Here is a 57,133-nt window from a genome sequence, read left to right on the forward strand (position 1 = left end):
CAGCTATCCAGAGTGAAGCGATTCCAGTAGTACTGGAAGGCCGCGATCTGATGGCATCCGCGCAAACCGGAACGGGCAAAACTGCAGCGTTTGTACTGCCCGCATTAGAATTATTGACCCGCTGGGCGCGTAAACCGGGCAATGGCCCGCGCGTACTGGTGTTGACCCCGACCCGTGAACTGGCTACCCAGGTTACGGATAACATTCGCCTGTTCAGCCGCTTTAGCCGTGTGTTTTCCGGCAGCCTGGTTGGCGGCGTGCCATACCCACCACAAATTCGCATGCTGGCCAAGCCGCAGGACATCCTGGTTGCTACACCAGGTCGTCTGAAAGACCATATGGAACGCGGCCGCATTGATTTTTCCCGCATTGAAATGCTGATTCTGGATGAAGCCGATCGCATGCTCGACATGGGATTTGTTGATGAAGTGCGTGAAATCGCGGCAGCCATGCCTGCACAACGTCAAACGCTGTTGTTCTCTGCGACTCTGGAAGGTCGCGTTGATAACATCGCTCGTTCGTTGATGAAAGATCCTGTGCGTATTCAGCAGGTGTCTTCGCAATCGGTCCATGCGTCGATTACGCAACATGTTCACCAGGCCGATGACATTAGCCACAAACATCGTTTGCTGCGTCACTTCCTGCAAAATGATGACTTAGGACAGGCGGTTATTTTTACTGCGACCAAACAAGGCGCGGATATGCTGGCGCAGAATTTGGCTGAACAAGGTCATCAGGTTGCAGCATTGCACGGCGACATGAGTCAGCACGTACGTCGTCGTACGGTTGAAAACATGCGTATGGGCAAGCATCGTCTGCTGGTTGCTACTGACGTAGCAGCGCGCGGTCTGGACATCAAAGGTATTTCGCACGTAATCAACTTTGATCTGCCGATGGTAGCTGAAGATTACATTCACCGCATTGGCCGTACCGGTCGTGGCGGCGCAACGGGTATCGCCATTTCTCTGGTTGGTCCAGATGATTGGTCGAAACTGCGTGGCATCGAGCGTCTGACTGGCAGCAAGCTGGCTCGCGAAATCGTGCCTGGCCTGGAGCCTGTGAAGCCTGAACCCGGTTTTTCTCGCGGCAAGCCATTTGCCAAAGGTAAAGGCAAGGGCGGCGGTAATTACCGTGGTAACAGTGCCAAGCCTGGTGCGGGCGGTGGTTGGAAAGGCCGTAGTGCTGACCAAACACGTCGTCCACAAGGTGGCGGCCACGGCAGCCCGCGTCGCGGCGCGACTGCCTAATATGCAATGCCGGGAGGGCTGCGGCGCGTGTTGTATTGCACCGTCGATCAGTTCTCCCATTCCAGGTATGCCGGCGGGGAAACCCGCCGGTGTACGCTGTGTTCAGCTCGATCCTCAAAACTATTGTCTCGTCTTTGGTCAGACTCAACGTCCGGCTATCTGTATCAGCTATGCAGCCAGCCACGAATTTTGTGGTGAGAATAAGCAGCAGGCGCTGCACCGCTTGCAACAGCTTGAGCAATTGACCACCTGCCACATCGAATAACTTTACCTCTGCCTCTGTGGGCTAAAGAATTTCTCGTTTACACTGAAATACTAAGGAAGCATTTAGTGGAAACTGAAGATGAGTCAGCTATGCAGCTATCGTAATCCTAAGGGCATTGCCTGCGGCAATGAGGCCGAGCACAATGGTTTGTGCTGCTGGCACGATGACAGCGTCGAGAAAAGGGGCGAGCAGTGGCGTCAGCGGTTGCAGGAATACGCACGCAGTGGCGCATCCATGTCGGGCTTTAAGTTACGCCACGCGAATTTGGCCGAAATTGATTTGGTCAATCACCACCACAAGCAGGGTCTGGATATGTCGTATGCCGACCTCTATCGAGCCGATCTGCAGCATAGTCATCTATTCAAACTGAATTTGTACGGCGCATCCTTGATGAAAGCCAACTTGTCCCACGCAAATTTGCATTACGCTGATTTGGAAAATGTAAATTTGCTGGGCATCAATTTATTTGGCGCCAAAATTGAACACGTCAACTGGGGCGATTGTCTGTTGCAAGAGCAGCAGGCGCGACAGGCGCTGGACAATGGCAACATCAAACTGGCTACCGATCTGTTTGAAGAATGCGAAGAAATATATCGCCATGTGCGCAAGCTGGCGGAACAGCATGGTTTGTTTGATCAGGCCGGGCTGTTTTTTTATCACGAAATGGTTGCACGCAGAATGCAAATGACCAAGTGGTCGGTGCGGCGGTTTTTGTCAAAAACTGTGGATCTGATCTGCGGCTATGGCGAAAAGCCGTTGAATGTGGTGCTGTCGTCAATGGTGATGATATTCGGCTGTGCGCTGCTGTACTGGATGCTCGGTGTAACCGAAGGCGGTAAACCGATTGCGATGGCGAATGCGGCCAATATCGATATGGCGTTATACGATTTCGCGCAATGCGTGTATTACAGCATTGTTACATTTACCACGCTGGGATACGGCGATATTACGCCCATCGGTTATAGTCGCTTGGTTGCAGCGATTGAAGCATTTGTTGGCACTTTTTCAACAGCGATATTCGTCGTGGTTTTCGTGAAAAAAATGACCCGTTAGCTCGAATTATTTCGGCGGTTGCCGCGTAATGTGAGCTGGTTCAAGAGAGGGAAGTGGGTTCACCTGGCGAAGGTGGTGTTTGAAAAATACTTTATCAGTAACAGCTCTGAGCCTTTATTCGAGAAACATATTCTTTGCACGCTGGGTATCGACCGTTTGGAAGATACGAAATAAACCGTACCCCAAAAGTCCATGGCATTGCTGAATTTCCGGCATGCCACGGCAATTTTATTTTGCGTTTAACGCCTGTTGAGTCGCGGCGGGAACTGCGTTTTGCAAAAGCTTGTCAATCTCCAGTAGTACTACCATTTTTTCATTCATGGTGGCGACTGCGCGAATAAAACTGACATCAACGCCACTTCCCAGATTGGGTGTTGGCTGCATCATCGATTCCTCAATGTTATACACTTCGGATACAGCGTCGGCAACGATGCCAATGATGGACTGGTCTGTTTCTGTCTGTACGCGAAGCACAATGACAACGGTTGTGCCTGTTTTGCTGTTGAGGGGCATTCCCAGACGTTCTCGCAAGCAGATAATGGGAATTACCTGACCTCGCAGATTAATAACTCCCTTGATGTACGACGGTAGATTTGGAATGCTTCTGACCGCTTCCCAGCCTTTAACCTCCTGGACCCGCAAAATTTCAACTCCGTACTCTTCATTTCCAAGCATAAAAGTAAGGTATTGATTGACGTGATCGGTCAGGGAATCAATGTTTTTCGTATGTGCTGCGTCCATCTCAATTACTCCCCAAGGTAGGGAAAATCGGCTGTTTGATTGTCTTTGCCTCCCAGTTTGGCGTCTTTTTCACCCGTTTCTTTAGACTGTGATGCTAACACTAAGCCTTATAAAGGATATTTTAATCTTGAAGTGTCAAAATTCTGTCACAAATAGACGATACACTTGATACGGACCTAATTGACAAAGGGGGACGGAATGAAAAGCAAGGGCTACTTTTTTCCACAACTGGTGGTTACCGAAGAGGCAGCTAAGAAGCTGCTGCAGCTAAAATCTGAGCTGAAGCACCCTTTGTCGTTTTTGCTGGAGCGCCAGAAAGACTCAAAAACCTATTTTTCGGTGGTGCCTTCTCAGTGGGTTAGTGGGTTTTGTGTCGAAGTGAATGGGGTTGCTATTGCTCTGGCAAAATCCTTATTGTCGGAGTATATGTCGTTGCATATCGGTTTTATGCGAGACAGTCAGGATGATGAAAAAGGCTCATTTATACTGAGTGAGAATGATCTCATTGTCGCAACGTTGCCACTGGACAATTTGTCTGGGCACCTGTATCACGAAGCCGCCGAGTGGGAAAATGACGATGACTGGGAAAATTATGCGGGCATTGCTTGATTTCGTGGCAAAGCACACACGAAAAAGGAGACTCTAAGTCTCCTTTTTCTTTTCGGGTAGTGGGTAGACAACCAGAATAGAGCCATCGACTCCAACAACACGCACTCTCTTGCCTGCTTTGGTATCAGGACCTTTGAGTTCCCAGCTAATGTCATCTAGTTCTGCTTCACCAAATCCATTTTGCAAAGGTAATTTCAAAACAAATTCTTTACCCACTTGGGCGCGCGCTTTGCCCTTGGTGGCAATGTCCTGGTTTTCGGCTTCGCTGACCTTGAAAATCTTGCGCCAGATGAAGGTAACTACCACAGTAATGGTGGCAAAAATACCCAGTTGAGCTTCCCAGGAAAGTGCCGGGAAATTAATTTTTATTGCGCCAGTAATTGCGCCGGATACCGCAATACCCACAAAAATGCCAGAGGGAATTAACGCTTCCAGAACGACAAATATTAGGGCTATTGCCCACCAGTGCCAGGCAAGCAGTTCAAATTCTTGTAACCGGGAAAAATCCATACGCTGTGTTTCCTAGGAAAACCATCACTGGCAGAAAACTATCAACAAAATCGACCTGTTTCAAGAACTACGCGGTGGCCAATTGGCTGCCGCGTAGTGAATTAGGCGGTGGTAGGTGCGATTGATTTAGACTCGGTATTAATGCTGTGTTTGGGGCGTAATGTAAACCAGTATTCACGGCCAATGCGATGGAAGTGATCTGCTTCTTCGACGAGCATGCCTGACGTAGAGCTAGGGATGGCAGCAATTTCAACGCGGACGCCTTCGGATTTCAGGTGTCTGACCAGTTCAATGAAATCAGAATCACCTGACATGATGATAATGGTGTCAACTTTACTGGCCAGCTGCATCGCCTTAATGGTTAAAGGTATATCCGCATTTTTGTGACAAGGCCGCACAGAACCGTGATAGAACAAATGCAACCGTTCTTGTAGCTTGGAAGAAATGCTTTTGCCTTCGCGGAAATAAATTAAGCGGTTTAAGCCCCGATTGTCTAATAGCGTGGGAATCAGCGTATCGAAATTCAGCATGGTTTGTGGATCGCCGGTTTCGTCGTGAATGCTACGCTCGATATTGTTGCCATCGACCAAAATGGCGACGGATTGGCTGATAGTGACGTGATCGGTTGGACGTGTATTATTACGTGAGTATTGGTCTTTCATAATCTATATAGTGTTCCGTTGGTTAATAACAGCAAAATAGGCGTTCATTATAGTGACAACTCCTTGGGAAATAAAAGACTTGTTTCTCGAAAGAAGAGGTGATGACGATAGATGATTGTCGCTACGTTTGCTTGTTGGAAGCGAAGAGATTAAATGTTGACATTAATCAAAGTGTGCATGTGCAAATGGATATAATGGGCTGTTGGGCGTTTGCAATTGAGTGAGTATAGCGTTACATTCAGTGGGGTTTGTCTAAACTTGTAACAACCGATAGGAGAAAGCAATGAAAAAAAAATGGTTAGTGGTGGCATTAGTCGCGTCAGCCGGAGTTTCTCAGAGTGCATTGGCTGAAGGTTGGACATTTTTAGCGGGTTCAAAAGAAGGGTATAAAGCAGAGCCCATCGCCTCTGTTTTGTACGGCAGCATGGATATTGATGGCACATCCGGTGCGATCACAGGCGTGGAGATGTCACTGAACTGCCCATTGTTGCAGCCACCCACCAATCGTATTCGCCAGCAGGCCAGTATTACTACCTGGGATGAAAGCGGTGCAGCAGTAACCAATATCGAAATCAATCCTCACTATGTGGTTAAAGTGGCTGATGATTTGGAAGTGGGTGGTGGAGTAGGTTTTGGATACATGCTCAGCGATGACATTCCCGATCAGTTAGGTTTCCAGATTGGCGCCAGCGTTCATTACACCGGTTTGCCTGTGTTTGTCGGTGCTGAGTGGCGCATGCAGACAACCAGTCCTGCTGATCCTGATGCACCTGATGTAGATGCTGATAACACACGCTGGGCAGTTAAAGTCGGTTATGCGTTTTAACGAGTAATTGTTGCAGAAACAAAATAAAACGGCCCATTATGGGCCGTTTTTTTATTCTACTGGCTGCTCTGTTGGTTGCTCTATTTGTTGCTCAATTGTCTGTTCAGTTTGTTGTTCAATAACTTGCTCAGTTTGCTCCGTTAGTTCTGTTTGTTGTTTTGCTGGTTGCTCCATGCCTATACGGGCATTACGCATTATTTTGTTTTTCTTTTTGTTGAAAAACTTGGTTCGTGTTGCCGGATTATGTTTCTTGGGCGCAGGTAGGGTGGCTGCCAATTCAGCGGCTTGTTCCTGGGTTAATGCGCTGGCCGACTTGCCATAATAGCGACGTGATGCGGCCTCTATACCATAAATGCCTTCGCCAAACTCTGCGACGTTCAGGTAAAGCTCAAGTATGCGGCGTTTGCTCAATTCGTTTTCCATGAAAAAGGTAAAAACTAGCTCATGCCATTTGCGCAATGGATCACGGGAGGGGCTTAAAAACATGTTTTTCACGGTTTGTTGCGAAATTGTGCTGCCACCAAATACAAAACGTTTTTGATCCCAGTTGTATTCCATGGCCTCACGGAAAGCGTCCGTATCAATACCGTCGTGCTCGTAGAAACGTGCATCCTCAGCAATCAAAAATATGCGCGGGACGGATTTGGGAATGTCCCGAATGCGTACCGGGCGCCAGCGTAATTTGGGCAATGATTTGTCGGCATGGCTCTTGGCTTCATAGTCCAAAATGAACTTTGATTTTGGTACGCTTCCTTGTGCATATCGCTCCCAGTCCGGCCAGATGGCCAACATGTAGCCGATATCTATCAATAAAACGATAATTGCGATGCGCCAGCTCCACTTGAACAAAGTGCGAAACTTAGATGGAGATTTCGATCTCTTTGACGCGGAAGTTCTTGTTCGTGACATGTAAATTTCCAGTTATTGCTACGCGAGTATGTCGATCAATGGGGGAGTCCGCTTAAGCGACGGCGTGATTTTTGCTGATGCAGTGTTGTTTTTACAGGGTATGCAAAACTACCTTAGGCATAGTGCGAGTTTTGCCTGCCGCAAACCGTTTAGTGCCGCAGTAGGGATGTCGATAGACAGTTGAAGTGCCGCTACCCGTTGGTGATATTCGAAGCAAGGTAAAATCATGGAAACCTTTATTAAATCAGTTGATGAACGCACGAAACTGGCGGGCGCAAACCGTTTGGAAGTTTTGTTGTTCAGTCTGGGATTTGACAAAAACATCGGTCGTGAAGAGGTATTTGGGATAAATGTGTTCAAGGTCAGGGAGGTAATGCACGCGCCGGTAATCACTCACGCACCGGACATGCCGCCTTCGGTTGAAGGACTGGTGAGTCTGCGTGGTGTAATGGTTCCTGTGATCAATGTAGCGAAGTTTTGCGGCATGAACGTGGAAGACAAGGCGGGCATCCTCATTGTGACCGAATACAACCGCCAAACCCAGGGATTATTGGTGCACTCAGTTGAGCATATCCTACGCATGGAATGGAGCGAAATCAAGGTCCCGCCGCCGATGCTGGCGCACCGCATGGGGGGGTTGGTGACCGCGGTGACCGAGCTGCAAGACAAGCGGATTGTCATGGTGTTGGATGTGGAGCGCATCCTTGCTGAAGCCGCGTCGCATGGCAGTGATATTGACGAATTCCGTGATATTGAAGAGCTGCAGAAGCACTTTACCATCCTCTATGCCGATGATTCCTCCATGGCACGCAAGCAAATCGAGAAGACCCTGGATAAATTAGGGGTGAAGTATGTCGCTGCGCGCAATGGCAAGGAGGCCTGGGCAAAGATTTCTGAAATTGCCGCGGAAGCGGCGGCGAGTGGCGGTAAATTCACCGATCGCATTCAGGCGATTCTGACTGACGTGGAAATGCCCGAAATGGATGGTTACGTGCTTACCCGTAAAATCAAAAATGATCCTCGAACTCAGACGGTTCCTGTGCTGATGCATTCGTCGCTGTCAGCGGATGCCAATGTCGCCATGGGGAAAAACGTCGGGGCGGACATCTATGTACCCAAATTTGACCCCAAGGAACTGGCTGCGGCAATCAAACCTTTGCTGGAAAAGTAAGCCAGAGCAAATGCTTAGGCTTGCCTAATTAGGCATTTAAAAAAGATTTGCCTGGCGCCAGACGGCGACGACAAGGGCGGTTTGTGCTAAACTCACCGCCCATTTTGTTTGTTCCGGTCGCTGCGGAAGGTAAAGGCTCAATGAATCTCTCCACTGATTTGCTGCTTGGCGTCAATATTGACCACGTTGCAACGCTGCGCCAGGCGCGCGGAACCCGCTATCCAGACCCGATCCAGGCGGCAATTGAGGCCGAACAAGCTGGTGCGGATGCCGTGACCCTGCATCTGCGTGAAGACCGTCGCCATATTCAAGATCGCGATGTGGAGATGCTCAAAGGTATTCTCCAGACCCGCATGAATCTGGAAATGGCCGTAACCGATGAGATGCTGGACATCGCCGAGCGTATCCGCCCCGAGGAAGCCTGTTTGGTGCCAGAACGCCGTGAAGAGTTGACCACCGAGGGTGGTCTGGACGTGGTGGGGCATTTTGATCGCGTGGCTGAGGCTTGCCGTCGTCTGGCGGCGGTGGGCACGCGAGCGTCGTTGTTTATCGCTGCCGACGAAGAACAAATCCGCGCTGCCGTGGCATGTGCGGCCCCAGTCATCGAAATCCATACCGGCCATTACGCCGAATATTCCGGGGACGCCCAGCGCGAGGAATTTGAGCGCATTCGTGCCGCCGCCAGTTTTGCCCACGCCCAGGGTTTGTATGTCAACGCCGGCCACGGTCTGCATTACCACAACGTGAAGCCGATTGCCCAATTGCCGGAATTTCGTGAACTGAACATCGGTCACGCCATTATTGCTCGAGCGGTATTTGTTGGCTTGCAGACGGCGGTTAGAGAAATGAAGCAACTGATGCGTGAGGCCAGAGCTTGATCGTAGGCATTGGCACCGACATCGTGCACATCCCGCGAATCGCTGCCGGTTTGGCGCGTCATTCGCGTCGATTTGCGGCCCGGATTCTGGCCGATGGCGAGTTAACCGAGTTCGACAAAGCTACCCGCCCGGAAGCCTATCTGGCCAAGCGGTTTGCGGTCAAGGAGGCGGTAGCCAAGGCGTTTGGCACCGGATTCCGCGACGGGCTGTCACTCAAGCATATTTGCGTTGCCAACGATTCTTTGGGGCGTCCTCATGTGGCGCTGTTTGCGAAAGCTCAAGAACTTGCTCAGCAGCGTCAGGTTGCCGCTGTACACGTCAGTCTGGCGGATGAGCAGGAATATGCCATTGCCTACGTGGTCATGGAATCGAGATAAATTATGTCCCTTTGTTACGATCTACACGCCCACAGCACGTTTTCTGATGGCACGTTGTCTCCTGAAGATTTGGTCGCCCGCGCGCAGGAAAAAGGTGTGAATGTCCTGGCCTTGACCGATCACGATACTGTGGCCGGTGTGGCAAGAGCCCAGGCTGCGGCCAAGGAGCAGGGGATTGAACTCATCCCCGGCGTCGAGATTTCGGTGAGCTGGCGCAATACCACGATCCACATCGTGGGTTTGAATGTTGACCCTTTCAATGAGCGTCTGCTCGCGGGCCTGGATTCGTTACGGCAATTACGCGAACTTCGCGCACAACGCATTGCTCACAAACTCGAAAAACAGGGTTTTGAAAACGCCCTGGCGGATACCATCGCGCTGGCCGGCTGTGAAGCTGTCACCCGTACCCACTTTGCGCGTTTGATTATTGCCCGGGGGCGGGAGTCCGACATGGAGTCGGTGTTCAAAAAATGGCTGGGTCGCAAGGGCAAGGCTTATGTGGCAGGTGAGTGGGCCAGTTTGCCTGATGCCCTGGACTGGATTCAGCAAGCGGGTGGACAGGCGGTTATCGCTCATCCTGCGCGCTATGACATGACCAACACCAAGCTGGGTGAGCTGATCGCTGATTTTAAACAACACGGCGGCGTGGCCATGGAAGTGGCGAGTAGCAGTCATAACGTGGCGGAAAAAGCCCGCATGGCGGGCTGTGCTCGTCGTCACGACTTGCTGGCCTCGGTTGGCTCGGATTTCCATAGCCCCGGCAATCCACGTATCGAACTGGGCGCATATCTCCAATTGCCCGAAGGCACTGAACCCGTCTGGCGCGACTGGTCTCTGTCACACTAATCCCTTATTTTTGAAGTGGCGTAAACCGCATGAGTCAGTTTTTTCAAATTCACCCGGAAAATCCGCAGCAACGACTGATTAATCAGGCGGTAGAGATTATTCGTGGCGGTGGCGTGGTCATTTATCCCACCGACTCATGTTACGCGCTGGGTTGTCACATCGGCGACAAGCACGCGCTGGAGCGGATAATGCGAATCCGCAAAGTGGACAGCAAGCATAATTTTACCTTGCTGTGCAGTAATCTGGCAGAAATTGGCACCTACGCCAAACTGGATAATCAGGCGTTTCGTCTGATAAAAAACGTCACGCCGGGCGCATACACGTTTATCATGAATGCCACCGGCGAAGTGCCACGTCGACTGGTACATCCCAAGCGCAAAACCATTGGCCTGCGTATTCCTGATAGTCCGATTGCTTTGGCGTTGCTACAGACCCTGGGTGAGCCATTGATGACATCAACCCTGATTCTGCCGGGTGAAGAATGGCCTATGATTGACCCTTACGAAATGCGTGATGTTTTGGGAAATCAGGTGGATCTCGTCATTGACGGCGGATACTGTGGCATGGAGCCAACAACCGTGGTTGACCTGACATCGGAGACGCCGGAGGTCATACGCGTCGGCAAGGGCGATCCAGCGGGACTGTGAGAACAAGTTTGAGGTAGCCATGGGCGAGCAATTAACCACCATTCAAATCATCGCCGTTGCCATTCTGCCAGTACTGTTCGCCATTACAGTCCACGAAGTGGCGCATGGTTGGATGGCCAAGCAGTTGGGGGATCGCACTGCGCAGATGCTGGGGCGATTGACCCTCAACCCGATCAAGCACATTGACCCGGTGGGAACGTTGCTCGTGCCTGGGGTGTTGATGGTGATGGGGGCTCCCGTGATGGGTTGGGCTAAACCTGTACCGGTGAACTGGGAGAATCTGGGCAATCCCCGCCGTGATATTGCGCTGGTGGCCGTTGCCGGCCCCATGGCCAATTTGCTCATGGCCATTTTTTGGCTGCTCATCATGAAGCTGTCGCTGATGATGAATATCCAGCCGGGCTCCATGGCCTATGGCCTGTTTTTGATGGCCGACATTGGCATTTCGATAAATTTGGTGCTTATGGTGCTGAATTTGTTGCCTATTTTGCCGCTGGATGGCGGTCGTATTTTGACCAGTCTGTTGCCCGGTCCCTGGGCCTGGAAATTCAGCCGGCTGGAGCCTTACGGGTTATTTATTGTACTGGGATTGTTTGCGTTGGGCGTTTTGTCGCCATTAATCGGGGAGCCAGTATCCCTGATGCGCACGGTTCTGTATCATATGGCGGGTTTATAAGGAGGAATTGTGACCCCGGTGCCAAGTCATCATCAGCGCGTTTTGTCCGGTATGCGTACTACCGGTAAGCTCCATTTGGGGCATTACCACGGGGTGCTCAAGAACTGGGTTGAGTTGCAACACGAATACGAGTGTTTTTTCTTCGCCGCCGATTGGCACGCGCTGACGACCCACTATGAAGATCCCGCCATCATCCAGGACAGCGTCTGGGATATGGTGATTGACTGGCTTGCTGCGGGCGTAAATCCCAATAATGCCACGATTTTCATTCAGTCACGCGTACCAGAACACGCAGAATTGCATGTGCTGTTGTCGATGATTACCCCGCTGGGCTGGCTGGAACGCGTTCCAACCTTCAAAGACCAACAGGAAAAACTGCGTGACAAGGATCTGGCCACCTACGGATTTTTGGGCTATCCCTTGCTGCAGAGTGCGGACATCCTGGTCTACAAGGCCGGTCTGGTGCCGGTGGGCGAAGACCAGATGTCGCACGTCGAACTGACCCGCGAAGTAGCGCGCCGCTTTAACCACATCTACGGCCGCGAAAAAGATTTCGAAGAAAAAGCCGAAGCTGCCATCAAAAAAATGGGGCGCAAAAACGCCAGTCTGTACGCGGACTTGCGCAAATCCTACCAGCAACAGGGCGACGAAGCTGCACTGGAAACCGGTCGCGCATTGATCGAATCCCAGCACAATTTGTCTGTGGGCGATCGTGAGCGTCTGTTCGGTTATCTGGAAGGTGGCGGTCGGATTATCCTGCCGGAACCGCAGGCTTTGTTGACGGCCGCGTCCAAAGTGCCGGGCCTGGATGGACAAAAAATGTCCAAGTCCTACGGCAATACCATTTCGCTGCGCGAAGAACCCGAGTCGATCGAGAAAAAAGTCCGCATTATGCCGACTGACCCTGCACGGGTTCGTCGCACTGACCCAGGTGACCCGGCCAATTGTCCGGTCTGGCAATTCCATGTGCTGTATTCCGATACCGACGTGAAAGAATGGGTTCAGGAAGGCTGCCGAACTGCGGGTATTGGTTGCATTGAGTGCAAGCAGCGCGTGGTTGAAGGCATGCTCAAAGAACTCAAGCCGATTCATGAGCGCGCCAAGGAATACCTGGAAGATCCCAAACTGGTGCGCAACATTGTCGCTGAAGGCTGTGAAGCCGCGCGCGATGTGGCTCGTGACACGCTGGAAGAAGTTCGTCAGGCGATGGGGTTGTTGTACCGTTGAGCGAGCAATCAGATATTCAGCAAGCAGAGTCCCTGGCGGAGCTTCCTCCCGAGCCGAGGGCCACGTTTGCCAAGGTTAACGGTGAGTCGGTAACGCAGTTGCCGCAGGATTTATATATCCCGCCGGATGCGCTCGAGGTGTTTCTCGACGCCTTCGAAGGCCCGCTGGACTTGTTGCTGTATCTGATCAAAAAACAGAACCTGGATATTCTTGATATTCCCATTGCCGAAATCACCCGGCAGTACATGGCCTATGTCGATCTGATGAAAGAAATTCATCTGGAATTGGCTGCGGAATATCTGGTGATGGCTGCAGTGCTGGCGGAAATCAAATCCCGCATGATGCTGCCGCGCGTGACCGAGGAAGAAGAGGAAGTTGATCCTCGTGCAGAACTGATTCGTCGCTTGCAGGAATACGAGCGTTTCAAAAAGGCCGCTGAAGATATTGATGCGCTGCCACGCGAAGGTCGCGAGTTTTATCTCACGGAAGCCGTTTTCGTTGACAAGGTAGTTGCGCGTAAACCGCCTGAAGTGGATTTGGCTGAACTGCTATCGGCACTCAAGGATGTGATGAAGCGCGCTGAGCTGTTCACCCATCACCAAATTCAGCGTGATGCACTGTCGGTGCGTGAACGCATGGCTAACGTGATGAGTGTGCTCAGCCCTGAGCGGTTCACACCGTTTGAGTCGTTGTTCACCGTGGAAGAAGGTCGCGCTGGGGTAGTGGTGACGTTTCTGGCGGTGCTGGAATTGATCAAGGCGTCGCTGGTTGAACTGATCCAGGCCCAGCCTTATGGTCCCATACATGTAAAGGCTAGACAATGAGTCCAGAGTTGTTAAAAAAAATTGTCGAAGCAGCCCTGTTTGCCTATGGCAAACCCATGACCGTGGATATGCTGCTCAAGCTGTTTGCTGAAGAAGAACTGCCCAGTCGTGAACAGATTCAGGACGTGTTGGCGCAGTTGCAGCAGGAGTGGCAGGGACGTGGTACCGAACTGGTCCAAGTGGCGTCTGGCTATCGTTTTCAAGCCGCGGTGGAAGTGACTCCCTGGGTTGCGCGGTTGTGGGAGGAAAAACCTGCCAAGTATTCCCGTGCGATTCTCGAGACCATGGCGCTGATTGCTTATCGCCAGCCGATTACGCGCAGTGAAATTGAAGAAATTCGTGGCGTCAGTGTCAGCAGTCAAATCGTGAAGACCTTGCTGGAACGCGAATGGGTTCGTGTGGTGGGAACCAAAGACGTTCCCGGACGGCCCGCGTTGTACGCCACGACCCGCCAGTTTTTGGATTATTTTAACTTTCGCAGTTTGGAGGAGTTGCCTCCGCTAGCGGAAATTCGTGATCTGGATGTCATTGCCCAGGAATTTGACATGGATCAAGACGACAAGGTTGAAGCTGCATTGCGCGAATTGCGCGATGACAATGACGAAGTCAATCTGCCTCTGGATGAAGAGGTAGAATTTGCTGATGAACATCCTGTCGCGCGTTCCATCGATGAGCCCGAGGCGAATGAGCCGGAGTCGTCACTGGTGGATGCAGCCCTGAAAGAATGGCTTGTCGATGACGATGAGCCCACTACTGTGCCCGAAGAAGAACATTGATGACTTTTCCCCGTAAAAAAATTTCCATAAAGAAAAAAACTTCGTCGGTGCGTCGCCCGCACAAGTCCGAAGATGCTGCGTCAGCGGCTGCGACCAAGCCTGAGCGCGCGCAAAAAGTGCTGGCACAAGGCGGTTTTGGTTCGCGCCGTGAAATTGAAAAATGGATCGAAGAAGGTCGCGTGCAAATCAATGGCAAAGTGGCCGTGCTTGGTGATTTGATTTCGCCCGGAGACAAGGTCATTGTCGATGGCAAACAAGTGACCGCGACGCGTCTGGAACCGCAAAAACATCGCTATTTGATGTATCACAAGCCTTTGGGTGAAGTGTGTACCCGTTCTGATCCTGAGGGTCGACGCACGGTGTTTGAGTCTTTGCCACAACTGCGCAACACCCGTTGGGTTGGCGTGGGTCGCCTTGACTTGAATACGTCTGGTTTGATGATTTTCACTACCGATGGTGATCTGGCCAACAAACTGATGCATCCCAGTCGTGAGATTGAACGCGAGTACGCTGTGCGCGTGCTGGGCACGGTCACTGACGAGCAAATGGCCGCACTGAGCACCGGCGTTATGCTGGAAGATGGCATGGCCAAATTTGATCAGATCATTGATGCCGGTGGTGAAGGCGCCAATCACTGGTACCACGTGGTGTTGCGCGAAGGACGTAATCGCGAGGTTCGTCGTTTGTGGGAATCGCAAGGACTGAAAGTCAGTCGTCTGCAGCGTGTGCGTTATGGCAGCGTACAGTTGCCACGCAGCTTGCGTCCTGGCAAATTCCAGGATTTGACACCGCAGGAAATCAAAGCCCTACAGGGCAGTGTCTAAGGGGCGATTCTTGCACCCGCTGATCCATGTCGTTTCGTTGTTGGTTCTCAGTTTGGGACTGGCACTGAGCCGGGGACCCCATTGGGGATGGCTGTTGCTGTTTTTGCCGGTGTACTGGTTGATCTGCGGTCATGGCCCCGGAAGCTCGGCCTGGTCGATGCTCAAGCGCTTGCGCTGGTTTTTACTGTCCATTGTGGTCGTTTATTCCTGGTTTACCCCCGGATTATGGATTGTGTCCGACTGGCAGCGCTGGTCGCCCACGGTGGAAGGCGCTCAATTGGCGCTGCACCGTTTGGTGGTGTTGATTGCGATTGTTCTGGCGGTGGCAACGCTGCTGAAAACCCTGGATCGGGAGCAGTTGATGGCGGCACTTCGGCAATTGGTGCTGCCGTTACGGCGGTTTGGATTTCCCGCCGACCGGTTTGCGTTGTTGCTCACCTTGACCCTGATTGCCAGCCGAAAGCTGGCAGCGTTAGGTAGCCCGATTGACATGCCAAAAGCGAACAGCATTAAACAGCGTTTGTTGCACGTGGTGGACAGGCTATATTTTCGTTTTCGTGAGGCACTGATAGTAGACGGCCTCGCCAAGCAAATTGAAATTCCCGCGCTGGTTGCTCCGCCGGTTTGGCAGTGGGCCTGGCCCGGTTTGATTTTGACCGCCGTAGTGCTGGTGAATTGAGGTAAACATGCGAATTGCGATGGCGGTGGAATATGACGGCGCGTCATTTTTTGGCTGGCAGGTGCAACTGCACTCGGAAAATACCGTGCAGGCGGTGGTCGAACGGGCGATTTCACGGGTAGCCAACGAACCCATTCGCGTCGTTTGCGCCGGTCGCACCGACACTGGCGTGCATGGCAGCGGGCAGGTGATTCATTTTGATACCCAGGCGCAGCGTGATATGCATCAGTGGGTGTTTGGTGCCAATGCGAATCTGCCCAAGAGTGTGGCAGTGTTGTGGGCGCAACCCGTTGATGAGGATTTTCATGCGCGGTTTTCGGCCATCAGCCGGCGTTATCAGTACGTTATCGTTAATCGTCCGGTTCGGCCTACCTTTTTGCAGCATCGCACCACCTGGGAGTTTCGCCCTTTGGATGAAACCCGCATGATCGAAGCTGCGCGTTATCTGGTGGGGCAACATGATTTCACTTCGTATCGCGCCCAGGCCTGTCAGGCCAAAAGCCCGGTGCGCAACGTGACGGAATTGACGGTGACTCGCCGTGGCCCGTATGTGATCATCGATATTGAGGCCAATGGCTTCTTGCACCACATGGTGCGCAATATCAGCGGCGTGCTGATGGACATTGGTGCAGGCAAGCATGAGCCGATCTGGGCGAAGGAAATTCTGGAGCATCGCGACCGCAAACTGGGCGGGGTGACTGCACCTCCGGCCGGTCTGTACCTGACCCATGTGGGCTACCCGGACAAATTTGGCTTGCCAGCGCTTTCCTGGTCGGCACCAGTTTGGTAAATTACGCTTTTTTTCAAGCGATTAGATGAATCATCAAACCCGAATCAAGATCTGTGGCATTACCCGGCTCGAAGACGCGCAAGCGGCGTTGGCGCTGGGTGCCGATGCGTTGGGCTTGGTGTTTGTCAAAAAAAGTCCCCGCTACATTGATCCACCGCAGGCAAGGGCCATCCTGGAACAACTGCCCCCCTTTGTGACCGTGGTAGGCTTGTTCATGGATCATACAGCGGCTGACGTGGCCGCGATACTGCGCAGTGTACCCTTGAATTTGTTACAGTTTCATGGCGATGAGCCGGCTGAATTTTGCGAAAATTTTGAGCTGCCGTACATCAAGGCCATCCCCATGGGCGCCGGCGTAGACCCGCTGGCCTATGCCGCCCTCCACCCCGCAGCCAAGGCGTTTTTGCTGGACAGTCATGGCGGTGGAAAATCCGGTGGCAGTGGCACAACTTTCGATTGGGCGGCAATCCCCAGAGATTTTCCCCGGCCGCTGATTTTGGCGGGCGGACTGGATGCAAATAACGTAGAATCCGCGATTACAACAATACGCCCCTATGCAGTGGATATCAGCAGCGGGGTTGAGGCTGCCAAGGGCATCAAAGATGCCGGCAAGATGGCGGCCTTTATTGCAGCAGTAAGAAAAGGTGACAGGATAAATGCAAACCCTACCTGAAATGCCCGATCGTAACGGCCACTTTGGCGTTTATGGCGGTCAGTTTGTGGCAGAGACGCTGATGGCGCCTCTGGAAGAACTGCGTCAGGCGTATGAAAAATATCGTAATGATCCCGAATTCATCAAGGAACTGGATTATGACCTGACCCATTTTGTCGGTCGTCCCAGTCCTGTGTATTTTGCCGAGCGCTGGAGCCAGCAGATTGGCGGCGCCAACATCTACCTCAAGCGTGAAGATCTCAATCACACCGGCGCGCACAAAGTAAACAACACCATCGGCCAGGCATTGTTGGCCAAGCGGATGGGCAAGACGCGCATTATCGCCGAAACCGGCGCCGGTCAGCACGGCGTTGCCAGTGCGACAGTGGCTGCGCGCATGGGCCTGGAATGCGTGGTCTACATGGGCGAAGAAGACGTCAAGCGTCAGGCGCTGAACGTTTACCGTATGCGTTTGCTGGGCGCGACGGTGGTTGCCGTTCAGTCTGGCACCAAAACCCTGAAAGACGCCATGAACGAGGCGATGCGCGATTGGGTGACCAACGTTGACAACACCTACTACATCATCGGCACTGCAAGTGGCCCCCATCCCTATCCAGCGATGGTGCGTGATTTTCAGACCATCATTGGCCGCGAAGCGCGTCGCCAGATGCAGGAACTGACCGGTCGCTTGCCTGATGCGCTGGTCGCCTGCGTTGGCGGTGGTTCCAATGCCATTGGTTTGTTCCATCCGTTTTTGAATGATGCCAGCGTGGCGATGTACGGCGTGGAAGCGGGCGGTCATGGCATTGCGAGCGGTGAACATGCAGCGCGCTTTGCCACCGGTAAGCGCGGTGTGTTCCAAGGCGTACGCACCTATTTGCTTGAAGACGAGAATGGTCAGATTCTCGAAACCCATTCGATTTCCGCTGGTCTGGATTACGCCGGCGTGGGTCCCGAACATGCCTGGTTGCACGATCAGGGGCGGGTGAAATACACCTATGCCACCGACGATGAAGCCTTGGCAGCGTTTCATGGTTTGACCCGTGGTGAAGGCATTATGCCGGCGCTGGAGTCCAGCCATGGTTTGGCGTATGCCGTCAAACTGGCCAAAGAACTGGGGCCAGGCAAAAATATTTTGGTCAATCTTTCCGGACGGGGAGACAAAGATATCCACACGGTAGCCGCGTTGGAAGGGATCAAAGTATGAGCAGATTAAGCAAGCGTTTTGATGCGTTGCGGGTCAATGGCCGCAAGGCACTGATCCCCTACATCACGGCAGGCGATCCTTTGCCGTGGGTAACCGTGCCGTTGATGCATGCGATGGTAAATTCGGGCGCTGACGTTATCGAGTTGGGCGTGCCATTTTCTGATCCGATGGCCGATGGTCCGGTGATTCAGGCCGCCTGCGAACGCGCATTAAAAAACAAAATCACGCTGAAAAAAGTATTGGCGATGGTGGCGGAGTTTCGTCAAAAAGATCACAACACCCCGGTGGTGTTGATGGGCTACCTCAATCCGGTTGAGGTGATGGGTTACGAGACTTTCGCCAAAGCTGCAGCCGAGGCGGGCGTGGACGGCGTGCTGACGGTGGATATGCCACCGGAAGAAGCCCAGGAGTTTGTGCCGATCATGCGCAGTCATGGTCTGGATTCTATTTTCCTGATGGCACCCAATAGTACTCCGGAGCGCATGCGCAAGGTCGCGGAAATTGCGCAAGGATTTGTGTACTATGTATCGTTCAAAGGGGTGACTGGCGCTAATTCGCTGGATACTACCGAAGTGGCAACCAAAGTTGCCGAGTTGCGCAAACATATTTCGCTGCCGATCGGCGTAGGTTTTGGTATTCGCGACGCGCAATCTGCTGCTGCCGTGTCACGAGTAGCGGATGCCGTGGTGGTAGGTAGTGCACTGGTGAGTCGCATTGGTGAAGACGTAAAAGTCCCCGATCGCGTACTGGTGCGTGTTCCTCAATTTTTGAAGGAACTGCGCATGGCTATTGATAAAGCAAATTCTTAATACGGATTCGACACTATGAGCTGGTTTAAAAAACTGACAACGTCACGTATTCGCACCGAAGGTAGCGAAGCAAGCAAGCGCACGGTTCCTGAAGGTCTGTGGACAAAATGCAATGGCTGCGAAGCGGTATTGTTTAAATCGGAACTGGAACGTAGCCAGGATGTTTGCCCCAAGTGTGGCCATCACGGTCGTATCGGCGCGCGCAAACGTTTGAACTGGTTTTTGGACGAAGCGGGTCGTGAAGAAATCGGCGCCAATCTGGAACCCGATGACGTATTGAAATTCAAGGACAGCAAAAAATACAAAGACCGTATCGTTCAGGCGCAAAAAGCCACCGGCGAAAAAGATGCACTGATTGCGATGAAAGGATTTTTGCACGGCAATCCGGTTGTTGCGGTCGCGTTTGAATTTAGCTTCATGGGCGGCTCCATGGGCTCGGTTGTAGGTGAGCGTTTTACCCAGGCGGCCAATCGTTGTCTGCAAGAAAACATCCCGCTGATTTGTTTTTCCGCGAGCGGTGGTGCGCGTATGCAAGAGGCACTGTTCTCGCTGATGCAAATGGCCAAAACCAGTGCGGTACTGGCCAAAATGCGTGATCGCGGCATTCCTTACATTTCGGTAATGACCGATCCTACCATGGGCGGTGTGTCGGCCAGTTTTGCGATGTTGGGCGATTTGAATATCGGTGAACCCAACGCGTTGATTGGTTTTGCCGGCCCACGTGTTATTCAGCAGACTGTACGCGAAACCTTGCCCGAAGGGTTCCAGCGCAGTGAATTTTTGCTGGAGCACGGTGCGATTGATTTGATCATCGATCGCCGCGAGATGAAGGATCGTTTGGCCAGTATTTTGGCCATACTGACAAACAAACCGGCGTTGTCGGCATAACCGATGCGATTTAATCATGTGCAGGCTTGGCTAGATTGGCAGCTTGGCCTGCACGCCACTGCCATCGATCTTGGACTGGAGCGCGTGCGCCAGGTCTATGATCGATTGGCTGTGGGCAAACCTGCTCCCGTGGTGTTCACGGTGGCAGGAACCAATGGCAAGGGTTCTACGGTTGCGATGTTACGCGCTACCTTGCTTGCTGCCGGATATCGTGTCGGCTGTTATACCTCTCCCCATGTTCTGCGCTACAACGAACGTATTTCGATAAATCATCAGCAAGTTGAAGACGCCGCGTTGTGTGAGGCATTCGAGCGCGTTGATCAGGCGCGCGGTGAAATATCGCTGACATTTTTTGAATTCGGCACACTGGCTGCGTTGGATATTTTTGCTCGCTCGGCACTGGATGTGGTGGTGCTGGAAACCGGTTTGGGTGGTCGACTGGATGCTGTCAATATTATTGACGCCGACGTGGCGATTATCACCAGCATCGACATGGATCACATGGACTGGTTGGGTGACACCCGCGAAAAAATTGCCTTGGAAAAAATGGGCATCGGTCGTGCGGGAGCGCCACTGGTGATCGCTGATCCGTCACCTCCGGAACTGATGTTGCAGCAAGCCACTGCGGCGGGAATGCAACTGCGCTGTCTTGGTCAGGATTACGGATTTGTGCAGCATGATGGCATCTGGGATTGGTGGGGAAGCGCTGGTGAAAAACGTTTGAGTTTACCGCTACCAAATCTGCGCGGCGTGCAGCAGTTGTACAATGCCTCGGCGGTGTTGCAGGCGCTAAGTGAAATGAAAACAGCGCTGCCCTTGTCGCAAAGCCAAATCCGCGAAGGTCTGCAGAGTATCGTGATTCCTGCGCGATTTGAAATTCGTCAGGATCGTTATCGTTTGATTCTGGATGTCGCACATAATCCGCAGGCCGGCGAATTTCTCGCGCGAAACTTACGTTCGCTTCATCCGCTGGGTGCCAAACGTGCTCTGCTGGGAATGATGCGTGATAAAAATATTGCCGATACGCTTAAACCATTATTGCCGCTGGTGGGCGAATGGTATTTGACGAATTTACCCGAAGCCCGTGCCGCCAGTGCCGAAGAAATTCGTGATATTTTGTTGGGCCTTGGCGTGGCGGAACAACAGCTGCATTGTTTCCGCGACGCGAATGATGCCCGACACGCGGCGGAGTTGGATATGCACGGCGATGATATTTTGTTGGTCTTCGGTTCATTTTTTACTCTAAACGCGTTTTTGCAGGCGGCGACGCATGAGTGATACAACTTCAATGAAACATCGCATCCTCGGTACCTTGGTGCTGGTATCGTTGGCAGTGATTTTTTTACCCATGTTGTTTTCGAACAATGAAGATATTCCAGGCGAGGGCGAATTTATACCGTCGCCGCCGGACAAATTAAAAACCATCATCTATCGCCTGGATGACGAGGGTGTGTTCAAGCTCAATGGTCAGCCCGATACAACGGGTGAGCCTGGGGCGATAGTCAGGGAAGTCGAGTCCGATCCAGCGACCAGCACTAATCCGCCTGTTGTTGCTGCACCGGTCGAAACGACCGCTGCTCTGACCAAGGAAGCGACCACCGCACAACCGCTGGAAACTGCTGAGGACAGCGGCAATGCGACCCCCAATCTGCCCGACGGCCTCAAACGCTGGGTGGCCCAGGTGGGGAGCTTTTCCCAGGAAGCCAATGCCACACAATTGCGCGATAAAATTCGCGGTTTGGGCTACTCGGCATATGTGGATAAGCGCGAGGCCAACGGCAAAACCATCTGGCGAGTGAAGGTGGGGCCGTATGTTGTTGAACAGGAAGCACAAACCGCCATGCAAACGCTGCAAAAAAAACTGGGCGTCAATGGCATTGTTATGCGTCACCAATAAGGCGAGCCTTGGGTTTTTTGCTATAATCGCGCCGTCGCAGGCCGGCCCGGATTTGAAATCAGGTTTACGGAGATTCGACAAACCGTGAGTGCGGTAGACTACATTGTCCTGAGTATTGTGCTGGTGTCGGCGGTAATAAGCCTGTTTCGCGGATTTGTTCGCGAAGTTCTGTCGCTGGCCGCATGGCTGGTGTCGTTTTGGGTGGCAATCAGTTACACCCCCAAATTGGCGTCCTGGCTGCAACCGCACATGGAAAGTGAGGCGCTGCGCATTGGTGCGAGTTTTCTTGCGCTGTTTATTACCTGTCTGGTGTTGGCCGCGCTGATAAACCGCCTGGTTGGCCAGTTGGTCAAGCATTCCGGTTTAAGTGGCACCGACCGCGCGCTGGGCGTGGTGTTTGGAATTATTCGTGGAAGCCTGGTTGTGGTTCTGCTGGTTTGGTTGGCGGGCATGACGAAACTTCCGCAGTCGGATTGGTGGAAGCAGTCCCTGTTACTTGAACAATTTGAGCGGTTGGCATTGGCGATTAATGACTCTTTGCCGACCCAATACGGGCAGTATTTTGCTTACCAGTTGCCCAAGCGCAATTGATTAGACGCTATTCTGGAGAATCGAACTATGTGTGGTATTGTTGGCATTGTTGCGCAAAGCAATGTTAACCAAATGATTTATGATGCGCTGACGGTGCTCCAGCATCGCGGTCAGGATGCGGCGGGAATTGTGACTTGTGACAATGGTCGCCTGCATCTGCGCAAAGACAATGGTTTGGTTCGCGATGTATTCCATACCCGTCACATGTTGCGCCTGGTTGGCGACATGGGGATTGGTCACGTGCGTTATCCGACGGCGGGTTCTTCGTCGTCCTCCGAGGCACAACCGTTTTATGTGAATTCTCCTTACGGCATTACGCTGGCGCACAATGGTAATTTGACCAACGCCGAAAAGTTGGGCGAAGAAATTTTCCGCGATGACTTGCGTCACGTAAACACGGACTCGGATTCTGAAATTCTGTTGAATGTGTTCGCCCATGAACTGCAGGTTCGCGGCAAACTCAAGCTGGAAGTGTCGGATGTTTTCGCTGCTGTTTCTGGTGTGCACAAGCGTTGTTTGGGTGGTTATGCCGCGGTGGCAATGATCACCGGTTACGGTATCGTTGGTTTTCGTGATCCCTACGGTATTCGACCGCTGGTGGTAGGCAAACGTGACGGTGAGCATGGCATTGAATACATGCTGGCTTCAGAGAGCGTTGCGCTCGACACGGCAGGTTTTGAACTGATTGGCGACTTGGCGCCGGGTGAAGCGGTGTACGTCGGTCGCGATGGTACTTTTGAGCGCAAGCAATGCGCGGACAAACCGCAATATTCTCCGTGTATTTTTGAATACGTGTATTTTGCTCGCCCCGATTCGATCATGGATGGCATCTCGGTGTACAAGGCAAGATTGCGTATGGGCGAATACCTGGCGCGCAAGATTCAGCGCCTGCACCCGGATCATGAAATCGATGTGGTTATTCCCATTCCCGATACCAGTCGTACCACTGCGTTGCAGTTGTCGTACACGCTGGATGTGAAGTACCGCGAAGGATTTATCAAGAACCGTTACATTGGCCGGACGTTCATTATGCCCGGACAAACGCAGCGTAAAAAATCCGTAAAGCAAAAATTGAATGCCATCGAACTCGAATTCCGCGGCAAAAATGTGTTGCTGGTGGATGACTCGATTGTGCGCGGCACTACGTCGCAGCAAATCATTCAGATGGCGCGTGAAGCCGGTGCGAATAAAGTATTTTTTGCCTCCGCTGCGCCACCGGTTCGTTACCCCAATGTGTACGGTATCGATATGCCGACCAAGGCAGAGCTGATCGGTTACAACCGTGACGAGGATCAAATTGCTGAAGCGATCGGCGCGGACTGGTTGGTGTATCAGGATCTTGATGATCTGATCGAAGCAGTGCGTCACAAGCGTGGCAATGTTGCCAACTTTGATTGTTCATGTTTTAACGGCGAATACGTTACGCCTGACGTCACTCCAGAGTATCTGGCGAGACTGGAAGCCAAACGCAACGACTCGGTCAAAGAGAAGAAGTCCTCCAAAGATAACGAGGTTATGGGATTACACAATAATGGCTAACTTTTAGTCATTATTGTAAATCCGCCTATATAGTCCGCCCTGAAGGGTGCCGATAAGGGGTAGAGCTGTTGTGACCCGTTGTCTGCGCCCTCAGGGAGTCTTTAGGTGGAACGCGTATCCGAAAAAGTTATCGCCCGCGCCAAAGCGGTACAAATTCTAAAAAAACTGCCCGTTTTTGATGGCTTGCTGGATGACGAGCATTTCAAGGTCATTGGCATGTGCAGTAGTACCACCTTGAAAAAAGGGGAAATACTCTTCCGTCAGGGAGAAGACGGCCAGGTTTGCTACATTTTGCTCAGCGGTGCCATCAACATCAATGTCGAAGGGGTGGGCACCATCCACGTGATGAAGCCCGGCGAGGTATTGGGCGAAATCGGTCTGGTGACCAAAACCCAGCGCACGGCCACTGCCGTTGCCAAGGAAGACTCGGTGATGTTGCGATTGTATTCCGACATTCTGCACGAAGTGGTCAAAAAACATCCTCGGATTGGCTACGTCATCATGCTGAATATTGCCAAAATCCTGGCTGAGCGACTCAAGGCTCAAAATAACGCCAGAAAATAACTAGGGTCTGGGCAACCGCCTGAGTAGCGGCCAGATCAGCACGCCTGCCAACGCACCGTACAGATGTGCTTCAGTCAGCACCGGACCACCGGCCATTTCCTCGGAACCGGGTAAGGCGCCAAACACCTGCTCCCACACCAGTTTTGCCGCTACAGCCGTTAGAAATAACCAGCCTTCCAGCGGTCTGACCCGGATGTTTGCCAGCCCGCCAACAACGAACAAGCTATGCAACACCCCTGATAAACCTACGTACCAGAGAATCTCTGGATTCAGCCAAAGAATCATGCCGGCGATGAACAGGCAGCCCACCGCAAAGCTGATGATCCAGCCCAAGGCACTCAGACAACTGCCGAAGAAAAACAGCACCAGCAACGCGCCCAGCGCGTTCATAATGTAGTGTCCCCAGCCCAGGTGGACTACATTGGCACTGAGCAGCCGCCACCATTCGCCGGCCAAAATCCCTTCGCGATCAAAACGCAGCCAATCAACCTGTTCGGGGCTAAGGAACATCAGCAGCAACGACACCAGCAGCAAGCTGGAAAAGCTCAAGGTGGTGGCAGAGGGTTTGGCAAGTTGTAGCATGCAGATAACTCTGGGTGGCGAAGCGGCGACATACACGCTCATAGGTACTGGAATAATATCAGAATTTTGTCAGACGAGGAGGGCGGGCTGCCACTGCTGGACAAAAGTTGGCAGAAATCGACCGGTGCGAATCGGTATTGGCGGTGCCTTTTGTTACAATGCCTGTCGCCAATACCGGCATAGCGTAATGCTGAAAAGAATTCAGGACCATGGAATCGCTTAAAAAACGCCTATTATCCCAGCTGAGCTTTATCAATCCGCGTTCTTACGTGGAGTTGGTCATCGCTGGATTTTCGTTGGTAGCCTTGCCGCTGTTGATTGCGTTTGTGACGGGGGTTTTTTACGTCGACAAATTAACCCAGCAAAGTCAGCAGGCGCTGTATCGAGCGGTGCAGACAACCAACAGCAGCCGGGAAATCATGGAGCTGACCAACGCCATGGAGCGCAGTACGCGGCAGTTTCTGGTGTTGAATGATAGCCAATTGTACAAGGTCTACCGTGAACAATACCTGAACTACCAAGCCACATCCCAGGAGCTCTCTGATTTTTTGGTGGATGAGCAGCTTCGCTTGCGCTTGAAAAAACTGGATGAATTGACGGCGGATTTGTTTGTGCGGATGCAGGCGTATTACGATGGCGTGTCTGCCGAGCCGGTTAAGGCCCACGAATTTTCTGCCATGACCGAACTGTCGCAAAACCTGTTTCGTGACACCAATCGGCTGATTGATAGTGAAATGGCGATCTTGCGTGAAATATCAGATAAGGCACGCAACATCATTTTCTGGGAGCTGGCGGCCCTGGTTCCCGGTGTGATTATTTTTATCCTGGTGTTTGTGGTGCTGTTATCTCGACCCATCCGCGAACTTGAGCAAGGCATCAAGCAGATCGGCGAGGGCAGGTTTGACGAAGAAATCCACGTGACCGGTCCGCGGGACCTGGTGTCACTGGGGACGCAACTGGAATGGCTGCGTAATCGCCTGAAATACCTGGAAGAGAAAAAAACCAAATTCCTCCACTACGTGTCCCATGAACTGAAGACACCGCTGGCGGCAATACGCGAGGGCAGCGAATTGCTGGCCGAAGGAGTCACCGGCCCCTTGTCGGAACATCAGCAAGAAGTGGCGGATATTCTCAAGAAAAACAGCATCAGTCTGCAGCAAATGATTGAAAAACTGCTGAGTTTTAACATGCCCAGCGAAGCCGGGTCTGATCAGTTGAAAGAACTGAAATTATGGGGACTGATTGACACGGTGGTTGCTGACCATAGACCGGTTTTGCTGGCCAAACACATTAATTTGACCCTGGACTATGATAAGAATCTGGTCATGCAGGGTGTGGAAGAGAAATTCCGCGTCATTGTGGATAATTTATTGTCCAATGCCATCAAGTTTACCCCCGAAAATGGTACGGTGAGTTTGCAACTCCGGGATGAGGAAGGTCATGTGGTACTCCGGGTTTTTGATACGGGACCGGGGATTGATAAGGACGATGCACTGCATGTGTTTGACGCCTTCTATCGTGGAAAGCAACAAGGGGCCGGGGTTATCCGTGGCAGTGGTCTGGGTTTGTCCATTGTGAAAGAGTTTGTTGAGGCCCATCACGGCAGTATTCGGCTGCTTCAGCCAGGATCAGCCATTGGTGCCTGTTTTGAAGTGATTTTTCCCCGTAAAAAAGTAATAAGTGCGTAAACCAGGATGTCTGTTATGAAACGAGTAATTGTACTGATTTTGATCATCGTGCCGTGGCTTTCCGGCTGCGCGGTCACGTCCCTGTTTAGTTCCGATCCCTATCGCTACCGGGACAGTAGTCGTGAATTGACCAGTGCAGAGCAGCAGGAAGCCGCCATTCTGGCTTATTGGATCGATTATTCGCTACACAGCCAGCATTTCACTGCGGATGAACGCAAAACAGAATACTTCCGACTAAAAGGTGCTAAAAGCCTGGAAGGCAAGGGCAGGCTGGTCCTTTTGCTGGCGTCGTCAGGCGTACCCGCCCAGCAGGAACAGGCCGCCAAACTGGCCAATGAGCAAATCCAAACCGCTCAGCGCTCAAAGCAAATGATATTGGCAAATTTTCTGCAACTGGTAGCCGCACAAATCAAATCGCAACGGGATGCCCAGGGCTTGTCCGCCAAAAATCGGCAGCTCCAGGCGCAGCTACAGCAACAGGAAGAACACGCAAATCTGTTGAAAAAACAGATTAACGCGTTGAAATCAATAGAGAAAAGCATTTATGAACGCGAGTATGGCTTTACAAACAGCGCCGAATAATCTGGTTCAGAATCAAACGATCCTGCTGGTCGACGATGACCACGATCTGCTCAAGCTCTTTTCTATGCGCCTCAAAGCGTCGGGATATGACGTCATCGCCGTGGACAGCGGCGAGAAGGCGCTGGTCGAAGTCTCCATCCATCACCCCAAAGTGGTCATCACCGATTTGCGTATGGATGGCATGGACGGTATGGCGCTGTTCAACGCGATTCACAAAATCAATTCCAGCCTGCCGGTTATCATCCTGACAGCGCACGGCACAATCCCCGAGGCCATTGAGGCAACCAAGCAAGGTGTTTTCGGGTTTATTACCAAACCGTTTGATCCCAAACAATTATTGGAACAAATTCAGCGCGCAATGACGGTGTCCGTGGGTGACAGTCATGCGGCCGACGAAAATGACGCGACTACCCAGGCTTGGCGCAAAAGCATTATTACCCAAAGCCCGGCGATGGAAGAGCTGTTGAGTCAGGCAAACATGGTGGCTGGCAGTGATGCCAGTGTGTTTATCCATGGTCAAAGTGGTACGGGCAAGGAGTTATTGGCCAAGGCAGTACACGCGGCCAGTCCCCGTCGGGATCGCCCGTTTGTGGCGGTAAATTGTGCGGCTATTCCCGAGCACCTGCTGGAATCAGAGCTGTTTGGTCACGTCAAAGGCGCGTTCACTGGCGCGGCGGGCAACTACGAAGGTCTGTTCAAAGCCGCCGATGGCGGCACCATTTTCCTCGACGAAATCGGCGACATGCCGCTGTCGTTGCAGGTGAAATTACTGCGTGTCTTGCAAGAGCGACAAATCCGTCCCGTGGGTTCGACCCGCTCGACCTATGTCGATGTGCGCATCATTTCTGCGACCCACTGTGACATTGACGAGGAAGTGCGTCTGGGCAATTTCCGCGAGGATTTGTACTACCGCCTGAACGTGGTGATGCTTGAGCTTCCCGCACTGGCAGAGCGTCGCCAGGATATCCCATTGCTGGCCAAGCACTTTTTAGAAAAACTGGCCAAGGACTCTTCCACCAAGGTTAAGTCCTTTGCGCCAGAGGCCATGGAAATGTTGATGACGGCACCGTGGCCGGGCAACATTCGCCAGCTGCAAAATGTGGTCGAGCAGAGCTTCGCACTTTGCCCATCGCCAGTGGTTCCCGCCCGTCTGGTTCTGAAGGCATTGCGCGGCAAGTCGGGCGAGGTAATGCCGTTGACGGAAGCCAAGCGCCAGTTCGAGTACGATTATCTGCTCAAACTGCTCCAGCTAACCAGCGGCAACGTGTCACAGGCAGCACGCCTGGCCAGCCGGAATCGCACCGAATTTTATAAATTGCTGCACCGCCATTCGCTAAACCCTGCTGTGTTTAAGACCCGGCGATAATGCTGTCGCCTTTTTGAGACATGGCAAGCCGGGCTTGCCATGTCTCTGCAAACTTCATCAGAACTTTTCCATTTCCGCTACTGCCATGCATTTCAGTCTGGGCGATATTTTGAGCTAAGAAGGCAGATTTAGATCGTGATGGAGTCGATTGAAGTTCAAGAAAATTTGTTCAGCGTCGATTAAATAAACACGATCAATTAACACAAAAGGAGCACGCTTTTTATGAAAGTATTGGTCAGCACACTTATCGTTGGCGTCACCATGTTTTACGTTGCCAGCTACGCCGCCATTATCGGTTAATCGCTAAAGTTGGCGTTTCGCGAGTTTTTTCCTGGATTCACTTGCCGTTCGGCTGGCGGATTCAGGGGAAATGCTCCATTGCTTTCTCTCCTGCAACAATCCGGGCTATATGGTCTGATTTTTCAATTAAACAAATAGGTTGCGTGACGCCTGTCTGCTTGGCGGTTTAGAATGTCGTAGACAGTGTTTGGAGCGAATCACGTGACAGGAACAAAACTTCCCCTGCTGCAAGACCTGGTTTCGACCGACCCAGCCCACCAATACACCGAAGACGAACTTGATGCCATTGAGCAAATCGATGCGGCGATGGCATTGCGTTTGGCGCGTGCGCAGCATCTGGCGCAGCAAAATCGGCAGGAAGCGCCGTCGGATCAGACCATCGACGAGGCTCAGGTCCGGTTGGCCATTGATGAAGCCAGAGCCATCCTTGCACAAGATGGCGGTGACCTGGAACTCATTGAAATTCAAGGACGTACCGTTAAGGTTCGCTTAAAGGGGGCTTGTGTAGGATGCCCCAATGCCACACTGGATCTACGCAATGTAGTGGAGCGGATCATCAAAAGACGCTCACCGGGTGTGCATGAGGTACAAAATACTTTTTAAACCAACGCAGAACACAGCAAAACGCAAATAGCAGCTTGCTGGGAAATAACATAAAAACAAGAAGCGTCCCTCAAACACCGAGGGAACATAGGTAAGCCGTAATGAAAAAAAACAATCTTAAACGACGTATCCTGTTGGTTTTGGGGGGATGCCTGATTTCTTTCGCCGCTGCGGCGGTTGGTCAGACACTGGATGATTGTGCTCACTGCCATCCGGACTTCAAACACAAGCAAGTGAAATTAACGGCAAAAGACAAGTGCCTGACTTGTCATGGCAGCCTTGAAGCCCACGATAAAAAGAAAGCCAGTGCCGGAGATCAGGCACGGATAACTGCTTTACGGGATGAACTCAAAGCCGCGCTGAAATACGAGGAGTTTTATTCGCCGTCGCGGTTGGGGGATGCGCCTAACGAAATGATTCGAATTCCGGCAGGGCAGTTCATTAAGGGCACCAATGACCGCTTGCCGGACGAAGGGCCACAGCATTTGGCTGAAGTCCGCCAGGATTATTTGATCGATAAATTTGAAGTAACCAACGCACAGTACAAACGTTTTATCGATGAAACCAAGCATCGCTCGCCCAAGCATTTCCAGAACCGTACCTATCCCGAAGGCAAGGCCGATCATCCGGTGGTGTTTGTTTCCTGGGATGACGCGAAGGATTACTGTACATGGGCAGGCAAACGCCTTCCCAGCCAGGAGGAATGGGAAAAAGCCGCGCGCGGCGAAGACGGTCGGACTTATCCCTGGGGCAACGATTTTGACCTGAAGAATGCCAACACCCCACAGCGGTGGGCGGCTCTGGATCAGCCTGGAGATACGTTGCCCGTGGGGTCATTTGAGGCAGGACGCAGTGTTTATGGGTTGTACGATGTGTCCGGCAATGTCTGGGAGTGGACCGACTCCTGGTACGATGCCTACCCGGGCAATACCCACATTACGGAAAACTACGGGGAAAAATACAAGGTACTCAAAGGTGGTTCATGGTGGGATTGTTCGTTCTATAGCTGCGGCATTTCCGCACCGACGTTTAACCGTAGTTTTTTCACCCGCTCGACCAAAAACAACAGCTTTGGTTTTCGTTGCGCCAAAGACGCCTGATTCATCAACCGGTTGCCCTGATTCACCAGGGCGACCGGTCTCCAATCCCACAATTAATTCCTCGATAATACAAATTTTGCCGGAACGCAAAAATAGCGTTGCATAGTTAAAAAAAGATTGGTAAATATGCGTCTGAATTTGATATGGCGCGTCGCTCAAAACTTGAACAACCTCCCTAAAAACAATTGGTTGTACGCTTTTTGAGAACTGTTGAAGACCCTCTCCAACCGACTGCAGTTCTCCTCTTCCGAGAGGGAAAGGGCGCGCAGCTCAATAAATTACCCTGATCCGTGATTAATATTTTCAATGTATTAGTGCCGTTGAGGGGTTAAAAAAAATCCCTGATTGCGGATATATAGTGACAGAGCAGTCACTGTTTTGCTGAGCAGGTGGTAATACGAAGAATAGGTTTAAAGCACGCAGAGCTAGGAATGAGGTGTGTTATGGGTGGTAGCAGTAAATTTGTGAATGCCAGTCAGAGTGAAGATCTGGAACCAAGCGGGTTCGAAGAAACCGGGATTGGCCCAATCGACGAAAAAGAGTTGCCCAAAGGCGCCAACAGCGGCAAGGCTCGCAAAGCCATCGAACAGTTGCTCGAAGAAAAGCGTTTACGGGAACTGTTAAAAGACGATTTTGACGACTCCTTCGAAGCCTGATCTGTTCTGGCTTGGAAGGAAACAAGGCCCTGCAGGAAAATATTCCGCAGGGCCTTTGTGTTTTTAGGCGATTCGGGATTGCGCGCTTGCGTGCTGAAAGTGCAGTAATGGGTGGCTCGACATGCCGTTGGGTACGCTCAAACCCATCAGCTGCAATATCGCCGGGGCAATTTGGGATAGGCCACCGCCATCGGTCAGTTTGATCACATCACTGTCGATGACAGCGCAAGGCACAGGGTTGGTGGTGTGCTGGGTATGCGGCTGGCCGCTGATCGGATCTTGCAGCATTTCACAATTGCCGTGATCGGCCGTGACGATAACGCTGTAATCGCACTGTGCCGCTGCCGCCAGGACACGGTTCAGTTCCTGATCCAGCGCCTCTACCGCGCGAATCACAGCATCGCGCGCGGCGGTGTGACCCACCATGTCGCCGTTGGCGAAGTTGACCACAATAAATCCCATCTCCCGAGCCTTCATGGCATCGATAACTGTATCAGCCACACGTGATGCGCTCATTTCCGGTTTGAGGTCGTAGGTTGCGACCTCAGGGGAGTTGATCATGATGCGTTCCTCGCCGGGGAAGGGTTGTTCCAGCCCGCCGTTAAAGAAAAACGTCACGTGCGCATATTTTTCTGTTTCCGCGCAATGCAGCTGCTGGATGCCCGCATCGGCAATAACCTTGGCCAGGGTTGTTTTGGGATAGTCCGCCGGAAAGGCAATGGGCAAATCCAGCTGCGGATCGTATTCGGTCAGGCAAGTGAGTGGCAGTGGATCAAAAACGCCACGATCAAAGGGCTTAAATTCGGCGCCAGCGAATACGTAGGTCAGTTGTCTTGCCCGATCATTGCGGAAGTTAAAAAACACCACTTGATCGTGATTGTGAATAATCCATTGGGCATCGATCACTGTGGGGGAAATGAATTCATCCCCTACGTTGGCGGCATAGGCGTTTTCCACGGCTTTGCGCGCAGTGGGAGCCTTACTGCCTTCGCCATAACACATGGCTCGCCAAGCCGCGTGAGTGCGTTCCCAGCGCTTGTCACGGTCCATGGCATAGTATCTGCCGCTGAGGGTGGCGATGTGACCATTGGCGGCCTGTAGGGCCGGTTCCAATTGGTCCAGATAGTTCATAACCGAGCGGGGCGCGGTATCACGGCCATCTGAAATCATATGCACAACGGGAATCACCTGGTGCTGGGCACACAGCGTAATCAGGGCAAGCAGGTGGTTGATGTGGCTGTGCACTCCGCCGTCGGAAACCAAACCGACCAGGTGCAAAGGACGGCCAGTCTGCTGGCAATGGCCAATGGCCTGCAACAGGGCGGAATTTTGAAAGAAGCTGCCATCCTTGATGGAGTGGTCTATCCGCACCAGATCCTGGCGAAGAATGGTGCCACAGCCCAGCGTAAGATGGCCTACTTCCGAGTTGCCCATTTGGCCATCGGGCAGGCCAACCGCGCCACCGCTGGCTTCCAGGGTGGTGTAGGCCCGGCTCTGAAACAGCTTGTCCAAGGTTGGGGTTCGGGCCAGATCAACGGCATTGTTACTGCCCGGCTCGCCGATGCCGACGCCGTCCATAATGACCAACAACGTTGGTTTTCGTGGTGGCATGTTGGGGTGTGTCACAAAACTCTCCTTGGGAATCGCGTTGCAAAAAAATGCTGCAGGCGATTATCGACATTTCCCGGCAAAAATCCAGCGTTGTTAATGCGACTTGACCTCTTCCTCTGCCCGCAGGACTTCCTGTGTCATGCTTAAAATGCTGTCCGGGTTCAGTGAAATGGACTCAATCCCGCGTTGTACCAGCCAACGGGTGATTTCCGGGTAGTCGGAAGGAGCCTGACCGCAAATGCCAATGTATTTATTCGCCTTTTGGCAGGCGCGAATGGCCATGTCCATCAGTGCCAGCACAGCCTCATTGCGCTCATCAAAATCATGGCTGACCATGGACGAATCGCGGTCAACGCCCAGTGTCAGCTGCGTCAAATCGTTTGAGCCAATGGAAAAGCCGTCGAACTCCTGGAGGAATTGATCGGCCAACAATGCATTGGCAGGAATTTCACACATCAGGTACACCTTAAGACCTTTTTCACCGCGACGCAGACCATTTTCTGCCAGCAGCGCAGTAACCTTGCGTGCCTCGTCGATGGTGCGCACAAACGGAATCATCAGCGCGACATTATCTAGGCCCATTTCCTCGCGCACTTTGCGCATGGCGGCGCACTCCAGCGCAAAACATTGGGCAAACTGCGCTGAAGGGTAGCGCGAGGCACCGCGGAAACCAATCATCGGGTTTTCTTCTTGCGGCTCGAATTGTTGGCCGCCAAGTAGGGACGCGTATTCGTTGGATTTGAAATCGCTCAGACGCACGATAACCGGCCGAGGGTAAAATGCGGCCGCGATGGTGCCCACACCTTCGGCAAGACGATCGACGTAAAACGACACTTTGTCCGCATAGCCAAAGGTGATGTGATTAATCTTCTGCTGGGTCGCGGCATCCAGCTCATTGAATTTGAGCAGGGCTTGGGGGTGAATGCCGATGCTGTTGTTGATGATGAATTCCAGTCTGGCCAGACCGACGCCCGCGACCGGCATTTGCGACAATTTGAAGGCCTGCTCGGGATTCCCCAGGTTCAGCATCAGTTTGGTGCGAGGCTTGGCGGCCAGGGAGAGATCCACTTCGGTGATCTTGTAGCGCAGCTGGCCTGAGTAAACATAGCCGGTATCGCCCTGGGCGCAAGATAGTGTGACTTCAGCATCATCCTCGATAGTGCGGGTGGCGGTGTTGCAACCAACCACCGCAGGAATGCCCAATTCGCGCGCAACAATGGCAGCATGGCAGGTTCGTCCACCACGATTGGTGATGATGCCGGCGGCCCGTTTCATGATCGGTTCCCAATCGGGATCGGTGATGTCGGTGACCAGAACTTCGCCCGGTTGCAGTTCGTTCATCTGACTGGGATCGAGAATCACCCGTGCGCGACCACTCGCAATTTTGTGACCGACTGATTTCCCTTCAACCAACACGGTTCCATGTTCTTGCAGTTCATAATTTTGCTGCACGCCGGGTTTGCGCTGTGATTCCACCGTTTCGGGTCTGGCTTGGACGATGTACAACTCACCGTCTTCACCATCTTTGGCCCACTCGATGTCCATGGGCTGTTTGCGGCCATTTTTCTTCGAGTAATGATCTTCGATGGCAATGGCATAACTGGCCAGTTGCAGCACTTCGTTGTCGGTAATCGCAAAGCGCTCGCGATCTTCAATGCTCACCGGAACGTTGCGGGTGGAGTGCCCGGGAATGACTTCATTGGTGTACACCATTTTCATCGCTTTATCGCCGCGCTGGCGTTTCAGAATGGCACGATGCTGGGTGCGAAGCGTGGGTTTGAATACGTAATATTCGTCGGGATTGACCGCACCCTGCACAATGTTTTCACCCAAACCGTAGGCCGCCGTGATGAAAACGACATCGTTAAATCCAGATTCGGTGTCGATGGTAAACATGACGCCGGAAGCAGCTTTGTCGGAGCGCACCATTTTTTGTACGCCCACGGAAATGCCAATGCTCATGTGATCAAAGCCCTGGTGTTCGCGGTAGGCAATGGCGCGATCGGTGAACAGCGAGGCAAACACCTGCTGGCAGGTGTGAATCAGGTTAAGGCTGCCGCGAATATTCAGATAGCTTTCTTGTTGGCCGGCAAAGGACGCATTGGGCAAATCTTCGGCAGTAGCTGAACTACGCACGGCAACATCGGGGTTGGGCCCATACTGTTCTTCCAGTGCCTTGTAAGCCTGGCGAATTTCATCTGCCAGCTCGGGTGGCATCTTGGCGTGACGAATCCAATGTCTGATTTTGGCACCACAACGAGCCAGTGATTGGGTATCGTTGATATCCAAGGTGTCGAGTTCATTTTTTAAGCGTTGGCGCAGATCGTTTTTATCGAGGAAGTGGAAATAAGCCTGTGCGGTGAGCGCAAAACCATTGGGAATATTGACGCCGGTATGATTCAGTCCCTGGTACATTTCACCAAGTGACGCATTTTTACCCCCCACCGAGCCAATGTCGCTCAGGTTGATTTCCGCAAACTTTTTTGTAAAGGCCATTTCGAACTCCGGCTGTTGCAATATCGCTACATCATAGACGAAAGGAGGGGCTGGCGATAGCCAGGCTAGTGGGCTTGTCGAATCCTGACGCGGTAGTTTAACACCTGCTCTTGTTTGGGCGGAACGCTGAGCCGCCACCGGGCAGTAGGAGTACGATCAGATTGGGCCGGATGAGATGAGGAAAGCAACTGCCAATCGCCAGGAATAGGCTCGGCAATCGTCACGCTGACAGCCTCATTGCTGCTATTGCGCAGCCGAATGCTATATGCGCTTTCCGTCTGTGCAACGCCGTTGACGGCAGGGAGTTGCTTGAAATCGGTTTGTTGATAGACCGCTTGAATGTCAAACGCCCGACCCAGGCCAATTTCAACCTGGCGTTGCTCCGGTTGGGCATCTATGAGAGATTCGCCCAAAAAAAGCAGTGGCTGGGCTGAGCGTTGATAAACACGGAACGCACCTTTGGGCATCGGGAATCCAAGCTGATTATCGGCGCGATTGGCAAATGCAATTTTGATCAATGCATGTTGCGTTTCTGGCTCGCTGGAAGCATGTCTATAGTATCGCTGTCCATTGCCCATCAACTCATAATTTTTTTGCACCGCGACCTGACGGGCATTAAACAACAGCAGTTGTTTTTGCTGGCGATCAGCCAGATTCGTTGGTTCTGTGATGCTAAACAAATGGTAGTCAGAACCTGCATCGGTAATGGGAGGCGCAGATTCCGCCATTGCGACATTCATCAGCGTTTTGCTGCGCATGTCATAATTTCTTGGTTGATGAATTTGGCCAACGTCACCAGCGACCAGTCGCAATGTTGCGCGTGAAAAATCCGCATCACTGGTGTTGTACACGGTCGCCCATGCGGTCAAATCAAGATGCTTACCATCAGCGGCCAGTTCAGCAACGTAATTGGCTTGCCAGCGCATTCCTTTGGAGAGATAGCTTAGCTCCACGAGTTGTGCTTGCTGTTTGGGGTTGTCGAGTAAAATGTCGATGGCGGGTGTAGGCGTTAATTCAATGGGGACGTCGGGAAATATCAATCGGCCAGGGACAGTGGCTTCAATGTGGCGTTGGGTTTTTAACACGATGCCTTGCTGTGTGGAAACGATGGTGACCAGTTCTGCGGTTTCTTCGCCAGTGGTCGGGTGCGTTTTGATTAGTTTGGCTTCTCGACCGCGAAAATTCTCCAGCAAACTTTTAGGAGTCAGCAATTGAGTATTCAGGGTTTGCTCAAGCACCTTTGGCGCATTTGTCGAAACCAGCGGACGTATCAGCAGGGTATCAGCCTGCATTTGCGGACTGACATCGGCCAAGCGCAAATTGACACGCCCTTCGGGGAGGATGAGTAGACGTTGTTCATTGACATGAAACAAATCAGTTTCGTATACCGTCACGGTCAGCTGTTTTTGGTCTGCCGCTTCAGAACGAACGGACACTTCCTTCGCATTCGCCGCACCGGCGAACAATGCCAAAACCAACACCCATCCTCGCATGATGTGCGCTCCAGAATTTATGTGATAACGTCAGGTTGTTCACGATCAGTGAGCTGCGAAATGCGCGCAACACGCTGGGCGATAGCAATCAAACTCGCCAGACTTTGCTGGGTATCCAAATTTTGTTTGCTAACATCGGGCTCGTATCTTTCGAGATAAACGCGCAAGGTAGCGCCATCAGTGCCGGTGCCAGACAAGCGAAAAATCAAACGGGCACCATTGGTAAACAGCAAGCGAATGCCTTGCTTGTGACTGACACTGTTGTCGATCGGATCGGTGTAGCTAAAATCATCGGCTAATTGGACTACATAGCCATCAGCGAGTAATTTTCCGCCAAGCGTTGTCAATTGATCACGCAAGCCATCCATTAACTGATTGGCAGAAGAGGTATTGATACCTTCGTAATCGTGACGAGAATAATAATGACGGCCAAACTTCGCCCAATGTGCGGTAACGATGTCAGCGACGGATTGTTTGCGTGCAGCGAGGATATTCAGCCAGCACAACACAGCCCATAAGCCATCTTTTTCGCGAACATGATTGGAGCCGGTGCCAAAACTTTCTTCACCACAGAGGGTGATTTTGTCGGCATCAAGCAAATTGCCGAAAAATTTCCATCCGGTAGGTGTTTCAAATTTGTTAATGCCCAATTGATCGGCAACCACATCAGCGGCTTGACTGGTTGGCATGGATCGCGCGACGCCGCTGAGGCCATGACGATAGGCAGGAATGTACTGGGCATTGGCTGCCAGAACAGCCAAACTATCGCTGGGCGTCACGAAAAACTGTTTGCCCAGAATCATGTTTCTGTCGCCATCGCCGTCGGACGCGGCACCAAGCGCAGGCGCATCATCTCGGTACATGCGCTCAACCAGTTCTGTGGCGTGCGCCAGATTGGGATCAGGATGCCCATCACCAAAATCTTCCAGCGGAGTTGCGTTAAACACGGCATTGGCGGGCGCGCCTAGACGGTTGACCAAAATCTCTTTGGCATAAGGGCCGGTAATCGCGTGCATGGCGTCGAACAAAATACTTAGCGAACCATCGCGAAAGCCTTTTTTGATGGCGTCAAAATCGAACAGCGACTGCATCAAGTCGGCGTAATCACTCACCGGATCAATGACGGTAACGCGCATATCGCCAATGGCCGTATCGCCGAGCTTATCCAGGTCGATATCTGCGGTGTCCGCCGTGCGGTATTGATTGATTTTTGTACTGGCTTGGAAGATAGCGTCGGTCACGTTTTCAGGCGCGGGACCACCATTGCTGATGTTGTACTTGATGCCAAAATCACCATCGGGGCCGCCTGGATTGTGGCTGGCTGACAGGACTAGGCCGCCGGTCGCCCGATATTTCCGAATCACGCACGAGGCAGCGGGCGTGGATAACCAGCCTCCCTGACCCAGCCAAACCTGTTTGACACCGTTGGCTGCGGCGATTTTCAGGATAATCTGAATCGCATTGCGGTTAAAAAATCGGCCATCGCCGCCCAACACCAAACTCCCGCCGGTCAGTGCCGGCACGGCGTTAAACACGGCTTGAACAAAGTTTTCCAGGTAATGCTTGCTGGAAACAAAAACCTGGGTTTTTTTCCTAAGACCCGATGTGCCGGGTTTTTGGTCGGTATATGCCTGGGTAGCTACGGTCAGAATCTGCATAGGACTTCCGCTAATGTCGAGTTTCACTCAAGCATAAAGGCTGAAGAAATTTATGTCTATGGTCTTGAATTTTTCATCCATGCCCCCATAACCGGCTGTATCAGTCAAAACAACAGAGGAGTGGTGGTGGTGACAACCGCACAAGCACAAAAAGAAACCTTGGGTTTCCAGACCGAGGTCAAACAGCTGCTCAAGCTGATGATTCATTCGCTGTATTCAAACAAGGAAATCTTCCTCCGCGAATTGATTTCCAATGCTTCCGATGCCTGCGACAAGCTTCGCTTTGAAGGCTTGAAAGATCAGGCATTGTATGAAAATGATTCTGATCTGGGAATTTATGTAGGTATCGACAAAGATGCTCGCACCCTGACCATTCGTGACAACGGTATTGGCATGAGTCGCGAAGAGGTGATTGATAATATCGGCACCATTGCCAAGTCCGGAACCAAACAATTTTTTGATGCACTGAGCGGCGATCAAGCCAAAGACGCCCAACTGATTGGCCAGTTTGGCGTTGGTTTTTATTCTGCATTTATTGTTGCCGACAAGGTGACGCTGCGTACGCGCCGTGCGGGAATGGGAATTGAGCACGGCGTTGAATGGGAGTCCAGCGGTGAGGGCGACTATACCTTACAAACCATCGAAAAGGCGACGCGCGGTACCGAGATTGTTTTGCATTTGCGCGCAGATGACGATGAATTCCTTGAGTCCTACCGGGTACGCAGTATTATTCGCCGTTATTCCGACCACATTTCATTGCCCATCACCATGGACAAGCAAGGCGATGAGGCCGGCACAGAAACCGTAAACCAGGCATCCGCACTGTGGAAACGAGCAAAATCCGATATTTCTGAAGCGGATTACAACGAGTTCTACAAACATTTATCCCACGATTATGAAGATCCCTTGGCGCATGTTCACACCCATGTCGAAGGCAATCAGAGCTACAGCTCATTGTTTTATATTCCGGAGCATGCGCCCTTTGATTTGTGGGATAGAGAACAACGCAAGGGCATTAAACTTTACGTCAAACGCGTTTTCATCATGGATGAAAGCGAGCACCTCATGCCGGCGTATTTGCGCTTTGTGCGCGGTCTGGTTGACTCGGATGATTTACCGCTGAACGTATCGCGGGAAATTCTGCAACGCAATAAAAATATTGATGCCATTCGTGGCGCGTCGGTGAAAAAAGTGTTGGGCCTGTTGGAAACACTTAGCCAGAGCGACGCGGAAAAATACGCCAGTTTCTGGAAAGAATTTGGCAATGTCTTGAAAGAAGGGCCTGCAGAGGACCCAAGCAGCCGTGACCGAATTGCCAAGTTGCTGCGTTTTGCGTCTACCCAAAGTGGCAGCGAAGAACAGACTGTGAGTTTGGCTGATTACCTCGGACGGATGAAAGAGGGGCAGGACAAGATTTACTACATCACAGCCGACAGTTACGCAGCGGCGAAAAACAGTCCTCACTTGGAAGTTTTCCGCAAAAAAGGGCTGGAAGTGTTGTTGATGTCGGATCGCGTCGACGAGTGGCTGATGAGCTACCTGACCGAATTTGAAGGCAAGTCATTCCAGTCCGTTGCCAAAGGCGACCTAGATTTGGGCAAGCTGGAGGATGAAGCAGAGAAGGCTCAGCACGAAAAAGAGGCCAAGCAAGCAGAAAGTGTTGTTAAACGTCTTCAAACGGCTTTGGGAGACAAGGTCAAGGAAGTTCGTGTAACGCATCGTTTGACCAACTCGCCGACCTGCTTGGTGGTACAGGAACAGGACATGGCGGCGAATCTGCAGCGAATGCTCAAGGCAGCAGGGCATGCAGTTCCAACAAGTTTGCCCACCCTGGAAGTCAATCCGACTCACCCGCTTATTTTGCGGCTGGATTCGATGAGCGACGAAAGTCAATTCGGTGACTGGGCGCAGATTTTGTTCGATCAGGCGATTCTTGCCGAGGGTGGTCAGTTGGAAGACCCGACCAGTTTCGTCAGTCGACTAAACCTGTTACTGGTCAATGCGACCGCGTAATAAACGTGAAATCAAAAAGGGCGCTAAAAGCGCCCTTTTTCATACAACCCCTCTTGAAAGGAACTGCGTTATACTGAAGCCAACGGTAGAATTGCAAACAACAGTACGGATAGAACAAACAACGTAATTGCAACGCCAGCATTACTCACGAGTACTTCTCCTCTCTAAAATACAAAACTTCTGTATTCAAACCGCCAAGGGAATGAATCGAACTCAAACGCATGTATAATACGCGCCCATGGGGTACCTCTCAGTACGCCCACAGGCCCATAACCTTATAGAATGTCCCAAATCGACGCAAGTTTTAATATCACATGCAATGTAATATTTATAAAAGCCTAAAAAAACCAGACACTTACGTTTTTATTGACAGCGATGCGAAGCTTGAAGAAGTGCTGCCGCCAACACTGAAACCCATCTTGGGTATATTGGAATTAGCAATGGTTTTGGATATTTATCCAGAAAAGAAGCTAGCTAGGGCACCGGCAACAGAAGTATTAGCCAATATAAAAAAGCAAGGATTCCATTTACAGCTGCCTCCCGAAAGGTTGCAACCGTAAAACAGAAAGGGGGCGATGTAATCGCCCCCTTTAGCATGGTCTGCGGTAAAAAATCAGGCCAAGGACATGCCGACAAACATCAGCGCCATGCAAAAGCCAAACAGGAAGAACACGTAAACTGAGTCATCACTGGAAATATCGCGTCTTTGTGCCATCTCATTTTCTCCACATTATTGTTTCTTGTTGGTTTGTTTGCCAGGTAAGCAAGCAACCATAAAAGTAGCGGACGTGGCACCAAGAAATCAATAGCAATCCCATAGAATGTTTATGGGTTAACGATAAAAGAAATCTATCGCTATTAGAGGCGGGGATTGGTTGGGGGCGGTATCTGCAAAGGGAGGAGGATATCCTCCTCCCTTTAATTTCGCTCACATGTCCGGTGATTTCGCTTGTTTACCTGGCAAACAAACCAACGAGACCAGAGCTTGCAGGCAATTAGGCCAAGCTTACGCCTACGATGCCCAGCACAGCACACATGATTGTCAAGTATGCAACGTACAGCAGGTCATGTTTCATAATGTGGTTGTCAGTTTTGCTCATTGCAGTTCCCCTGTTTTTTATTATGCCCAGTTGCGCAACGGTGTGAATGGGTGCGCGGCCCAACATTACCAAAAAATAAAAACATAATGCAATAGTTTTTTAGTCAGGAATAACCATTGCATTAATGTGTGTAATTATTATCCAACTGGTTGATTTATTGGAGTAAAAGAATAACTTATTAATTTCATAGGGAAATCTGAACTGCAGACGGATTTTAACTATCTACCTTGTAAATAAAATGGTTTATAAAAAACTATTTCGTCGATAAATTTGTGCAATTCGGAACAGAATGTGCCTGCAGGTTTATATTGATGAAGCCACGAGCCTTAGATGGGCTTAAGGCGTGACTTAGTATGCTATTGGGAATAATGTTCTGGTAAAACTCAATAAGTTACGATGTTGATGCAAACGGCTGATGTGATAGAGTTAGGTCAGTGTGATCGGTTAAAACTCTTCTAAAATGTTAACGATGTACGTTTGAAAATTGACGGTTCCACTGGAAAATATGAGCCGTTTGGAGCCAGGAATTCAGATAGCTCACCATTAATTTTAAGGACAGACGCGTGAAAATTGCACTGCTTGAAGATGATGCCTATCAGGGCCAGTTGATGCAGCTTTGGTTGGAGGGAGCAGATCTCGAATGTGACTTGTTTGAAACCGGTGAAGCACTGCTCGAGCGCATAAAGCGTGAGGATTATCACCTGTACATTCTTGATTGGGTATTGCCGGGTATGTCCGGAGACAAAGTCATGGAATGGGTCCGTAAAGAAAAGGGCTGGGATGTTCCAATCATTTTCGTAACCCAGCGAGACAGTCAAGAAGACATCGTGACAGCATTGCGTGCTGGGGCAGATGATTACATGATCAAGCCGGTGAAAGAGCCGGAATTGCTCGCACGGGTTGAAGCATTGTATCGTCGCATCAGCAAGGTCCAGCCTGAAGTACAAAAAATTGAATACGGAAATTACGAGCTTGACCGAGACACACGCACGTTCCGCTGGAAGAATGAGGTCATCGGGTTGACTCAAAAAGAATTTGATCTCGCCTGGCACCTTTTCAGCCGTATTGGTGAAATCACCGAACGCACCGAGATTATGAAGACAGTATGGGATACCAGTGCTGATTTAAAAACCCGTACGGTGGATATTCACATCAGCCGGCTGCGCAAGAAACTGGGCCTGAATGGCGAGGATGGTTTGCGTTTGACGGGGATATATAATCACGGTTATCGCTTGGAGAAAATACGCACCCCGGAAGTAGTAAGCAAACAAGCGTAGTTTCACGACACAACGTACAATGCCAAACAGCGGCTTGGAAAGGCCGCTGTTTGTTTTTCCACAGTAAGAACTTCGATGGCACAGCATCAGATCAGTCAACCGACATTGACCTGGCAGGACGGTGAACCTTTTTCCGAGGCCTATGGCGATATCTATTTTTCGCGAAGCAATGGCCTAGAGGAAAGTCGGCACATTTTTATTCACAACAGCGAACTGCCATCACGCTGGCATCGAAGTGGTCATTTTTGTATTGCTGAAACCGGCTTCGGTACTGGACTGAATTTCCTCGCCACCCTAGAAGCATGGTTTTCCCAAGATTTTCCATCAACGAAACGCTTGACCTATCTGTCAGTCGAACTTCACCCATTGAGTTTTCACGACTTAAAACGAGCGGTCGCCCATCGTCCTGAGCTAGCCCGTTTTGCGGATGAGCTGCTGCGCGTGTATCCAACGGTTCACGTCAATGGTTGGCAGTGTTTGCTAATGTTCGACGGACAAGTGACTTTGATGCTTGGGTTAGGTGATGCCGCTGACATGTATGAGCAGATGGATGTTGCCGTAGATGCCTGGTTTTTAGATGGCTTCGCGCCGGGGAAAAATCCACGCATGTGGTCAGATGCTTTGTTTGCCCAAATTGGTCGACTGAGCAAGGAAGGCACAAGCGTTGCGAGTTTTACCGTTGCGGGAACAGTGCGACGTGGATTGCAGCAGCATAATTTTTCGTTGCGAAAACCGGCTGGATTCGGCGGCAAACGTGAAAATCTTGCAGGCGTGAAATTGGCTGATACGCAGACTTCTATGATGAATACACCTTGGTTTGCCCGACCAATCACGCCTTTGCCGATTAACAAAAAAATTATTGTTGTTGGCGGAGGTATTGCTGGTGTAACGACGGCTCATCTGTTGAGTCTTCGTGGATTTGAGGTGCATTTGTTTGAACAGTACGATCGTCTGGCCACACAGGGCTCTGGCAATCGTGCTGGGTTGGTGTTGCCCAAGCTGACCAATCAGCCCGATGTTATCGGTATGTTTTACTTACACGCATTTCTGCAAACAGTGCAGTGGCTTGATGATTTGAAAGCCCGGTTTTCGGATCTATCGTGGCATAAAACGGGTGTACTATTGCGCCCAGACAAAAACCGATTTGAACACTCGCCAGCGTGGTTGCAAGAAGTTGGCGTATTGCGCGAAATGCGAGAGCAAGATTTTCCCTGGCTTGCGCATGATGACGCAACTTCGCTGCAATTATGCGAACAGGCAGGTTGGTTGCAACCTTCATCGTTGATCAATAAATTGATAGAAACCTCACCCTCATCACTACAGGTTAAAACCAATATTGAGGTGCGTGAAATACAATATGACCCTCAGTGCTGGACGCTGTTCACGTCTCAGGGTGAGCATCATGCCGATGCTATCGTGTTGGCCAATGCGAGCGGAATTGAGCGTTTATCGGCGGGAGAGCAATTGCCACTGTTTCGAAATTTAGGGCAATTGGCGTATTTGCCGGACAATGCCCAGGTGTCGATGCCTGTTTCCGCGAATGGCTATATTATCCCCGGTGTAGATGGCAACTGTGTTTTAGGCGCAAGTTACGAACATAATTTAAATAACATTGATCCACAAGAAAAACATCGGCAAACCTTACGCGGTCACTGGCAGCAATTGGTCGATGCGTCATTGGCCGATGGCAATCATTGGCAAGATCGGGTAGGAGAACGATTTACCAGTCGCGACCATTTGCCGTTGGTGGGACCATTGGCGAACGTAAACGATTTTATGCAACAGTTCGCTGCAATATCTCAGGGTAAAACCGCTCGCTATTTTGAACCTAGCCGCTATCTGCCTAATTTGTACGTGAATGTTGCACATGGTTCACGCGGTCTGGTTACGGCGTATTTTTCAGCGCTATATTTGGCGGAGCTAATTTCCTGTGGGCAATCGATCTGGCCGAGGGCGACTGAACATCTGTTGCATCCATCGCGATTTTGGGTGAGAGAGTTGCGGAAAGGGCCGCGCAATTAAAAATCAATCCAGCGCTCACCCTGAAATTGTTCAAGGGGCTGGTATTCTGATTTGTAGTTCATTTTTGCGCAATCTTTGATCCAGTAACCTAGATACAAATATTCACTTTGAGCAGCGCGAGCCAGCTCAACTTGTCTTAGAATCGCGTAACGCCCCAAACTTCTATCATGGCTGAGTTCGGGATCAAAAAAAGTATAAAACGCTGACCATCCCTGTTGAACAATATCCGTCACCGCTACCGCAATTAATTTATCTTGCAGGTAGGTCTCGATAAAAACCGTGTTGCACCAATCGCTGGTCAGGAATTGGCGAAATTGTATTTCGTCAGTTTTGTCCATTGCACCACCGGCATGTCGCGATGAAATATAGCGCTGATACAACTCAAAATGTTCAGTTGTCAGCGCAGAACTAACGTTTAGCCGTAAATCCTGATTGCGTTTGAGGGTGCGTTTTTGATTGCGGTTTGGTTCAAATCGAGCAAGCGGAATGCGTAACGGGATGCATTCATCGCAGCCGGGACAATAGGGACGATAGACGTGCTCACCGCTGCGGCGAAAACCGTGGTCAATGAGTACACTGTAAATATTTGGGTTTAGCTGCGCGTCAGGATCGGCAAACAACGATACCGACGATCGATGCGGAAGATAGCCGCAACTGTGCTCGGCGCTGGCGTAAAATTTTAATTGTTGTACCGTCATACGCCAGACCTGTTCCACACCGAGGCTTGTTGGCGACACCATTTGTGTAGCAGTGTGGAAAATTCTCGTCGGCTAACATTTTCTGCACCCAGGCTCAATAGGTGGTTGGTTGTCACCTGACAATCCACCAGCTTGCCGCCCCATTGCTTGAATTGTTCAATAAAGGACACGAACGCAAATTTCGATGCATTGCTGCGACGACTGAACATCGACTCGCCAAAGAAAACTTTGCCTAAACAAACGCCGTAAAGACCGCCGATCAGCTCATCCTCATCCCAGCATTCGATGGAGTGGGCGATTCCCATTTGATGCAATTGCAGATAGGCGTTAACCATATCTTCGGTAATCCAGGTGCCATTTTGTCCGGCGCGGGGATCACTGCAAGCACGCATGACGTGCTCAAAGGCTTGGTCAAAAGTAATTTGCCATGTGCTGCTGCGACAAAACTTTTTTAGCGAACGCGAAACATGCAGGCGTTCCGGAAAAAGCAGCAGTCGTGGATTGGGTGACCACCACAGAATCGGTTGGTCATGAGAAAACCAGGGGAATATACCTTGCTGATACGCCGCAATCAGTCGCTGTGGCGATAAATCGCCACCAACCGCCAATAACCCGTCTGGATCAGTCATCGCCAATTCCACATCGGGAAAAACGACGGGGTCGTTGGGTTTTAAGTAGAGGGGGATGGATAACCTGGTCATTAAAAAAGCGCCGGGTTATCCCGGCGCCAATGTCATTTTATTTTTTATTTTCTTCCAGAGCATCCAGGTAGCGTTCCGCATCCAATGCCGCCATACAGCCGGTACCGGCAGAGGTGATGGCTTGACGATAGATGTGATCCGCAACGTCGCCCGCAGCGAACACGCCAGGAATACTGGTCTGGGTTGCGTTGCCTTCCAGGCCGGTTTTCACTTTCAGATAACCGTGGTGCATGTCCAGTTGGCCATCAAACAGGCTGGTGTTAGGTGTGTGACCAATGGCCACAAACACGCCCATCAGTTTGATGTCTTCGGTGCTGCCATCTTTGGTGGATTTGATGCGCATGCCGGTCACGCCGGAGGCGTCGCCCAGAACTTCATCCAGCGTAGAGTTCCATTTGACTTCGATGTTGCCGTTGCGGGATTTTTCCAGCAGTTTGTCGGCCATGATTTTTTCGCAAGAAAATTTGTCACGGCGGTGAACGACAGTCACCTTGGCGGCGATGTTGGACAAATACAGCGCTTCTTCAACGGCGGTGTTGCCACCACCAATCACGGCTACGTGTTGGTTGCGGTAGAAAAAGCCATCACACGTGGCGCAGGCCGATACGCCTTTGCCCTTGAATTTTTCTTCGGAAGGCAGACCCAAATAGCGGGCGGAAGCGCCGGTCGCGATGATCAGCGCATCGCAGGTGTAGACGCCCGCATCGCCCTTGAGCGTGAAGGGGCGATTCTGCAAATCTACTTGATTGATGTGATCAAACACCACTTTGGTGTCAAAACGTTCAGCGTGCTTGAGCATACGCTCCATTAGCGCGGGGCCCATAACGCCTTCGTTATCGCCGGGCCAATTGTCGACCTCGGTGGTTGTCATCAACTGGCCACCTTGTTGCAAGCCAGTAATCAGGACGGGATTAAGGTTGGCGCGCGCGGCGTAAACTGCGGCAGTATAACCGGCTGGGCCAGAACCCAAGATGATCAAGCGACTGTGCGTAGCAGAACTCATTACTCATAAACTCCCGAACCTGAAATTACCCAAGCGGGTAATGTAATTAAAAATTTTTGCCGATAATACTAACCAAGTTGACCACAACGGTAAAGGAAGGAAAATGAAAATCGGGATTCCTACTGAGATTAAAACGCTCGAAGCGCGTGTTGGTTTGGTGCCGGCGGCGTGCGCGGCACTGGTCGAGGCCGGTCATGAGGTGTTTTTGCAAAAGGATGCGGGAAAACTGAGTGGCTATGACGACAAAGAGTACACCAATGTCGGCGTGAAAATATTGCCGGATGCCAAGGCTGTCTACGGCACCGCCGAGATGATTGTGAAGGTTAAAGAGCCGATCGGGCCCGAGCTGGATCTACTCAAGGCGCACCACCTGTTGTTTAGCTATCTGCACCTGGCGGCAGAACCAGCGTTGGCCAGAAGCCTGCAAAAAATCGGGCTGACCGCTGTCGCTTTTGAAACGGTTGAAGAACAGGGTCGTTTGCCACTGCTGGCACCAATGAGTGACATCGCCGGACGTCTGGCAGTACAAATTGGCGCCAATTTGCTACAACGACCCCACGGTGGCAAGGGCCTGCTGCTGGGCGGATTACCCGCTGCCGAGCGTGGTCATGTGGTAGTGTTGGGTGCTGGTCTGGCAGGCGGTAATTCCACCATCATGGCTGCCGGCATGGGCGCAAGGGTGACCGTATTTGATCATAAACGTGAACGCCTGGAAGCCATGCGTGCGATCGGTCCCAACGTAACCGCGCTTTATCCCTACCCGGATTCCATTCGCAAAGCAGTCATCAGTGCCGATCTGGTGGTGGGTGCGGTATTGCGCACCGGCTATCGTGCACCTCACATTGTAACCACTGAGATGGTGAAGCAAATGGCACCGGGAAGCGTCATTGTCGACATTTCAGTGGATCAAGGCGGCTGTGTCGAAACCACGCGACCAACCAATTACCAAAATCCAACTTATGTTGAGCACGGCGTGGTTCACTTCGCGGTCACCAACATGCCGGGAGCGGTGCCGCGTTCGTCTTCGCAAGCCTTGTCGGCGAGCCTGATTCCGTATGTGTTAGAATTGGCAGCAGGCCAGTGGCGCAAAAACCCCGCGCTGGTGGCAGGTATCAACGTCGAGAAAGGCAAATTGGTTCATCCTGCGTTGATACACGATTTGGGGCAAGGTTGACCGATGTGATGCAGCTTGATGATTAACCTGCTACCATCGGATTTGATTAGGTTTTTCTAGAAAGGGTTGTACCTATCAACGCGAATATCCAGCGCGGCCTGCGAGAGGCCGCGCTTATCCTTTTAGGGGCTGTCGCCCTGTACTTGCTGGTGGCGCTGGTTACCCACGACATTTCCGATCCCGCGTGGTCGCACCGTACCAATTCGACTGAAACGCACAACATGGGCGGGGCTTTCGGTGCTTGGTTTGCCGATGTTGTATTTTTCCTGTTTGGCTACCTCGGATTTTTGTTGCCAGTGATGGTGGCAGGAGCGGGCTGGCTGGCGTTTAAAGGGCCGGCGGAAAACCAGGGCAAGTGGCCAAAATACATTCGCACGACCGGGGCGCTCATGGTGTTGTTTGCCGGCACCGGCTTACTGTCGCAACACATCCACCTGACAGAAGGTGCCATGCCTGCCGCCGCCGGGGGCGTGCTTGGTTCATTGGTCAGCCAGGTGCTGATCGCAAGCATCAGCGGCGTGGGCAGTACACTGATTTTGCTGGCGCTGCTGATGACCGGCGTCAGTTTGGCCAGTGGTTTGTCTTGGTTGAAATTGTCTGAAACCCTCGGCCAGCAGATACTGGTTCAGTACAGTCGTTTTCGCAGTCGCGCTAAAGAAGCCAAGGCTGCCAAACAGGCTGTGGAGCAGCGCCGTACCTTGGTGCAACAGCAGGAAATTAAAATCGCTGATCGCACTCCGCCCAAAATCGAAACTCCTGCACCCAAACCGCCCCAAACCTCCGAACGCGAGGAAAAAGAAAAGCAAATGGTGCTGTTTGAGGCACCTGGCGATGTTGCCTTGCCCTCGCTGGGACTGCTCGACGAGCCTGTACCGCACACCCGAAAAATGTCCGCCGAATCGCTGGAGGCCATGGCCCGTCTGGTTGAGTTAAAGCTCAAGGATTTCAACATTGATGTGACCGTGGTCGCGGTATACCCCGGCCCGGTGGTTACCCGCTATGAAATGCAGCCAGCCCCTGGGGTCAAAGTCAGTCAGATCAGCAATCTGGCCAAAGACCTGGCGCGCAGCCTGTCAGTGATCAGCGTGCGCATCGTGGATGTTATCCCCGGAAAATCAGTTATTGGTCTGGAAATTCCCAACGAAGACCGCGAAATGGTGCGACTGGTCGAAATTCTTCGCGCTCCGGTGTACAGCTCGGCAGGTTCGCCGCTGACCCTGGGGCTGGGCAAGGACATCAGTGGTCAGCCCGCAGTTGCCGATCTGGCGAAAATGCCCCATCTGTTGGTGGCCGGTACGACTGGCTCGGGCAAATCGGTGGCAGTAAACGCCATGATACTCAGCCTGTTGTACAACGCTTCGCCGAGCGATGTACGGCTGATCATGATTGATCCCAAGATGCTCGAGTTATCGGTTTACGATGAAATTCCGCACCTGTTGACCCCGGTGGTCACCGACATGAACGAAGCCGCCACCGCATTGCGCTGGTCAGTGGCGGAAATGGAACGTCGCTACAAATTGATGGCGACCATGGGCGTGCGCAACATTGCTGGTTTTAATCGCAAACTCAAAGACGCCAAAGACAAAAACGAACCGATTCTCGATCCGTTTTTCAAACCCGAGGCCGAAGGGGAGACCGCGCCTGAGCTGGAGCATTTGCCCTACATCGTCATCATCGTTGACGAGTTGGCGGACATGATGATGGTGGTGGGCAAAAAGGTGGAAGAATACATCGCCCGTCTGGCGCAAAAAGCCCGTGCCGCCGGCATCCATCTGATTCTGGCAACCCAGCGCCCATCGGTAGACGTGTTGACCGGTCTGATCAAGGCCAATATTCCCACCCGGATATCCTTCCAGGTATCCTCGAAAATTGATTCGCGCACCATCATCGATCAAATGGGCGCGGAAAGTCTGCTTGGCCATGGCGACATGCTGTACGTGCCGGCAGGCACCAGTGTGCCCATCCGTGTGCACGGCGCGTTTGTGGATGATGCCGAGGTGCATCGCGTGGTTGCCGATCTGAAAAAACGTGGTCGTCCCAACTACAACGAAGACATTCTCAATGGCGAAGGTGTGCTGGATGGCGTGCCCGGCGAAAGTGGCGCAGCCGATGGCGATATCGATCCGGAAAGTGATCCGCTGTACGACCGCGCCGTGGCGATTGTGCTTGAATCGCGTCGCGCTTCTATCTCCAACGTTCAGCGCCGGCTGAAAATTGGCTACAACCGTGCCGCACGATTAGTCGAGGCCATGGAAGCGGCCGGACTGGTCAGTGCCCCCAGCCACAATGGTCAGCGGGAAGTGTTGGTACAGCACAGCCAATAACGGTGTTTGACAGCTGACAAAATTGCTTATACTGTATCTATGAACAGGTCTGGATATAGGTACAGTCATCATGGATAAACTTACGCCGCGTCAATTGGAAATCTACTACCTCATCAAGGAGTACATGAAGGAGACCGGATCTCCACCCACCCGCGCAGAAATCGCCAGAGATCTCGGTTTTCGCTCCGCCAATGCGGCGGAGGAACATTTGCGTGCATTAGCGCGCAAAGGTTACATCGACCTAGTCCCCGGCGCGTCGCGAGGCATTCGCATTCTGTCTGAAGAACCCGAAGGCGTACCGCTGGTGGGTAAGGTCGCCGCCGGATTTCCTATCCTGTCGGAAGAATACATCGAAAAGCGCTACACCATTCCCGCTGATATGTTTACACCGCAGGCGGATTTCCTGTTGGAGGTTCGGGGGATGAGTATGAAAAATGCCGGAATTTTGGACGGAGATCTGCTGGCGGTGCATCAAACGGCGGATGTGCGGAAAAACCAGATCGTGGTTGCCCGGGTGAATCACGACGAAGTGACGGTCAAGCGCTTCGAGAAAAAAGGCAACATCGTTTATTTGCACCCCGAAAATGAAGACTTTGAAACTATTCAGGTAGACCTCAACAGCGAACCTTTTGAAATTGAAGGCATCGCAGTAGGTGTTATTCGCAGCCGCTTGTAATACACTTCGCATCCAGTTGCCGGGCATTAATTTCCGGCAACTGAGTTGACATGGATGCTCAATGGGATCCATATTTTTTGCGTTGGAATTTTAGATGGCTGTAACCACAACGATTGACCTCATCCGCCACGGGGAACCAGTGGGGGGTAAAAAATATCGCGGACAAATCGATGATCCGCTGAGCGGCAAAGGCTGGAAACAAATGCGGGCGGCCGTGGGCGACGCTTGCCCCTGGAACAGAATCATTTCCTCAAGTCTTAGCCGCTGTGCCGATTTCGCCCAGGAATTAGCACAGCGCCATCAGTTGCCTCTGGAGCTGGATAGCCGCCTGACTGAAATTGGCTTTGGCGTTTGGGAAGGCAAAACGGCAGAAGAAATCATGGCCGAAGACCCACAAGCGCTGATCAATTTTTGGCAAGATCCTGCGGGATATCGTCCCGAAGGTGCGGAAGCGTTGCCGGATTTTGCCCAACGAGTCATCGCCGGATTTGATCAGGCCGTAGCGCAATACCCCGGGCAACATTTACTCATGGTTGGCCACGCTGGCATGATGCGCATGATATTGCGCCATGTTCTGGATATGCCATTAGAGGCTATGTTTAAAATTGAAGTACCCAATGCCGGCATCAGCCGGATCAAGATTGACCATCATGATCAAGGAACATTGATGCGCCTGTGCTTTCACGCGGGGAAGTTATGCTAAATCCACCGTTGGTTGCTTTTTTTATTGCCTTGCAGTTTTTGACGCGGATACCGTTACCGCCGATTCCCGGCAGTAGCGAAAGTCGCAATTTTGCGCGAGCCACCCTGGCGTTTCCGCTGATTGGATTGGTCATTGGCTTGATTCTGGTGTTGTCCCAGTGGGTATTCAACGGTTTTTCTGAAATGCTGCAAGCCGCCCTGGTTGTCACCGTGTGGGTATGGATTACCGGCAATCTGCACCTCGACGGCCTGGCCGACAGCGCCGATGCCTGGATAGGTGGGCAGGGCAGCAAGGAACGCACGCTGGAGATCATGAAAGACCCCACGTCCGGCCCTACGGCCATTTCGGCCGTTGTGTTGACCATCCTGTTGAAATTCACTGCGGTTTATGCGGTGCTGGAAATTAATCCCTGGCTGTTGATTCTGCCACCGATTATTGCGCGTACATTGTTGTTGCCGTGGTTCATGACTGCGCCATACGTACGGCACGATGGGTTGGCATCGGTATTTGTGCGTGATTTGAACTCGTCCCATGCCTGGCTGGCGGCCAGTTTGACGGCATTGGTTCTGATGTTGCTGTTTGGCGGCGATTTGATCTATGTGATTGCGGTAGCGGCAGGCGTGATGGCACTGTGGCGTTATCTGGGAATGCGCCGGATTGGTGGTTTTACCGGAGACACCTCCGGTGCCATGGTGGAGATGGTGGAAGTCGCGGTGTTAATTCTGGTGCTCTCCATGGGAATTGGTTAGACACTGCGAAATTTGATCGCGATAGGTTTTATAAAAATCGATCAACAGTGGCACAAAGTCGGGTTCGATCAGTCTAAGGTGATGCTCCACCAGGAATTTGGCGGTGTTGCCATTGAGCTGCATGGATGAATCGGATTTTTGTTGTGACTGATGCTTGCTCATGGCATACAACAGCGCAAAATCTTCGACATGCGCCAGAGGATGCGCACGCTGCGCCGCGAATTGATGCAGCAATTTTAATATTTGCCTATCGCTGATCGCCAGCCATTGTCCGGGAACAAATTCAGCCGCGGATAGCTGCTCCAATGCCTGTGCCAGAGGCGCGGAAAAAACCTGATAGTAGTCCCGATTGTAGTGGATGTGATTTAGCTGGCGCATCTCGTTGAAGACAAAATTTAAATCCAGTTGCACACCCGCCTGACGTGCTTGCTGGACAATTTTACTGGCCACGCCCAGGGCAGCCTCAGCATTGTGCAGATAGGCTTCGGGAAAATACCAAGGCTCCAGTTGCTGACTGATGTCGCCATGACGATTGATCAGTTCAAACAGCAAGGTGGCCTCGAAGCTAAAATGAATTTCAGCCGCCTGTCCGTCAATTGAAGAAGACTTGGCCGCGCCCGTGCGTTTGCTGACTCCGTTGCCGGGGGTTAGGTGACGTTGTCCGGTGGCTCGTACTTGCATGGTCAGATCCTGGTAAACAGTTGATCAATTTCGAAGCAGATTTTAGGCCATTTTTTAACCACCCATCAAACGTGGGGCAACAATGAAAATTTGGCCAGCACATGCACTAAAAATTGCCAACAGGGCAGAAGGAGTGGCCAGTTCATGCCAGATGAGGTGAACCCCTAGTGAACAATTTGCAGAGCATTCGTCTATCCATCGGCGGCATGAGTTGCGCTGGTTGCGTTTCTGCTGTGGAGCAGGCGCTGCACCAGGTTGCAGGCGTGGAAAAGGCCGAGGTCAACTTCGCCGATCATACTGCACTGGTACATGGAAATACCGACGCCAAAACGCTGATACAGGCGGTGATCGACGCGGGCTATGACGCCGCCGAACTGCGTGGCGAGCAGGACCTGGATGAAAAAGAAGCCGCGGAATTAGCGCACTACCGCAAACTCAAACGCCAGGCATTAGTATCGTTTGTGGTGGGCTTGCCGCTGATGGCGTTTGGCATGACTGGCATATTGCCCATGCTGGATGACAGCAGCCGTCCGCTGTGGGCGGTGATTGCGCTGTTATCGTTGGCAGTCATGCGGTATTCCGGCAAACATTTTTTCATTGGCGCCTACAAATCGTTTCGTGCCCACAACGCCAACATGGACACGCTGGTGGCGATGGGGACGGGCACGGCATGGTTGTATTCCAGCTTGCTGGTGGCGTTTCCTGCCATTGCCGGCGAACACGGCGGTCATGTTTATTTTGAAGCCGCGGTGGTCATCATCGCGTTTTTAAACCTTGGCTCTGCGCTTGAAATGCGGGCGAGGGGAAAGACCTCCCAAGCCATCAAACGCCTCATCGGCCTGCAACCCAAAACCGCTCGGGTGATTCGCGATGGTGTGGAGCGGGATGTCCCCCTCGCTGAGGTCGGCCTGAACGAAACCATCCGCGTCCGTCCCGGCGAAAAAATCCCAGTGGACGGCATCATCATTGACGGACATTCCAGCGTCGACGAATCCATGCTGACCGGCGAACCCATTCCGGTGGAAAAAAAACTCGGCGACTTCGTGACCGGCGGCTCGCTCAATGTCAGTGGCAGTTTCCTGTTTCAGGCCAAACGGATTGGGCAAGAGACCGTGCTGTCACAAATTATCGGCATGGTGAGACAGGCACAAAATTCCAAACCGTCCATTGGTCGACTCGCCGACAAAGTGTCCAGCGTGTTTGTGCCAGTGGTGCTCATCATCGCAGCCCTCACATTCCTGGTCTGGTTTAACTGGGGACCGGAACCGGTTGTCGATTACACGCTGCTGACCACCATGACCGTACTGATCATTGCTTGTCCTTGCGCGCTGGGGCTGGCTACGCCGATTTCCATCATGGTCGGTGTGGGCAAGGCAGCAGAATATGGCGTGCTGATTCGCAACGGCGAGGCTCTGCAGCGTTCCAGTCAAATTGAAGTGGTCGTGCTGGATAAGACCGGCACCATTACCGAGGGCAAGCCCAGGCTTATTGCCGTTCATGCGGCAACAGGGGCTGATGAATCGCAGGTTTTGCAGTTGGCGGCGTCACTGGAGTCTGGCTCGGAACATCCGCTGGCAGCGGCCGTGCTTGCCGGCGCCAGAGAACGTCAGCTGGATTTGTTCGCGGTGCAGGGATTTGTCGCCGTCAGTGGCCAGGGCGTTTCCGCGCAGATTAATCAGCAGCAAATTCTGCTGGGCAATCAGCGCCTGATGCAAGCCAACAATATTGATATTTCGCCATTGGCCTCGCTGGTGGAACAGTGTGCGGCAAAGGCCCAAACCCCGGTGATGCTGGCGGTGGACGGCCAGATTCGGGGCATACTTGCCATCGCTGACCCGGTCAAGGCTGATTCCAAGGCCGCCATCGCCCAATTGCAGCGGATGGGGAAAAAAGTCGTGATGCTGACAGGCGATCATCCGCGTACCGCCCAGGCCGTGGCCGCAGAAGTGGGGGTCGACGAAGTCATTGCCCAGGTTTTACCGCAGCACAAGGCAGAAAAAATTGCCGCACTGCAGCAAAACGGCACCATTGTCGCGATGGTTGGGGATGGCATCAATGACGCCCCCGCGTTGGCGCAGGCGGACGTGGGCTTTGCCATCGGCAGTGGCACCGATGTGGCGATGGAAAGTGCCGACGTGACCTTGATGGGAGGTTCGCTCAAGGGCGTGGCCAGCGCGATTGAGATTTCCTCAGCCACGGTGCGCAACATCAAACAAAACCTGTGGGGCGCCTTTGCCTACAACAGCATCGGCATACCGGTGGCAGCGGGGGTGTTGTTCCCGTTTAGCGGAATGCTGCTTGATCCAATGATTGCTGGAGCGGCGATGGCCATGTCATCGGTCACGGTGGTCACCAATGCTAACCGTCTGCGGCTGTTTACCCCCAAGGAGGCACAGGTATGACAACCATCATCGGCAATGGACTCGCGCTGCTGTTTATCGGTTTGGTGGTGTACTGGTTTTGGCTAAGCAAACCCAAGGGCCACAAAGCCCGCGCCAAGGAAGTGGTGGAGATAGAAATGGCCAACGGCGTGTTTAATCCCGCGCTGCTGGAAGTTGCCGTCAACACGCCAGTGGTGTTGCGGATCGTGCGCAAAGACCCGTCACCGTGTGCCGAACAGGTGATTTTTAAGGAGCTGGGCATCGCCAGACCCTTATCGCTACAACAAGCCGAACACATTGAGTTGGTGCTGCCCCAGCCGGGTGAATATCACTTCAACTGTCAGATGGGCATGTATCAAGGACGGATTATCGCCAGATAAGACGCCCACTTTCGAGTACAATATTCAGCCTCTAACGCACCGGATTCTCTGTATGCACAATATAGTCAAAACCGTCATTGCCAGTTTTTCTTTGTTTATCGCCAGTACGTCGCTGGCGTTCGGTGCAGACGCGCTGCAAAGTTTTTTTGCTGGACTGAAAAGTTACCAAGCTGACTTCATGCAAAAGGTTAGCAATTCACAGCTGGGATCGGTCAATCAGGCCAAAGGCAAACTGTTCATTCAGCGCCCCGGTAAATTCCGCTGGGATTATGTCCAACCGTATCAGCAGCAGATTGTCTCGGACGGCAAAAAGATCTGGATTTACGACCATGATCTGGAGCAAGTGACGGTCAAACGGGTAACCCGCTCGCTGAGTCAAACCCCTGCGATGCTACTCAGTGCCGATTACGACATTGATCAGAGCTTCGACGT

Annotated in this window: 56 protein-coding genes and 3 pseudogenes (1 of these 59 cut by a window edge); 46 read left to right on the forward strand and 13 right to left on the reverse strand. The window is 52.0% G+C overall.

Translation table 11 applies throughout. The features are described from left to right. The 4 genes and pseudogenes from OEW58_01045 to OEW58_01060 all read left to right on the forward strand — a co-directional run. Positions 1-1,247 (forward strand): DEAD/DEAH box helicase (locus tag OEW58_01045; GenBank protein MDH5299933.1); only part of this gene is annotated, 1,247 nt, incomplete at its 5' end. 1 nt (position 1,248) lies between these two features. Beyond that, positions 1,249-1,512, forward strand: a complete 264-nt coding sequence (locus tag OEW58_01050; protein MDH5299934.1) for a YkgJ family cysteine cluster protein — start codon at positions 1,249-1,251, stop codon at positions 1,510-1,512. Positions 1,513-1,590: 78 nt separating this feature from the next. After that, positions 1,591-2,565, forward strand: a complete 975-nt coding sequence (locus OEW58_01055) for a pentapeptide repeat-containing protein (GenBank protein ID MDH5299935.1) — start codon at positions 1,591-1,593, stop codon at positions 2,563-2,565. 21 nt (positions 2,566-2,586) lie between these two features. Beyond that, a pseudogene (locus tag OEW58_01060) lies at positions 2,587-2,739 on the forward strand (NAD(P)/FAD-dependent oxidoreductase). A 54-nt stretch (positions 2,740-2,793) separates the two neighbouring features. Here OEW58_01060 and OEW58_01065 read toward each other — a convergent pair. After that, positions 2,794-3,306, reverse strand: coding sequence for a chemotaxis protein CheW (locus OEW58_01065; GenBank protein ID MDH5299936.1), 513 nt, complete (start codon positions 3,304-3,306; stop codon positions 2,794-2,796). Positions 3,307-3,504: 198 nt separating this feature from the next. Here OEW58_01065 and OEW58_01070 point away from each other — a divergent pair, with 198 nt between their 5' ends. Then, positions 3,505-3,915 (forward strand): hypothetical protein, encoded by a 411-nt coding sequence (locus tag OEW58_01070; protein ID MDH5299937.1) that lies wholly within the window; start codon positions 3,505-3,507, stop codon positions 3,913-3,915. 33 nt (positions 3,916-3,948) lie between these two features. On the opposite strand, the gene OEW58_01075 is transcribed toward OEW58_01070, so the two are convergent. Further along, entirely contained in the window at positions 3,949-4,425 is a 477-nt protein-coding gene (locus OEW58_01075; protein ID MDH5299938.1) for an NfeD family protein, read from the reverse strand. A 101-nt stretch (positions 4,426-4,526) separates the two neighbouring features. Then, positions 4,527-5,087, reverse strand: a complete 561-nt coding sequence (locus OEW58_01080; protein ID MDH5299939.1) for an NYN domain-containing protein — start codon at positions 5,085-5,087, stop codon at positions 4,527-4,529. Positions 5,088-5,370: 283 nt separating this feature from the next. Here OEW58_01080 and OEW58_01085 point away from each other — a divergent pair, with 283 nt between their 5' ends. Then, positions 5,371-5,913, forward strand: a complete 543-nt coding sequence (locus OEW58_01085; GenBank protein ID MDH5299940.1) for a hypothetical protein — start codon at positions 5,371-5,373, stop codon at positions 5,911-5,913. 51 nt (positions 5,914-5,964) lie between these two features. Here the strand turns inward: OEW58_01085 and mtgA are convergent, their stop codons facing one another. Beyond that, positions 5,965-6,822 (reverse strand): monofunctional biosynthetic peptidoglycan transglycosylase, encoded by an 858-nt coding sequence (gene mtgA / locus OEW58_01090; protein MDH5299941.1) that lies wholly within the window; start codon positions 6,820-6,822, stop codon positions 5,965-5,967. Positions 6,823-7,048: 226 nt separating this feature from the next. Here mtgA and OEW58_01095 point away from each other — a divergent pair, with 226 nt between their 5' ends. The 21 genes from OEW58_01095 (at position 7,049) to OEW58_01195 (ending at position 24,684) form a co-directional block, all read left to right on the forward strand. Next, on the forward strand, positions 7,049-7,993 hold the full coding sequence (locus OEW58_01095) for a chemotaxis protein (GenBank protein ID MDH5299942.1): 945 nt from the start codon (positions 7,049-7,051) through the stop codon (positions 7,991-7,993). A gap of 140 nt (positions 7,994-8,133) precedes the next feature. Beyond that, entirely contained in the window at positions 8,134-8,871 is a 738-nt protein-coding gene (pdxJ, locus tag OEW58_01100) for a pyridoxine 5'-phosphate synthase (protein MDH5299943.1), read from the forward strand. Beyond that, positions 8,868-9,248, forward strand: a complete 381-nt coding sequence (acpS, locus tag OEW58_01105) for a holo-ACP synthase (GenBank protein ID MDH5299944.1) — start codon at positions 8,868-8,870, stop codon at positions 9,246-9,248. The genes pdxJ and acpS overlap by 4 nt, the downstream gene beginning before the upstream one ends. A gap of 3 nt (positions 9,249-9,251) precedes the next feature. Beyond that, positions 9,252-10,094, forward strand: coding sequence for a PHP domain-containing protein (locus tag OEW58_01110; protein ID MDH5299945.1), 843 nt, complete (start codon positions 9,252-9,254; stop codon positions 10,092-10,094). Between the two features lie 29 nt (positions 10,095-10,123). After that, entirely contained in the window at positions 10,124-10,741 is a 618-nt protein-coding gene (locus tag OEW58_01115) for an L-threonylcarbamoyladenylate synthase (GenBank protein ID MDH5299946.1), read from the forward strand. 19 nt (positions 10,742-10,760) lie between these two features. Further along, positions 10,761-11,417: a site-2 protease family protein gene (locus OEW58_01120; protein ID MDH5299947.1), complete on the forward strand. Its 657-nt coding sequence runs from the start codon at positions 10,761-10,763 to the stop codon at positions 11,415-11,417. Between the two features lie 9 nt (positions 11,418-11,426). Continuing rightward, positions 11,427-12,644, forward strand: coding sequence for a tryptophan--tRNA ligase (locus OEW58_01125; protein MDH5299948.1), 1,218 nt, complete (start codon positions 11,427-11,429; stop codon positions 12,642-12,644). A 32-nt stretch (positions 12,645-12,676) separates the two neighbouring features. Beyond that, positions 12,677-13,468: a segregation/condensation protein A gene (locus tag OEW58_01130; GenBank protein MDH5299949.1), complete on the forward strand. Its 792-nt coding sequence runs from the start codon at positions 12,677-12,679 to the stop codon at positions 13,466-13,468. After that, positions 13,465-14,244 carry an SMC-Scp complex subunit ScpB gene (gene scpB / locus OEW58_01135; GenBank protein MDH5299950.1) on the forward strand — a complete coding sequence of 260 codons (780 nt, stop codon included), beginning with the start codon at positions 13,465-13,467 and terminating at the stop codon, positions 14,242-14,244. The genes OEW58_01130 and scpB overlap by 4 nt, the downstream gene beginning before the upstream one ends. Then, a complete protein-coding gene (locus OEW58_01140; protein MDH5299951.1) occupies positions 14,244-15,068 on the forward strand; it encodes a pseudouridine synthase in 825 nt (274 codons plus the stop codon). The genes scpB and OEW58_01140 overlap by 1 nt, the downstream gene beginning before the upstream one ends. 10 nt (positions 15,069-15,078) lie before the next feature. Further along, the gene (locus OEW58_01145) at positions 15,079-15,747 is read left to right on the forward strand and encodes an energy-coupling factor transporter transmembrane protein EcfT (protein MDH5299952.1); all 669 of its coding nucleotides are present in this window, start codon (positions 15,079-15,081) and stop codon (positions 15,745-15,747) included. 7 nt (positions 15,748-15,754) lie between these two features. Beyond that, positions 15,755-16,537, forward strand: coding sequence for a tRNA pseudouridine(38-40) synthase TruA (gene truA / locus OEW58_01150; protein MDH5299953.1), 783 nt, complete (start codon positions 15,755-15,757; stop codon positions 16,535-16,537). 25 nt (positions 16,538-16,562) lie between these two features. Beyond that, positions 16,563-17,210 carry a phosphoribosylanthranilate isomerase gene (locus OEW58_01155; GenBank protein ID MDH5299954.1) on the forward strand — a complete coding sequence of 216 codons (648 nt, stop codon included), beginning with the start codon at positions 16,563-16,565 and terminating at the stop codon, positions 17,208-17,210. Continuing rightward, positions 17,194-18,396: a tryptophan synthase subunit beta gene (gene trpB / locus OEW58_01160; GenBank protein MDH5299955.1), complete on the forward strand. Its 1,203-nt coding sequence runs from the start codon at positions 17,194-17,196 to the stop codon at positions 18,394-18,396. The genes OEW58_01155 and trpB overlap by 17 nt, the downstream gene beginning before the upstream one ends. Next, positions 18,393-19,205 (forward strand): tryptophan synthase subunit alpha, encoded by an 813-nt coding sequence (gene trpA / locus OEW58_01165; protein MDH5299956.1) that lies wholly within the window; start codon positions 18,393-18,395, stop codon positions 19,203-19,205. Before trpB ends, trpA begins: the two co-directional genes overlap by 4 nt. A gap of 15 nt (positions 19,206-19,220) precedes the next feature. Beyond that, positions 19,221-20,093 (forward strand): acetyl-CoA carboxylase, carboxyltransferase subunit beta, encoded by an 873-nt coding sequence (accD, locus tag OEW58_01170; GenBank protein MDH5299957.1) that lies wholly within the window; start codon positions 19,221-19,223, stop codon positions 20,091-20,093. 3 nt (positions 20,094-20,096) lie between these two features. After that, positions 20,097-21,371 carry a bifunctional tetrahydrofolate synthase/dihydrofolate synthase gene (gene folC / locus OEW58_01175; GenBank protein ID MDH5299958.1) on the forward strand — a complete coding sequence of 425 codons (1,275 nt, stop codon included), beginning with the start codon at positions 20,097-20,099 and terminating at the stop codon, positions 21,369-21,371. Then, on the forward strand, positions 21,364-21,990 hold the full coding sequence (locus OEW58_01180; protein MDH5299959.1) for an SPOR domain-containing protein: 627 nt from the start codon (positions 21,364-21,366) through the stop codon (positions 21,988-21,990). The genes folC and OEW58_01180 overlap by 8 nt, the downstream gene beginning before the upstream one ends. Before the next feature lie 84 nt (positions 21,991-22,074). After that, the gene (locus tag OEW58_01185; GenBank protein MDH5299960.1) at positions 22,075-22,581 is read left to right on the forward strand and encodes a CvpA family protein; all 507 of its coding nucleotides are present in this window, start codon (positions 22,075-22,077) and stop codon (positions 22,579-22,581) included. A 27-nt stretch (positions 22,582-22,608) separates the two neighbouring features. Next, the gene (purF, locus tag OEW58_01190; protein ID MDH5299961.1) at positions 22,609-24,120 is read left to right on the forward strand and encodes an amidophosphoribosyltransferase; all 1,512 of its coding nucleotides are present in this window, start codon (positions 22,609-22,611) and stop codon (positions 24,118-24,120) included. Positions 24,121-24,225: 105 nt separating this feature from the next. Further along, positions 24,226-24,684, forward strand: coding sequence for a cyclic nucleotide-binding domain-containing protein (locus OEW58_01195; GenBank protein ID MDH5299962.1), 459 nt, complete (start codon positions 24,226-24,228; stop codon positions 24,682-24,684). Here the strand turns inward: OEW58_01195 and rrtA are convergent, their stop codons facing one another. Further along, on the reverse strand, positions 24,685-25,266 hold the full coding sequence (gene rrtA / locus OEW58_01200; GenBank protein MDH5299963.1) for a rhombosortase: 582 nt from the start codon (positions 25,264-25,266) through the stop codon (positions 24,685-24,687). A gap of 209 nt (positions 25,267-25,475) precedes the next feature. Here rrtA and OEW58_01205 point away from each other — a divergent pair, with 209 nt between their 5' ends. The 6 genes and pseudogenes from OEW58_01205 (at position 25,476) to OEW58_01230 (ending at position 31,561) form a co-directional block, all read left to right on the forward strand. Continuing rightward, on the forward strand, positions 25,476-26,954 hold the full coding sequence (locus OEW58_01205; GenBank protein MDH5299964.1) for an ATP-binding protein: 1,479 nt from the start codon (positions 25,476-25,478) through the stop codon (positions 26,952-26,954). 15 nt (positions 26,955-26,969) lie between these two features. Next, the gene (locus OEW58_01210) at positions 26,970-27,536 is read left to right on the forward strand and encodes a hypothetical protein (protein MDH5299965.1); all 567 of its coding nucleotides are present in this window, start codon (positions 26,970-26,972) and stop codon (positions 27,534-27,536) included. Further along, the gene (locus OEW58_01215; protein MDH5299966.1) at positions 27,511-28,902 is read left to right on the forward strand and encodes a sigma 54-interacting transcriptional regulator; all 1,392 of its coding nucleotides are present in this window, start codon (positions 27,511-27,513) and stop codon (positions 28,900-28,902) included. The genes OEW58_01210 and OEW58_01215 overlap by 26 nt, the downstream gene beginning before the upstream one ends. Before the next feature lie 534 nt (positions 28,903-29,436). Beyond that, positions 29,437-29,805, forward strand: a pseudogene (locus OEW58_01220) (NifU family protein). A gap of 101 nt (positions 29,806-29,906) precedes the next feature. Continuing rightward, positions 29,907-30,905 carry an SUMF1/EgtB/PvdO family nonheme iron enzyme gene (locus tag OEW58_01225; protein MDH5299967.1) on the forward strand — a complete coding sequence of 333 codons (999 nt, stop codon included), beginning with the start codon at positions 29,907-29,909 and terminating at the stop codon, positions 30,903-30,905. A 443-nt stretch (positions 30,906-31,348) separates the two neighbouring features. After that, the gene (locus tag OEW58_01230; GenBank protein ID MDH5299968.1) at positions 31,349-31,561 is read left to right on the forward strand and encodes a hypothetical protein; all 213 of its coding nucleotides are present in this window, start codon (positions 31,349-31,351) and stop codon (positions 31,559-31,561) included. Positions 31,562-31,624: 63 nt separating this feature from the next. Here OEW58_01230 and gpmI read toward each other — a convergent pair whose 3' ends face one another. The 4 genes from gpmI to OEW58_01250 all read right to left on the reverse strand — a co-directional run bounded on the left by gpmI (position 31,625) and on the right by OEW58_01250 (position 38,819). After that, positions 31,625-33,172, reverse strand: a complete 1,548-nt coding sequence (gene gpmI, locus OEW58_01235; protein ID MDH5299969.1) for a 2,3-bisphosphoglycerate-independent phosphoglycerate mutase — start codon at positions 33,170-33,172, stop codon at positions 31,625-31,627. A 93-nt stretch (positions 33,173-33,265) separates the two neighbouring features. Continuing rightward, positions 33,266-35,668, reverse strand: coding sequence for a phosphoenolpyruvate synthase (gene ppsA, locus OEW58_01240; GenBank protein MDH5299970.1), 2,403 nt, complete (start codon positions 35,666-35,668; stop codon positions 33,266-33,268). A gap of 65 nt (positions 35,669-35,733) precedes the next feature. Beyond that, positions 35,734-37,161 carry a DUF4139 domain-containing protein gene (locus OEW58_01245; protein MDH5299971.1) on the reverse strand — a complete coding sequence of 476 codons (1,428 nt, stop codon included), beginning with the start codon at positions 37,159-37,161 and terminating at the stop codon, positions 35,734-35,736. Between the two features lie 17 nt (positions 37,162-37,178). Further along, positions 37,179-38,819, reverse strand: a complete 1,641-nt coding sequence (locus OEW58_01250) for an alpha-D-glucose phosphate-specific phosphoglucomutase (protein MDH5299972.1) — start codon at positions 38,817-38,819, stop codon at positions 37,179-37,181. A 129-nt stretch (positions 38,820-38,948) separates the two neighbouring features. Between OEW58_01250 and htpG the strand changes: the two genes are divergently transcribed. From htpG to mnmC, 4 genes are all read left to right on the forward strand, one after another. Continuing rightward, positions 38,949-40,832, forward strand: a complete 1,884-nt coding sequence (htpG, locus tag OEW58_01255) for a molecular chaperone HtpG (protein ID MDH5299973.1) — start codon at positions 38,949-38,951, stop codon at positions 40,830-40,832. Between the two features lie 314 nt (positions 40,833-41,146). Beyond that, entirely contained in the window at positions 41,147-41,392 is a 246-nt protein-coding gene (locus OEW58_01260) for a YcgL domain-containing protein (GenBank protein ID MDH5299974.1), read from the forward strand. 1,103 nt (positions 41,393-42,495) lie between these two features. Further along, on the forward strand, positions 42,496-43,209 hold the full coding sequence (locus OEW58_01265) for a response regulator transcription factor (protein ID MDH5299975.1): 714 nt from the start codon (positions 42,496-42,498) through the stop codon (positions 43,207-43,209). A 75-nt stretch (positions 43,210-43,284) separates the two neighbouring features. Continuing rightward, positions 43,285-45,231 (forward strand): bifunctional tRNA (5-methylaminomethyl-2-thiouridine)(34)-methyltransferase MnmD/FAD-dependent 5-carboxymethylaminomethyl-2-thiouridine(34) oxidoreductase MnmC, encoded by a 1,947-nt coding sequence (gene mnmC, locus OEW58_01270; GenBank protein MDH5299976.1) that lies wholly within the window; start codon positions 43,285-43,287, stop codon positions 45,229-45,231. Here mnmC and OEW58_01275 read toward each other — a convergent pair. From OEW58_01275 to trxB, 3 genes are read right to left on the reverse strand one after another with little or no spacing between them, the layout of a single operon-like run. Continuing rightward, the gene (locus tag OEW58_01275; protein ID MDH5299977.1) at positions 45,228-45,929 is read right to left on the reverse strand and encodes an arginyltransferase; all 702 of its coding nucleotides are present in this window, start codon (positions 45,927-45,929) and stop codon (positions 45,228-45,230) included. The genes mnmC and OEW58_01275 overlap by 4 nt on opposite strands. After that, positions 45,926-46,630, reverse strand: a complete 705-nt coding sequence (gene aat / locus OEW58_01280; protein ID MDH5299978.1) for a leucyl/phenylalanyl-tRNA--protein transferase — start codon at positions 46,628-46,630, stop codon at positions 45,926-45,928. Before aat ends, OEW58_01275 begins: the two co-directional genes overlap by 4 nt. A gap of 37 nt (positions 46,631-46,667) precedes the next feature. After that, positions 46,668-47,633, reverse strand: a complete 966-nt coding sequence (gene trxB / locus OEW58_01285) for a thioredoxin-disulfide reductase (protein ID MDH5299979.1) — start codon at positions 47,631-47,633, stop codon at positions 46,668-46,670. A gap of 103 nt (positions 47,634-47,736) precedes the next feature. Between trxB and ald the strand changes: the two genes are divergently transcribed. The 6 genes and pseudogenes from ald (at position 47,737) to OEW58_01315 (ending at position 53,259) form a co-directional block, all read left to right on the forward strand. Further along, on the forward strand, positions 47,737-48,807 hold the full coding sequence (ald, locus tag OEW58_01290; GenBank protein ID MDH5299980.1) for an alanine dehydrogenase: 1,071 nt from the start codon (positions 47,737-47,739) through the stop codon (positions 48,805-48,807). Positions 48,808-48,905: 98 nt separating this feature from the next. Further along, positions 48,906-49,406 (forward strand): annotated as a pseudogene (locus tag OEW58_01295) (DNA translocase FtsK 4TM domain-containing protein). A 207-nt stretch (positions 49,407-49,613) separates the two neighbouring features. Beyond that, on the forward strand, positions 49,614-51,131 hold the full coding sequence (locus OEW58_01300; protein ID MDH5299981.1) for a DNA translocase FtsK: 1,518 nt from the start codon (positions 49,614-49,616) through the stop codon (positions 51,129-51,131). Positions 51,132-51,201: 70 nt separating this feature from the next. After that, positions 51,202-51,807, forward strand: coding sequence for a transcriptional repressor LexA (lexA, locus tag OEW58_01305; GenBank protein MDH5299982.1), 606 nt, complete (start codon positions 51,202-51,204; stop codon positions 51,805-51,807). Between the two features lie 94 nt (positions 51,808-51,901). After that, positions 51,902-52,510, forward strand: coding sequence for an alpha-ribazole phosphatase family protein (locus tag OEW58_01310; GenBank protein MDH5299983.1), 609 nt, complete (start codon positions 51,902-51,904; stop codon positions 52,508-52,510). Then, positions 52,504-53,259: an adenosylcobinamide-GDP ribazoletransferase gene (locus OEW58_01315; GenBank protein ID MDH5299984.1), complete on the forward strand. Its 756-nt coding sequence runs from the start codon at positions 52,504-52,506 to the stop codon at positions 53,257-53,259. Before OEW58_01310 ends, OEW58_01315 begins: the two co-directional genes overlap by 7 nt. On the opposite strand, the gene OEW58_01320 is transcribed toward OEW58_01315, so the two are convergent. Then, a complete protein-coding gene (locus tag OEW58_01320; protein ID MDH5299985.1) occupies positions 53,227-53,940 on the reverse strand; it encodes a hypothetical protein in 714 nt (237 codons plus the stop codon). The genes OEW58_01315 and OEW58_01320 overlap by 33 nt on opposite strands. A 167-nt stretch (positions 53,941-54,107) precedes the next feature. On the opposite strand from OEW58_01320, the gene OEW58_01325 reads away from it, so the two are divergent. The 3 genes in view from OEW58_01325 to lolA are tightly spaced (at most 52 nt apart) and all read left to right on the forward strand, a layout consistent with a single transcriptional unit that may run on beyond the window. Beyond that, positions 54,108-56,342, forward strand: coding sequence for a heavy metal translocating P-type ATPase (locus OEW58_01325; GenBank protein MDH5299986.1), 2,235 nt, complete (start codon positions 54,108-54,110; stop codon positions 56,340-56,342). Continuing rightward, a complete protein-coding gene (locus OEW58_01330; GenBank protein ID MDH5299987.1) occupies positions 56,339-56,701 on the forward strand; it encodes a cupredoxin domain-containing protein in 363 nt (120 codons plus the stop codon). Before OEW58_01325 ends, OEW58_01330 begins: the two co-directional genes overlap by 4 nt. Positions 56,702-56,753: 52 nt before the next feature. After that, positions 56,754-57,133: the 5' portion of an outer membrane lipoprotein chaperone LolA gene (lolA, locus tag OEW58_01335; protein ID MDH5299988.1), read on the forward strand. Its footprint extends 247 nt past the window's final position; only the first 380 of its 627 coding nucleotides appear in the window; the start codon lies at positions 56,754-56,756; its stop codon lies off the right edge, out of view.

It is taken from the genome of Gammaproteobacteria bacterium, from assembly GCA_029884425.1.
Lineage (GTDB): Bacteria > Pseudomonadota > Gammaproteobacteria > S012-40 > S012-40 > JAOUHV01.

Excerpts from the sequence above, each read along its gene's own strand:
- OEW58_01050 (MDH5299934.1), top strand. The coding sequence starts at position 1,249 with ATGCAATGCCGGGAGGGCTGCGGCGCGTGTTGTATTGCACCGTCGATC.
- OEW58_01055 (MDH5299935.1), top strand. The coding sequence starts at position 1,591 with ATGAGTCAGCTATGCAGCTATCGTAATCCTAAGGGCATTGCCTGCGGC.
- OEW58_01065 (MDH5299936.1), bottom strand. The coding sequence starts at position 3,306 with ATGGACGCAGCACATACGAAAAACATTGATTCCCTGACCGATCACGTC.
- OEW58_01070 (MDH5299937.1), top strand. The coding sequence starts at position 3,505 with ATGAAAAGCAAGGGCTACTTTTTTCCACAACTGGTGGTTACCGAAGAG.
- OEW58_01075 (MDH5299938.1), bottom strand. The coding sequence starts at position 4,425 with ATGGATTTTTCCCGGTTACAAGAATTTGAACTGCTTGCCTGGCACTGG.
- OEW58_01080 (MDH5299939.1), bottom strand. The coding sequence starts at position 5,087 with ATGAAAGACCAATACTCACGTAATAATACACGTCCAACCGATCACGTC.
- OEW58_01085 (MDH5299940.1), top strand. The coding sequence starts at position 5,371 with ATGAAAAAAAAATGGTTAGTGGTGGCATTAGTCGCGTCAGCCGGAGTT.
- mtgA (MDH5299941.1), bottom strand. The coding sequence starts at position 6,822 with ATGTCACGAACAAGAACTTCCGCGTCAAAGAGATCGAAATCTCCATCT.
- OEW58_01095 (MDH5299942.1), top strand. The coding sequence starts at position 7,049 with ATGGAAACCTTTATTAAATCAGTTGATGAACGCACGAAACTGGCGGGC.
- pdxJ (MDH5299943.1), top strand. The coding sequence starts at position 8,134 with ATGAATCTCTCCACTGATTTGCTGCTTGGCGTCAATATTGACCACGTT.
- OEW58_01110 (MDH5299945.1), top strand. The coding sequence starts at position 9,252 with ATGTCCCTTTGTTACGATCTACACGCCCACAGCACGTTTTCTGATGGC.
- OEW58_01115 (MDH5299946.1), top strand. The coding sequence starts at position 10,124 with ATGAGTCAGTTTTTTCAAATTCACCCGGAAAATCCGCAGCAACGACTG.
- OEW58_01120 (MDH5299947.1), top strand. The coding sequence starts at position 10,761 with ATGGGCGAGCAATTAACCACCATTCAAATCATCGCCGTTGCCATTCTG.
- scpB (MDH5299950.1), top strand. The coding sequence starts at position 13,465 with ATGAGTCCAGAGTTGTTAAAAAAAATTGTCGAAGCAGCCCTGTTTGCC.
- OEW58_01140 (MDH5299951.1), top strand. The coding sequence starts at position 14,244 with ATGACTTTTCCCCGTAAAAAAATTTCCATAAAGAAAAAAACTTCGTCG.
- truA (MDH5299953.1), top strand. The coding sequence starts at position 15,755 with ATGCGAATTGCGATGGCGGTGGAATATGACGGCGCGTCATTTTTTGGC.
- OEW58_01155 (MDH5299954.1), top strand. The coding sequence starts at position 16,563 with ATGAATCATCAAACCCGAATCAAGATCTGTGGCATTACCCGGCTCGAA.
- trpB (MDH5299955.1), top strand. The coding sequence starts at position 17,194 with ATGCAAACCCTACCTGAAATGCCCGATCGTAACGGCCACTTTGGCGTT.
- trpA (MDH5299956.1), top strand. The coding sequence starts at position 18,393 with ATGAGCAGATTAAGCAAGCGTTTTGATGCGTTGCGGGTCAATGGCCGC.
- accD (MDH5299957.1), top strand. The coding sequence starts at position 19,221 with ATGAGCTGGTTTAAAAAACTGACAACGTCACGTATTCGCACCGAAGGT.
- folC (MDH5299958.1), top strand. The coding sequence starts at position 20,097 with ATGCGATTTAATCATGTGCAGGCTTGGCTAGATTGGCAGCTTGGCCTG.
- OEW58_01180 (MDH5299959.1), top strand. The coding sequence starts at position 21,364 with ATGAGTGATACAACTTCAATGAAACATCGCATCCTCGGTACCTTGGTG.
- purF (MDH5299961.1), top strand. The coding sequence starts at position 22,609 with ATGTGTGGTATTGTTGGCATTGTTGCGCAAAGCAATGTTAACCAAATG.
- rrtA (MDH5299963.1), bottom strand. The coding sequence starts at position 25,266 with ATGCTACAACTTGCCAAACCCTCTGCCACCACCTTGAGCTTTTCCAGC.
- OEW58_01205 (MDH5299964.1), top strand. The coding sequence starts at position 25,476 with ATGGAATCGCTTAAAAAACGCCTATTATCCCAGCTGAGCTTTATCAAT.
- OEW58_01210 (MDH5299965.1), top strand. The coding sequence starts at position 26,970 with ATGAAACGAGTAATTGTACTGATTTTGATCATCGTGCCGTGGCTTTCC.
- OEW58_01215 (MDH5299966.1), top strand. The coding sequence starts at position 27,511 with ATGGCTTTACAAACAGCGCCGAATAATCTGGTTCAGAATCAAACGATC.
- OEW58_01225 (MDH5299967.1), top strand. The coding sequence starts at position 29,907 with ATGAAAAAAAACAATCTTAAACGACGTATCCTGTTGGTTTTGGGGGGA.
- OEW58_01230 (MDH5299968.1), top strand. The coding sequence starts at position 31,349 with ATGGGTGGTAGCAGTAAATTTGTGAATGCCAGTCAGAGTGAAGATCTG.
- gpmI (MDH5299969.1), bottom strand. The coding sequence starts at position 33,172 with ATGCCACCACGAAAACCAACGTTGTTGGTCATTATGGACGGCGTCGGC.
- ppsA (MDH5299970.1), bottom strand. The coding sequence starts at position 35,668 with ATGGCCTTTACAAAAAAGTTTGCGGAAATCAACCTGAGCGACATTGGC.
- OEW58_01245 (MDH5299971.1), bottom strand. The coding sequence starts at position 37,161 with ATGCGAGGATGGGTGTTGGTTTTGGCATTGTTCGCCGGTGCGGCGAAT.
- OEW58_01250 (MDH5299972.1), bottom strand. The coding sequence starts at position 38,819 with ATGCAGATTCTGACCGTAGCTACCCAGGCATATACCGACCAAAAACCC.
- OEW58_01260 (MDH5299974.1), top strand. The coding sequence starts at position 41,147 with ATGCAATGTAATATTTATAAAAGCCTAAAAAAACCAGACACTTACGTT.
- mnmC (MDH5299976.1), top strand. The coding sequence starts at position 43,285 with ATGGCACAGCATCAGATCAGTCAACCGACATTGACCTGGCAGGACGGT.
- OEW58_01275 (MDH5299977.1), bottom strand. The coding sequence starts at position 45,929 with ATGACGGTACAACAATTAAAATTTTACGCCAGCGCCGAGCACAGTTGC.
- aat (MDH5299978.1), bottom strand. The coding sequence starts at position 46,630 with ATGACCAGGTTATCCATCCCCCTCTACTTAAAACCCAACGACCCCGTC.
- trxB (MDH5299979.1), bottom strand. The coding sequence starts at position 47,633 with ATGAGTTCTGCTACGCACAGTCGCTTGATCATCTTGGGTTCTGGCCCA.
- ald (MDH5299980.1), top strand. The coding sequence starts at position 47,737 with ATGAAAATCGGGATTCCTACTGAGATTAAAACGCTCGAAGCGCGTGTT.
- OEW58_01300 (MDH5299981.1), top strand. The coding sequence starts at position 49,614 with ATGGTGCTGTTTGAGGCACCTGGCGATGTTGCCTTGCCCTCGCTGGGA.
- lexA (MDH5299982.1), top strand. The coding sequence starts at position 51,202 with ATGGATAAACTTACGCCGCGTCAATTGGAAATCTACTACCTCATCAAG.
- OEW58_01310 (MDH5299983.1), top strand. The coding sequence starts at position 51,902 with ATGGCTGTAACCACAACGATTGACCTCATCCGCCACGGGGAACCAGTG.
- OEW58_01315 (MDH5299984.1), top strand. The coding sequence starts at position 52,504 with ATGCTAAATCCACCGTTGGTTGCTTTTTTTATTGCCTTGCAGTTTTTG.
- OEW58_01320 (MDH5299985.1), bottom strand. The coding sequence starts at position 53,940 with ATGCAAGTACGAGCCACCGGACAACGTCACCTAACCCCCGGCAACGGA.
- OEW58_01330 (MDH5299987.1), top strand. The coding sequence starts at position 56,339 with ATGACAACCATCATCGGCAATGGACTCGCGCTGCTGTTTATCGGTTTG.